The following is a 57,671-nucleotide window of genomic DNA, read 5'->3' as shown; positions in this document are numbered from 1 at the left end:
TTTCCTCCGGCTCCGATGCGACCCAGCGCGTCCAGACCGAGATCCAGGTGCGCGACATCTTCATCGCCGGCCTTGGCGACAGCATCGCTTCCGGCGAAGGCAATCCGGATCGGCCGCTGGCACTCTCCGACGAGGGTTTTTGCTTCCGCTCCTATCTCGGTACCGCCGGCGGGCAGTACTACCGGCCGAGCCGCGCCGGCTTCAAGGGCGGACGCGCCTGCGAGGCGCCGGATACGCTCGCGAACTGGCAGCACTACGGCGCGCTCTGGTTCAACTCGCCCTGCCACCGCTCGCTCTACAGCTACCAGGCCCGCACTGCGCTCGCGCTCGCCGTGCGCTACAGCCACATCGCGGTGACCTATCTGCCGCTCGCCTGCACCGGCGCCAGCATCAGCGACGGGCTGCTCGGCTCGCAGCGCGCTCGCGAATGCCCGCCCAGCAAGAACGGCACCTGCCAGACCAGCGTGAATGCGCAGGTGGCCGAACTGCGCGAAGCGCTCACCGAGGCGAAGAAGCGCCAGCCCGACCGCACGCTTGACCTCGTGCTGCTCTCGGTCGGCGCCAACGACATCTATTTCTCCGGCCTCGTTGCCGACGTCATCGTCGACACCGCGACCGAGCGCGCGCTGTTCCGCCGCTCCGGCGTGATGGCGAGCGTCGACGATTCCCGCGACGCGCTGGCGCGGGAGCTGCCGCGGAATTTCGTCAAGCTGCGCGAGGCGCTGAAGCCGCTGGTCGGCGGCGACCTCTCGCACGTGGTCTACGTCTCCTACGCGAATCCGGCGCTCGCGGATGGCGGCGTGCCCTGCCGTGGCGGCCGCGGCGGCTTCGACATCCATCCGGCTTTCAACGCCGACCCGCAGCGGCTCGCCCGCGTCTCGACCTTCGTCGACACTGAGTTTTTGCCGCAACTGAAGGGGCTCGCCACCTGCACGCGTGGCGCGCTGTGCCGCGATCCCGAAGCCGACCGCATGACATTTGTGGATTCGCATCAGGCCGCATTCGCCGATCACGGCTTCTGCGCCCATGCCGGTAACGATCCCGAATTCGACCGCACCTGCTTTGCCGAGAACGGCCAGAGTTTTAATCCGGATATCGTCGCCGCAGCGAGCCAGCCGTTGCTGTGCGGCCGCGGCGCCTCGGAATACCGTGCCTATTTGCCGCGCGCACGCTGGATCCGCGACGCCAATGACAGCTATTTCGCCGCGATGACCTATCCGCAAGGATTGCCGGCGGCGAGCCAGCCGACCGACATCCACGATGCGACCTGGGGCGTGCTCTCCGCCGTCTATGGCGGCGCCGTGCATCCCTCCGCCGAAGGTCACGCCGCGATGGCCGACGCCACGCTGCCCGCCGCAAGCTCCGTCCTCGGCCTCGACGCAGTGCCGCCGGGCGTCACGCGCGGACTATTGGCGCCGCTACTGCCGGGTGTGCAGCAATAGCGGGCCGTGCTGCATCCGGCGCTGGAACCTGAACACAACGCTCGCTGGAATTTGATGGCGCTGCCGTCATTTGTTTCAATTCCATTCAGTGCATATTCAGCCGATCCGGCCCACGATGGCGCCCGCGTCGTGGGTTACCAATCAATCCGGAACGATCGTGGATAGCAGAAGCGCATATCGTCGGTTGCGATGCTTCAATCTTGCGGTGCTCGTCGCCGCGACCACAGGCCTGACCGCAAACGCCTCCCGTGCCGACGATCTCAGCCCGCACGATCTCGCTTTGCTCGATCGGCTGACTTGGGGCGTCAGCGCCTCAAGTGCCACGCATCTGCACAGCATCGGTGCCGAACGCTGGCTCCAGGAGCAATTGCACCCGGCCGGCAATCCGGCGCTGCCCGACGTGGCAAAGGCGCAGATCGAAGCGATGCCAGACGTCCACAGTTTCCCGTTCGATATTGCGGTCGCCTTCGAGCAACAGTCCAAGAGCGCCAATCAGGTCACCGATCCCGAGCAGAAAAAGGCCGCTCAGCAGGTCTTTCAGCAGGCGATGAATGATCGCGCCAGGCAGGCTGCGGCGCGCACCATCCTGCGCGCGCTCTACGCGCCCGATCAATTGCGCGAGCGCATGGTCTGGTTCTGGTTCAATCATTTCAACGTCCACCAGTACAAATCGAACCTGCGCGTGCTGGTCGGCGACTACATCGATCACGCCATCCGCCCCTCCTCGCTCGGCAAATTCCACGACCTGCTCGCGGCGACCGTGCGTCATCCCGCGATGCTGCGCTATCTCGACAATGCCGACAATGCGGCGGGTCATCTCAACGAGAACTACGCCCGCGAGATCATGGAGCTGCACACCATGGGCGTCGGCTCCGGCTACACCCAGGCCGACGTCGAGTCGCTGGCAAAGATCCTCACCGGGGTCGGCATCGACACCAGGCCGGAAGACCCGAAGCTGAAGCCGGAATTGCAGTCCCAGCTCGTGCGCGAGGGCGCCTTTGAATTCAATCCGTCACGACACGACTACAGTGACAAGATTTTCCTCGGCCACACCATCAAGGGACGCGGGCTTGCCGAAGTCGACGAGGCCATCGACATCCTGGTCCACCATCCCGCGACCGCAAGCCATATCTCACGCAAGATCGCGACCTATTTCGTGGCGGACAATCCGCCGGAGGCGCTGGTGCAGCGGATGGCGCAGACGTTCAAAGCGACCGATGGGGATATCGCTTCCGTCCTGGCCACGATGATCCATTCGGGCGAATTCGAAGCCGCGCTGAAGCCGGGCACGCGCTTCAAGGATCCCGCGCAATACGTGCTGTCTGCGGTTCGCCTCGCCTATGACGACAAGGTGATCCTGAACACGGGACCGATCCAGGGCTGGTTCAATCGCCTCGGAGAAGGCCTGTTCAATCACGAGACGCCGGACGGCTACGCGCTGACATCGGCGTCGTGGAACGGCCCCGGACAGATGATGGTTCGCTTCGAGATCGCGCGGCAGATCGGATCGGGATCATCCGGCCTGTTCAAACCCGAGGGGCCGAACCCGGTCGAGCAGCCTGCGTTCCCACTGCTCCAGAATGCGCTCTACTTCAACGGCCTTCACCACACGCTCGGTCCGGCGACGCTGGCATCGCTCGACAAGGCCATTTCACCGCAGGACTGGAACACGCTGTTCCTGTCGTCACCGGAATTCATGCACTGACGGCAACGGAGATCGCCATGAACCGTCGCGAGCTGATCAAGACTTTTGCCGCACTCGCTCCGCTGACGGTCGCCGGTCGCGTCTGGGCCGCGCCCGCAACCGATGCCCGAATGCTGGTGGTCTTCTTGCGCGGTGCCTATGACGCGGCGAATGTCGTCGTCCCAGTCTCGAGCGAGTTCTACCATGCGTCGCGGCCGACGCTCGCGATCTCCAAGCCCGATGTCGGCAATCCAAACGCGGCCCTCGCGCTCGACGCCGATTGGGGACTGCATCCCGCCTTGCGTGACAGCATCTATCCGCTCTGGGCCAAGCGCGAGATCGCCTTCATCCCGTTCGCCGGCACCAGCGACGACCTGACCCGGAGCCATTTCGAGACCCAGGACACGATCGAGCTCGGTCAGTCGGCCTCCGGCTCGCGCGACTATCGCTCCGGCTTCATGAGCCGGCTCGCCACCGAGCTGACCCGCGTCAAGCCGATCGCATTCACCGACCAGCTGCCTGCCGCTGATCTTCCGCGGCAAATCGCAAGTGCCGAACACCAGCATCAACAATGTCGCCAAGCCCGGCGTTGACGACCGTCAGGCCGAATTGATCAAGCAGATGTACGCCCAGTCCAACCTTGCATCGTCGGTGTCGGAGGGATTTCGGGTACGCGACGACGTCTACCGCTCGGTCTCCGAGGAGATGAATGCCGCCAACCGCGGCGCGGTGTCACCGCGCGGCTTCGAATTGTCGGCGCGGCGGATCGGCCGGCTGATGCGCGAGCAGTTCAACCTCGGCTTCGTCGACGTCGGCGGCTGGGACACGCATGTCAACCAGAGCTCAGCCAACGGCTATCTCGCCGACCGGCTCGGTGAGCTCGGTCGCGCCCTTGTCGGCTTCTCCGAGGAAGTCGGGCCGGCCGCGTGGCGCGATACGGTGGTGGTCGTGATCTCCGAATTCGGCCGCACCTTCCGCGAGAACGGCGACCGGGGCACCGATCATGGCCATGGCAGCGTCTATTGGGTGCTCGGCGGCGGCATCAATGGCGGCCGCATTCTCGGCGAGCAGGTCAAGGTCGAGCAGCCGCATCTGTTCCAGAACCGCGACTATCCCGTGCTGACCGATTACCGCGCGCTGTTCGCCGATCTGTTCGGCCACGTTTTCGGATTGGGCAACGAGAGCCTCCAGCGCATTTTCACCGGCGTTCGCCCGACCAATCTGACGCTGGTCTAGCCGGCCTCCCGTCTGCGTCGCCCGCGACCCGGCGTTCCATCAATTCAAAAACGGTATCAATCGATACCCCCTTCAACTTGGACACTTTCCTGCGCACGCCTCTAGGAGTCATCGTGAGGAAACATTTCAAGTTCAAGGAGGCGCCTGATGAGCGCAGTTGTGTCCGCAACGGACGTGAAGAGGTCTCGCGTCAGGCTGTTCATCGTGACCATGCTGTTCCTGGTCACGACGGTCAATTACGCCGACCGCGCCACGCTCTCGATCGCGGGCCCCGCGCTCTCCAAGGAACTCCATCTCGATCCCGTCGCCATGGGCTACATCTTCTCGGCCTTCGGCTGGTCCTATGTGATCGCGCAGGTGCCGGGCGGCTGGCTGCTCGACCGCTACGGCTCGCGTCTCGTTTATGCCTTCTCCATCATCGTCTGGTCGCTGTTCACAACGATGCAGGGCTGGGTCGGCTTCTTCAGCGCCGGCACCGCGATCACCGTGCTGTTCGGCCTGCGCTTCCTGGTCGGCATTGCCGAAGCGCCCTCCTTCCCGGCCAATGCCCGCATCGTTGCGGCCTGGTTTCCCGGCAATGAGCGCGGCACCGCGTCGGCCTTCTTCAATTCCGGGCAGTATTTCTCGACCGTGATCTTCGCGCCGCTGATGGGCTGGATCGCCCATGATTACGGCTGGCGCTACGTGTTCTTCGTGATGGGCGCACTCGGCATCATCATGGGCCTGGTCTGGATCAAGACCATCTACGGCCCGAAGGAGCATCCCGGCGTCAACGAGGCCGAATTCGACTACATCAAAGAAGGCGGCGCGCTGGTCGATCTCGACGCGCCCAAAGACGATCTGAAGCACGAGCGTGCGCCGGACTCTGGCCCGAGATGGGATCATATCCGCCAACTGCTCTCCAACCGCATGATGATCGGCGTCTATCTCGGCCAGTACTGCATCAATACGCTGACCTATTTCTTCCTGACCTGGTTCCCGGTCTACCTGGTCAAGGAGCGCGGCCTGTCGATCCTGCAAGCCGGCTTCGTCGCGACACTGCCTGCGCTGTGCGGCTTCATCGGTGGCGTCCTCGGCGGCGTCATTTCCGACGCCATCCTGCGCAAGACGGGGTCGCTGACCATGGCACGCAAGATCCCGATCGTCGGCGGAATGCTGCTGTCGATGTCGATCATCGCCTGCAACTATGTCGACGGCCAGGCGCTCGTGGTCGGCTTCATGGCGCTCGCCTTCTTCGGCAAGGGCATCGGCGCGCTCGGCTGGGCGGTCGTCTCCGACACCTCCCCCAAGGAAGCCGGCGGCGTCTCCGGCGGCCTGTTCAACACCTTCGGCAACATCTCCTCGATCACCACCCCGATCGTGATCGGCTACATCCTGGCGGCGACCGGCTCCTTCAACGGTGCCCTGGTGTTCGTCGGCGCCAACGCGCTGGTGGCCGCGTTCGCCTATCTCGTGATCGTCGGCAAGATCGAACGGGTGGTGCTCAAACGTTCCTCCTGAGCGCTCCGAGTGATCGGAGTGGGACAGGCAACTCAACGGCGGCTCAAAAAGCCGCCGTCTTTGTTTCGGGGATGATCGATGCTAGAAGTGCCGGGGAAACGCCTTATCCATCTAAGGCATGTATCGATGTTCGACCTCAACCAGCTCCGCTGTTTCGTCACGGTGGCCGAAGAACTGCACTTCGGCCGTGCCGCGACGCGGCTGAACATGACCCAGCCGCCACTGTCGCGGCAGATCCAGGTGCTCGAGCACATCATCGATGCGCCGCTTCTGGAGCGCACCAGCCGCTCAGTGCGCCTGACGCCGGCCGGACGCAGCTTCCTGCCGGAGGCGCGGCGCATCCTGAAGCTCGCCGAGAGCGCCTCGCAGGTCGCCCGGCGCATCGCGCTTGGCAAGACCGGCTCGGTCAAGATCGGCTTCACGGCTGCCGCGGCCTATGGCTTCCTCCCGGAGCTCGTCGCCGCCTGCCGCGCCAAACTGCCCGAGGTCGATTTCTCGCTGAAGGAGATGGTGTCGGGTGACCAGTTCGAGGCGCTGACCTCGGGCCAGATCGACGCCGGCCTGTTGCGGCCGCCGATCGCGCGGCCGGAGCTTGCCAGCCGCCGCGTCGTCGCCGAGCCCCTGCTCGCCGCGATCCCGAAAAAGCATCCGCTGGCGAATGCCGAAAGCATCACCATCAAGGATTTCGACGGCCAGCCCTTCGTGATGTATTCGCCCTATGAGAGCCGCTACTTCCACGATCTGCTGGTGGCGCTGTTCACCCGCGCCGACATCTTGCCGCGCTACGTGCAGCATTTGAGCCAGATCCACTCGATCCTCGCCATGGTGCGCGCCGGCCTTGGCCTTGCCATCGTGCCGGCCGCAGCCGCGGGGCTGAAAATCTCCGACGTGCGGCTGCGCCCGCTGAAGCTGCGCAACCGCGTGCCGGTCGAATTGTTCATGGTCTGGCGCCGTGACGACGAGAATCCGCTGCTGTCCGCCCTGGTCAAAATCGCCAGCGAATTGTCCTCGGCGGAGGTGCTGGAGGATTGATGCTGATTCCGCATCAGTCGATATAGGCTTTGGCTTGGACGCGCATCGAACGGTTGCCTAAACAGCAGCGCATGGACGCGCGCCCGAGTTGCGTCCCCGACAACACGAGAGAAGGGAGCAGCGCCCATGAGCAAGATGACCCCGCAGGAAATGGCCCAGAAGATCGGTTCCGGCCTCCTGTCCTTCCCCGTCACGCCCTTCAAGGCTGACTATTCCTTCGACGAGGCGACCTACCGCGCCAATATGGATTGGCTGTGCGGCTATGACGTCGCCGGCCTGTTCGCCGCCGGCGGCACCGGCGAGTTCTTCTCGCTGACCCCGACCGAAGTTCCGCATGTCGTCAAGATCGCCGTCGACGAGACCAAGGGCCGCGTGCCCGTGCTCGCCGGCACCGGCTACGGCACCGCGATTGCGCGCGAGATCGCGATCGGCGCGGAAAAGGCCGGCGCCGACGGCCTGCTGCTGCTGCCGCCCTATCTGACCCATTCCGAACAGGACGGCCTCGCCGCCCACATCGAGGCGGTCTGCGCCTCCGTGAAGATCGGCGTCATCGTCTACAACCGCGACAACGCCATCCTCCAGCCCGATACGCTGGCCCGCCTTGCCGAGCGCTGCCCGAACCTTGTCGGCTACAAGGACGGCATCGGCGATATCGAGCTGATGACACGCGTCTACACCAAGCTCGGCGATCGCCTGACCTATATCGGCGGCCTGCCGACGGCCGAGACTTTCGCGCTGCCCTATCTCGACATGGGCGTGACGACCTATTCGTCGGCCGTGTTCAACTTCGTGCCGGAATTTGCCACCAATTTCTACGCCGCCGTGCGCAAGCGCGACCATGCGACCATTCACGCCGGGCTGAAGGATTTCATCCTGCCGCTGATCGCGATCCGCAACCGCAAGAAGGGCTACGCGGTCTCGATCATCAAGGCCGGCATGAAGGTGATCGGCCGCGACTCCGGTCCGGTCCGCCCGCCGCTGACCGATCTCACCGAGCAGGAGATCGCGGAAGTGGCCGCGCTGGTGCAAAAGCTGCCTGCCATCCGATCGTCACAACAGGCTGCAGAATAACAGACAACAACAGGGAGGAGCGTGCGATGGCCCAGACTGAGGTCTCTGGCGCACCAATCGTCACATCGATGCAGGTGATCCCGGTCGCCGGCCGTGACGGCATGCTCCTCAATTTGAGCGGCGCGCACGCGCCGTTCTTCACCCGCAACATCGTCATCCTCACCGACAATGCCGGTCACACCGGCGTCGGCGAGGTGCCGGGCGGACAGAAGATCTGGCAGACGCTCCAGGATGCGCGCGATCTCGTGATCGGCAAGACCGTCGGCGCGATGAACAACATCCTCGCCGACATCCGCGCCGCCTTCGCCGACCGCGATGCCGGCGGCCGCGGCAAGCAGACCTTTGACCTCCGCGTCATGATCCACGCCGTCACGGCCGTGGAGTCCGCGCTGCTCGATTTGCTCGGCCAGCATCTCGACCTGCCCGTCGCGGCCTTGCTCGGCGAAGGCCAGCAGCGCAAGAGCGTCGAGACGCTCGGCTACCTCTTCTTCGTCGGCGATCGCCGTAAGTCCAAGCTCAGCTACGTCAACGGCGAGACCGGCAAGCCCGAATGGTTCAACCTCCGTCACCAGGAGGCGATGACGCCGGAGACGGTGGTGCGGCTCGCGGAGGCCACCCACGATCATTACGGCTTCGCCGATTTCAAGCTGAAGGGCGGCGTGCTCCGCGGCGAGCAGGAGATCGAGGCCGTCACCGCGATCGCAAAACGCTTTCCCAACGCGCGCGTCACGCTCGACCCCAACGGCGCATGGTCGTTGGACGAGGCGATCGGGCTCTGCAAGAACATGCATGGCATCCTCGCCTATGCCGAGGACCCCTGCGGCGCCGAGGCCGGCTTCTCCGGCCGTGAGATCATGGCCGAGTTCCGCCGCGCCACGGGGCTGCCGACCGCGACCAACATGATCGCCACCGACTGGCGCCAGCTTTCGCACGCACTGCGCCTCGGCGCGGTGGACATTCCGCTGGCCGATCCCCACTTCTGGACCATGCAAGGCTCAGTGCGCGTCGCCCAGACCTGCCGTGACAACGGCCTGACCTGGGGCTCGCACTCCAACAACCATTTCGACATCTCGCTCGCCATGTTCACCCATGTCGGCGCCGCCGCCCCCGGCAAGGTCACCGCGATCGACACCCACTGGATCTGGCAGGATGGCCAGGCGCTGACCAAAGAGCCGCTCCAGATCAAGGGCGGCAAGATCGCCGTGCCGGACAAGCCCGGCCTCGGCATCGAAATCGACCGCGCGGCCATCGAAGCCGCGCATGAACTCTACAAGCAGCATGGACTCGGCGCCCGCGATGACGCTACAGCCATGCAGGACCTGATCCCCGGTTGGACCTTTGACGACAAGCGTCCCTGCCTCGTTCGGTAAGAAAATCAGGCATGATTCCGGAAAAGTGGGCACCGGTTTTCCGATAAGGATCATGCCCCTTAAATGACTTGGAGGACAACATGACTGCGATCCTGAAAAACTTCATCGGCGGCGAATGGGTCGACGGCTCCGGCGTCACCAAGAACATCAACCCCTCCAATACCAATGATCTGGTCGGCGAATACGCCAGGGCCGACAAGGCGCAGACCGAGAAGGCGATCGCCGCGGCCAAGGCCGCCTTCCCCGCCTGGGCGCACTCGACCCCGCAACAGCGCTATGACGCGCTGAACAAGATTTCGCTCGAAATCATCGCGCGCAAGGAGGAGCTCGGCCGCCTGCTCGCCCGCGAGGAAGGCAAGACGCTGCCGGAAGGCATCGGCGAGGTCGCCCGCGCGGGCCAGATCTTTGCGTTCTTCGCCGGCGAAGCGCTGCGCCTGATCGGCGAAAAGGGCGCTTCCGTGCGTCCCGGCCTCGACGTCGAGCTCACCCGCGAGCCGGTCGGCATCATCGGCATGATCACGCCGTGGAATTTCCCGATCGCGATTCCGGCCTGGAAGATCGCGCCCGCGCTCTGCTACGGCAACACGGTGGTGTTCAAGCCGGCCGAGCTGGTGCCAGGCTCCGCGCATGCGCTGTCCGAGATCATCACCCGCTCCGGCATCCCGGCTGGCGTGTTCAACCTCGTGATCGGCTCCGGCTCCGTGGTCGGCCAGACCCTGCTCGAGCATCCGGATGTCGCAGCCATCTCCTTCACCGGCTCGGTGCAGACCGGTCGCAAGATTGCGCAGGCCTGCGTGCTGTCGAACCCGATGAAGAAATTCCAGCTCGAGATGGGCGGCAAGAATCCGCTGGTCGTGCTCGACGACGCCGATCTCAAGACCGCCGTCGAGGTCGCCGTCAACGGCGCCTATTTCTCGACCGGCCAGCGCTGCACGGCCTCTTCCCGCCTGATCGTCACCGAAGGCATCCATGATCGCTTCGTTGCGGTCGTGGCTGAGCGCCTGAAGGGCCTCATAGTGGACGACGCGCTCAAGGCCGGCGTGCATATCGGCCCGGTCGTCGACCAGAGCCAGCTCGACCAGGATTTGCGTTATATCAAGGTCGGCCAGGACGAAGGCGCCAAGCTCGCCTGGGGCGGCGAGCTGCTCAAGCGCGAGACGCCCGGCCATTACCTCCAGCCGGCGCTGTTCACCGAGGCCAACAACAACATGCGCATCGCGCGTGAGGAGATTTTTGGACCCGTCGCCGCGGTGATCCGCGCCAAGAATTACGACGAGGCGCTGGCGATCTCCAACGACACCGAGTTCGGTCTCGCCTCCGGCATCTGCACCTCCAGCCTGAAATACGCCTCGCACTACAAGCGCAACAGCGAATCCGGCATGGTGATGGTCAATCTGCCGACCGCCGGCGTCGACTATCACGTGCCGTTCGGCGGCCGGAAAGGCTCGAGCTACGGCGCCCGCGAGCAGGGCTCCTATGCGCGCGAGTTCTACACCACGGTGAAGACTGCCTATACCTATCCCGGTTGATAGGCTGACGTTGTAGGGTGGGCAAAGCGAAGCGTGCCCACCGCTTGCGATCGATGTTGAAGCATGGTGGGCACGGCGCGTTGCGCCTTTGCCCACCCTACGACTTCAGTTTCTGAGGAAAGCACATGGACCAGGACGTCGCAGCGAAAGAGCAGCCCCGCTACATCAAGCTCAACGCGCGCGACAATGTCGCGATCGTGGTCAATGATTTCGGGCTTCCCGCTGGCTCCCGCTTTGCCTGCGGGCTGACGCTGCGCGCCTTCGTGCCGCAGGGGCACAAGACGGCGCTGGTCGACATCGCACAGGACGCGCCGATCATCCGCTATGGCGAGGTGATCGGCTACGCGCTCTCGCCGATATCAGCCGGCGAATGGGTCGATGAGGCGCGCATCCGCATGCCGGAGGCTCCTGACCTCGACAAGCTGGAGATATCCACCGCCGTCCCCGCGCCGCTCCCGCCACTCGAAGGCTTTACCTTTGAAGGCTTCCGCAACACCGACGGTTCGGTTGGCACCAAGAACATCCTCGGCATTTCCTCCTCCGTGCAATGCGTCAAGGGCACGATGGAATATGCGGTCAAGCGCATCCGCACTGAGCTCTTGCCGAAATATCCGAACGTCGACGATGTCGTGCCGCTGACCCATGCCTATGGCTGCGGCGTCGCGATCAACGCGCCCGATGCGGTGGTGCCGATCCGCACGCTGCAAAACCTCGCGCAGAACCCGAATTTCGGCGGCGAGATTCTGGTGATCAGCCTCGGCTGTGAGAAGCTCGCGCCCGAGCGGCTGGTGCCGGAAGGAATCAGCGACGCCATCGTGCGGATGCAGGACGAGGCATTCGACGGCTTCGGCGCCATTGTCGACGCGATCATGACCCAGGCCGAGGCGCGCCTGAAGATCCTCAACAAGCGCACCCGCGAGACCTGCCCGGCCGCCGATCTCGTGATCGGCCTGCAATGCGGCGGCAGCGACGCGTTCTCCGGCGTCACCGCCAACCCTGCCCTTGGTTTCGCCGCGGATCTCCTGGTGCGCGCCGGTGCCACCGTGATGTTCTCCGAGGTCACGGAAGTGCGCGACGCGATCCAGTTGCTGACTCGCCGCGCCATCAACGAGGACGTCGGCCGCGCGCTGGTGCGCGAGATGGCCTGGTACGACTCGTACCTCGCCCGCGGCGGCGCCGACCGCAGCGCCAACACCACGCCCGGCAACAAGAAGGGCGGGCTTGCCAACATCGTCGAGAAATCACTGGGTTCGATCGTCAAGTCCGGATCGAGCGCCATCACCGGCGTGCTCTCGCCCGGTGAGAAGGCGACGCAGAAGGGCATGCTGTTCGCGGCGACCCCCGCCTCCGACTTCATCTGCGGCACGCTCCAGCTCGCCTCCGGCATGACCTTGCAAGTATTCACCACCGGCCGCGGTACGCCTTACGGCCTTGCCGCCGCGCCCGTCATCAAGGTCGCAACCCGCACCGAGCTCGCGCGGCGCTGGAAGGATCTGATCGATTTCGATGCGGGCGGCATTGCCACCGGCGAGAAGACCATCGAGGAAACCGGCTGGGACCTGTTCCGCCTGATCCTCGATGTCGCCAGCGGCCGCACCAAGCCGTGGTCCGATCGCTGGGGCATCCACAACGATCTCACGCTGTTCAATCCGGCGCCGGTGACCTGAGGGCCGTAACGGCGCCCGCAAGACCAAGAGGACCTCAATGTCCCGCATCACGACCCTGCGCACGATCCGCATCGACGAGCGGCCGAATTTGATCTGGGTCGAGATCGAGACCGATGAAGGGCTGACGGGCCTCGGCGAGAGCTTTCGCGGCGCGCAGGCCGTCGAGGCCGGCGTGCATGAGCTCGCAGCACCGCTGGTGCTCGGCCAGGACTCCCGCCGCATCGAGGCGATCTCGCGCCAGCTGCTGACGCCCTATCTCGGCTTCCACAGCGTCAGCGCCGAGGTGCGCGCGGCCAGCGCCATCGACATCGCACTATGGGACCTCAAGGGCCAGCGCCACGGCATTCCCGTGCACGAGGCACTTGGCGGCGCGAGCCGGCTGGAGATCCGCGCCTATAACACTTGCGCCGGCTATGCCTACAACACCAAGAGCGCCAGACGCCGCGAGATCGGCACTGATGATGCCGCGCTCGGCCCCTATGACGACCAGATCGCCTTCATGCGCGACGCCGGCGCGCTCGCCGAGAGTCTCGTCAGCGAAGGCTATGGCGCCATGAAGATCTGGCCATTCGATCCCTTTGCCGCCAACGGCGGCCATGCGATCTCGCTCACCGATTTGAAGACCGGGCTGCAGCCGTTCCGAAAAATCCGCGACGCCGTCGGCGATCGCATCGAGATCATGTGCGAGCTGCACAGCCTGTGGGGCGCGCACACTGCCGAGCGCATCTGCCGCGCGCTTGAGGACTATGGCGTGTTCTGGGTCGAGGATCCCCTCAACAAGATGGACGACGTTCGGGGCCTCGCCGACTTGAGGCGGCGCGTCAAGACGCCGATCTGCGGCAGCGAGACGCTGGCGGGTGCAGCAAGCTTCCGCAATCTGCTGGCGGCCGACGCCGTCGACGTGGTCATGCTCGACATCGCCTGGTGCGGCGGCCTGAGTGAGGCGCGCAAGATCGCAGCGCTCGCGGAAGCCTACAACAAGCCGCTCGCGCCGCACGATTGCACCGGCCCGGTGGCGCTGATGGCGGGTCTACATCTGGCGCTGCATGCGCCGACCGCGATCTTCCAGGAGGTCGTGCGCGCGACGCTATCGACCTGGTATCGCGACCTCGTCACGGCGCTGCCCATCGTGAACAACGGCATCGTGTCTGCACCGACCGCGCCCGGTCTCGGACTTGCACTCAATCCGGATCTGCGCCACCGCGCGGATGCGGTGGTGCGAGAGTCCAGGCTCGGCGCATGAGGCGCGATCAGCGTCGCGTTGCGATAGCGCGAACGCGATGAGCGAGCAGCGCTGATCAACGCGCACTGCTCCATTTTCACAATCACCCATCCGCGCGCCGACATCAATCGGCGCGCACTCCGTTTATATGAATACTAATTCCAAATCTGATGATTGAGGGACCATTGCGTCCCTCCTGCACTTCAAGCCCCAAGCTGCGCTTGTTAGTCGTCCCTGCCGTAAATGATGGGGTCGCGAATGACAACGTATCTGAGGACGACGGCGGGATTGATCGGCGGCGCACTGCCGCTGTTGGCAAGCTTGATGGATGCAGCGCCCGCCGAGGCGCAATCATCGTCGCGGGAGCTGCCCGCAGTGGTCGTCGAGCAATCCCGGCCCGCGGCGCGCACGCGTCCGGTGCGCTCCAGGCAGGCCGCTCAAGCAGCAAGCCGCCGTCGTCAGGCCCAGCACGCACCATCGGGCGCCGATGCGCCGGCAGCCGGCACCAGCGTCGAAACCGCGACGAGCCACGTCCATGGCTATGTCGCAACCCGCAGCGGCACCGGCACGAAGACCGACACGCCGCTGCGCGAGACGCCGCAATCGATCAGCGTGGTCACCGCCGACCGCGTCACCGACCAGGGCGCGACCAACGTGCAGGAATCGCTGCGTTACGTGCCCGGCGTGTTCGCCGACGCCTACGGCGCGGACTCGCGCGGCGACTATCCGCGCATCCGCGGCCAGGACCCCAACATCTATCTCGACGGCACCCGCGTGGTGAACACCTTCAACTTCAACGAATGGCGGCCGGAGCCCTATACGCTCGAGCGCATCGAAGTGCTGCGCGGCCCCTCCTCGGTGCTCTACGGCGACACCTCGACCGCGGGCCTGTTGAACCTGATCTCGAAGCGCCCGCAGGCCGAGTCCGCCAACGAGATCGGCGTGCAATATGGCAGCTTCAACCGCAAGCAGGTGCAGCTCGACTCCACGGGAAAGCTGACCAAGGACGGCGAATGGCTCTATCGCTTCGTCGGCGTATTCCGCGACAGCAACACGCAGACCGACTACGTCAAGGACGACCGCATCCTGCTCGCGCCGTCGCTGACCTGGCGGCCGACCAACAACACGAGCTGGACCGTGCTCGGCACCTATCAGAAGGACACCACCGGTTCGACCACCGCCTTCCTGCCGCATGAAGGCACGCTCTATCCCGGTCCCAACGGCTTCATTCCGGTCAGCCGCTTCACCAGCGAACCCGGCTGGGACCGCTACCAGACCGAGACCGGCGCAGTCTCCAGCCTGTTCGAGCACCGCTTCAGCGATGCGCTGACCGTCAGGCAGAACATGCGCTATGCGCATGTCGAGGGCATCTATCACGGCCTGTATCCGGATGTTTACTCCAATCCGGACAATCCGTTCCTCGACGCCGAGCGGCGCACGGTGGCGCGCTACATCTGGGCCCGCGACAGCGTGAAGGACAATTTCACCTCGGACAACAATGCCGAGCTGAAGTTCGCAACCGGCGCGCTGCTGCACAAGACGTTGTTCGGCGTCGACTATCGCGGCTACAAGGAGCGCGCTTCGTCCGGCAGCGGCTACGATGCGACGCCGTTCGATCTCTACGCACCGGTCTACACCGGCGTCACGCCACCAACCATGTCGGCGGAGCCGGATCTACGGCAGAGCCAGCTCGGCCTCTATGCGCAGGACCAGTTGCGGCTCGGCCCCTGGCTTGCCGTGCTCGGCCTGCGCCACGACTACGTCACCAGTGACACGCAGGGCTCTCCGGTCGAGCATTACCAGGCGACCACAGGCCGCGCCGCGCTGATGTACGAGTTGCCGTTCGGCGTCACGCCCTACGTGACCTATGCACAGTCGTTCAATCCGGTCTTCGGCAGCGGTGTCTGCGCCACGGTCTGCGCACCGCAGCGCGGCGAGATGGTCGAGCTCGGATTCAAGTACAATCCGACACCGGGCAATGCGATCAACGGTGCGATCTTCGACACCACCGAGCGCAATCGGCTCGCCAGCGATCCCGACAATCCGCTGCTCTCGATCCAGACCGGCAAGGTGCGCATCCGCGGTGCCGAGCTCGAGGTGCTGACGCGCGTCACGCCGGAGCTCGACCTGATCGGTGCCTACACCTATCTCGATGCGCGTGTGGAGAGCGGCGACAATGCCGGCAAGCATGTCGAGACCGTGCCGGGCCAACAGGCCTCGCTATGGGCGAAGTATCGCCTCACTTTGCTCGGCCTGCCCGGCGTCACGCTCGGCGGCGGCGTACGCTATATCGGCACATCCTGGGACGGCACCGACACCATCCGCACACCCGACTACACCCTGTTCGACGCGATGGTTCGTTACGAGACCGGCCCCTGGCGGCTTCAGGTCAATGCCAGCAATCTGTTCGACAAGCGTCACGTCACCACGTGCCTGGCGCGCGGCGACTGCTTCCTCGGCATCGGCCGCACAGTGCTCGGCAGCGTGACCTACAGATTCTAGGAGCGACCTCTACGTCATGCTGCCCGGCATGAAGCAGCGCACGCGCGGGTGGCCGTCGATGTAGTGCTTCCACACCATGGTGCGGCCGATCTTGTTCGGCTCGTTGATCACGGCGCCGTCGGGCACGACGACCCACTCCTCGTCGAGATGCACGCGGTAGTGCCCCTGATCGGACTCCCAGTCGACGTCGGCGACGACATAGCCGTCGGCATCCGAGCAGCACTGCCCGTATTCGCTACGCAGGCTCTCGAACCAGGGTTTTAATGGCGAGTTGGCGTAGCGCCCGTCGTCGCGCGCCAGCGCTGATGTCGCCAGCAGCGTCATCAGCCCCAGCAGCGTCGCCGCACACGGTCGTGCAAGTTTCATATCGTGTTCCCGCGGATCGAAATCGGCGCCGCGAGGGACAGACAAGGCCGCCCGCCCCCCGCATAGCGGCGGCGGGCGTGGAAAGCGGCGACTCGTTCCCCCAACAGCTTTGCGACAACTATGCAAATCCGGCGCCAGCACGCATTCCGGGGAACTACTGGCGCGAGGAGAACGAGCCACACACTTAATCGTCATCGCCCGACTGATCGGGCGATCCGGTATTCCGGAGTCAGCGCGGGAATTCGAAGCGGCTGCCGCGTGCTGGATTCCCCGCTGTCGCGGGGAATGACGGCGGTGCGCGGGCGCCCCTACTTCTTCGCCGCCGGCGCCATCATCGCGCCGCCCTTCTTGGCCGCGGGTGCGGGCGGCAGCTTGGTCGCGGCAGCCTGCGCGGGCAGATATTTGGCGATGATGGCGGGATCGACCTCGGCGATGCTGGCGTCCGGCAGACGCTGCCAGGTCTCATCCTTGCCGAACAGGGAGATGCCGAGGAAGCCGCGCATGGTCAGGACTTGCCCGTCCGGGCTCACCGTCATCTTGGCCTTCCAGATATTGCCGTCGCGCGGATTGACCACATTGCCGCCTTCGTACTTCAACCCCTCACGCTTCATGTCGCGGATGAAGGAGAGCCCGAGCACCGGCTGGTTCTTGCGATCGTCCGCGCATTTCGTGCAGGCCTCGTTCGGATCGTCGCCGTCGCGCGGAAAGGTTTTTGCGATGACACCCTCGAAGATGCCGTTGTGGTCGATGAAGAGGAACCATCCCACCGGCTTGCCGTCTTCGACCTTCTGCCAGAGACCTGCGGCGGTTGGCTGGGCCGTGCCCGCAGCCGGGACTTGCGCCGCAGCCGGGCTCACCGCATTGAGCAACAGCGCGAGCGCGAGGAACGCGAGCAGCCGAAAACCGGGAAAGAGATTCCGCATTATGATCACCTTGCTAAGCCACGACCGGAATGGCCGCAGACTACGGCGATTTCGCGAACGATTCCAGCACCAGAAACATGGGGCGCGGCCTTCCCGCTCCCGCCGCGGTCAGTTGACACCGAGCTTTTTTTGCAGGCTGGAGGACGAAGTCGTGTACTGGAACACGAGCCGCTTCTCGGGATAGACGTAGCGGTGGGCTTTTTGCGACATCAGCGCGCCCTCGTGGAAGCCGCACAGGATCAGCTTGATCTTGCCGGGATAGGTGTTGATGTCGCCGATCGCGAAGATGCCGGGCACGTTGGTCTCGAACGCGGACGTCTCGACCGGCACCAGATTATTCTCGAGCGCAATGCCCCAATTCGCGACCGGACCGAGCTTCATGGTCAGTCCGAAGAACGGCAGCATGGTGTCGCAGGCGACCTCGGTGATGACGTTGTCGTTGCCCTTGACGGTCGCGCCGGTGAGCTTGCCCTCAGTGCCGGAGAGCGCCGTGACCTGGCCGAGCCGGAGATCCATCTTGCCGGCCGCCACGAGCGCGCGCATCTGCTCGACGCTGTGGGGGGCCGCGCGAAAATCGTCACGCCGATGCAAGAGCGTGATGCGCTTGGCGAGCGGATGCAGATTGAGCGTCCAGTCGAGCGCGGAATCACCGCCGCCGACGACCAGCACGTGCTTGTCGCGGAAATTTTCCATCTTGCGCACGGCGTAGTGCACCGAACTGCCTTCATAGGCCTCGATGCCCGGCACCGGCGGGCGCTTGGGCTGGAACGAGCCGCCGCCGGCCGCGATCACCACGACCTTGCACTCGAACACCTTGCCGGCGTCGGTGGTGCAGCGAAACAGGGGATCGCCGATCTTCTCGAGCGTCTCCACCATCTCGCCGAGATGGAAGGTCGGATGGAACGGCTTGATCTGCTCCATCAGCGCCTCGGTGAGGCCCTGGCCTGAGACCTGCGGAATGCCGGGAATGTCGTAGATCGGTTTTTCCGGATAGAGCTCGGCGCACTGGCCACCGACCTTGTCGAGGATGTCGATGAAATGCGTCTTCATGTCGAGAAGGCCAAGCTCGAAGGCGGCGAACAGACCGCAGGGGCCGGCGCCAATAATCAGCACATCGGTTTTGATCACGTCGCTCATGTCGTCTCTTTATCGGTCGTTATCGGTTGGACGGCGCCCGGCGGGCAGAGGTGACCCTGCCTGTCTAGCCAACGGGGATGGATCAGGGAAGGCATAAAAGCGGGAGCGCCCCGCAGCCGCGCCCACTTGCCGGGTCAAAATAACTGGGATGTAACGAGGATGGATATGACGGAGATCAACCGGTGAACGCACCAAGCCGCCTCGATACGACGCCGCGCCTGGAGGACTTTCCCTTTCGCCTCAGCGACAACGTCCGCTTCGGCGATCTCGACCCCAACCAGCACGTCAACAACGCGGTCTACGCCACCTATTTCGAGACCGGCCGCGTCACGCTGATGAAGAGCCCGGAGTACGGGCTGACGCCGCCGGGGCTCGCCTGGATCATGGTGCGGCTCGACATGCATTTCCGCGCCGAGCTGCGCTGGCCGGGCACGATCGAGCTCGGCCTCGGTGTCGTGAAACTGGGGCGGACTTCGGTGACCTTCGAGCAGGTGGTGTTTTCGGAAGGCAAGTGCATCGCGTCGGCGACGTCCGTCGGCGTCATGCTCGACGAGGTGACGCGGCGGCCTGCGCCGCTCACCGCAGAGGTGATCGAGAAATTGAGACCCTGGCACAAGCGCGGCATCGCGGTCGCGCCGCCAGCCGCATAATGCATGATCCGGAAAAGTGTGTAGCGATTTTCCGGAAAGATCATGCACTCTTAAAGAGGCGTGCTTAGGCTTGGCGTTCCGGCGTCGCCACCACGAGCCCGTCGAGCTCGTCGCTCACCTTGATCTGGCAGGACAGGCGCGAGTTCGGACGCACGTCGAAGCCGAAGTCGAGCATGTCCTCTTCCATCGGCGTCGGGCTGCCGACCTTCTCGCGCCAGGCTTCGTCGACATAGACATGGCAGGTCGCGCAGGCGCAGGCGCCGCCGCATTCGGCTTCGATGCCGGGAATGCTGTTGCGAATGGCGGCTTCCATCACGGTGGCGCCGTTCTCGACGTCCACCGTACGGGTTTCGCCCTTGTGATCGACAAAGTGAATTTTGGCCATGTGTGCTCGTGCTGCCGCGATCTTGGGGAAAAAGGAGGGTCCGAGCTGTCCTATAACGGGTCGATCAGGCCGGCGCCATAGGGTTTTGATGCGAAGTGGATACCGGTTCGCGGGAAGAAAACGCGTCAAAACAAAAGACTAGTGCGCAGGGCGCCGGCACCGGTAGGGGCAGCCTAATGCTTCAGGATCGCGGCAATCGCAGCACGGACCTCGGCGACCGCCTCTTTCAGCGCGGCGAAGGCATGGGGCCGGTTGTGGCCGGTCCGGATCGCGGTCTCCAGGCTGGCGGCGGCGTCCGCCACCGCGAAGGCGCCGATCCCGCGCGCCGAGCCCTTCAGCTTGTGCGCGAGTGCACTGGTCTCGGTCGGCAGCGCCGCCATCGTCGCGAGCAGACGCACCGCCTGCTCGGCGAACATGGCAAGCACTTCCTGTTCCAGCTCAGCGTCACCGAGCGTCATGCGCGAGAGGTGGTCGAAATCGAGCGGGCTGTCGATGGGCGCAAGCGGGGGCGAAGGCATCCAGTCCATCCGTTGCAGTTCAGGCGTCATGGCGCGGGCCCCGGCATCGCGGATGTTCCGCCGGTCCGGCGGTGAACTTTCGCCTCACCCAAGCATGGAAATGGTTAACGAAGTGTTCCGGCCGTTTTACGTAATTCTGCCGGTTTATTGACGAAAAGTTGCCGCAATCGGCCAAGTTCGGTGGAGAATTTCATTGAGGGCTAAGGCGTTACGGCGCGTTCCTGTTAACGATGATTAAGATTGTATTAATCGCAGCCATTTCATTCGCGACGCTCTGCCAATAGGATGTTGCAGAAATTGGCGGACAAGCCGTCCGGGTGGGGACGGCTCGGAGACCCCGCGAAAGCGGCATGATCCGGACTGTGGGCTTGCGTAGCGCGCGGGGCTCGCGGGGGGACGCGTACAAGTAACGAGGGCTCGGACTGAACATGGCAAACACTCCGAAAAAGGTCAAAGACCCCACAGAAGTTGCGCTTTCTGCGATCCAGGAAGCCCTGAACATCAGCGACACGGCCGCGGATACCAGCCGCAGCGCCTCGGCGCGGAACGAAACGGCGCCTTCGATGGCGCCGCCGATGCCCCCCGTGTTCGACGAGCCGGTCTTCGAGCCGCGCGCCGCCGCCAACGAACGCAACGTGTTCCATCAGATCGAGGAACCGCGCTCCTCGCGCCGCGCCGCCAATGACGACCGCGAGACCATCGGCCAACTCCTCCAATCGTTGCAGACGGGCCGCCCTGCCCGCAGCATCTATATGGGCGCAACAATCTTCACCGTGATCTGGCTGGCCGCCTGCGCCGCGCTGACGGTCAGCTTCCTGCCCTCGATTCGGGCCGCCATGGGCGAGAGCGGCGGTGTGCTGGCGATCGCCGGCCTCGCCACGATGTTCTTCGCGCCGATCATGCTGTTCTACTTCCTGGCGAGCCTCGTCTGGCGCGGCCAGCAAATGAGCTCGGTCGCGCAGGCGATGGCCCAGGTCGCGATCCGCTTCTCCGAGCCGGAAGGCTCGGCCTCCGATTCCATGGTCACCGTTGGTCAGGCGATTCGCCGCGAGGTCGCGGCGATGGGCGACGGCATCGAGCGCGCGATTGCGCGCGCCGGCGAGCTCGAGACGCTGGTCGCCAACGAGGTTGCGGCGCTCGAACGCGCCTATTCCGACAACGAAGTGCGCATCCGCGCCCTGCTCCAGGACATCGCGCATCAGCGCGACAATCTGGTCGGCCAGGCCGAGCAGGTCCGCAGCGCCATTTCCGGCGTGCAGATCGATTTGCGCCACGACATCGCGCTGATCTCGGATGCGATCGCCTCGCGCGTCGACGAGGTCGCCAAGTCCATCACCGGCGCGCTGGAAGAGCGCGGCGCCCACATCACGGGCGCACTGAGCAATGCCGGCGACAACATGATCCTGGCGCTCGGCGAGCGCGGCGGCGACCTGCTCGATCGCCTCGAGGAGGCCAGCGCCGAGACCACGCGCGCGGTGCTCGACGCCAGCGAGCGGCTGACCACCAGCCTCAACTTCAAGACCGGCCACGTCCACGACGAGTTCGTCGACCTCGCCGACCGCGTCCACGAGATGCTGAACGAGCGTATCGACCGCATCACCGGCGAGTTCGAGCAGCGTTCCGCCGCGATCGTCGACGGCATCTCCGAGCGCACCGAGCAGGTGCACGACAGCCTGAAGAATTCGTCCGACTCGCTGCTGCTCGAACTCGAGCTGCGCTCCAACGACCTCTCCGCCAAGATCGACGACGCCGGCAACCGGCTCGCCGGCCACATCATGACCTCCGGCGACAAGGCGAGCGAAGCGCTCGACGCCACCGTCAACACGCTGGTCGCCAAGGTCGTCAGCCAGACCGAGACCGCGCACGACTCGCTCTCGCTCCAGATGAGCGCGTTCGACGAGCTGGTGAAGAACCAGGGCTCCGAGCTGGTCGAGAAGTTCGCCCGCGATTCCGGCACGCTGGGTGCGCTGATCACGCGCCACATCTCCGAGTTCGACCGCACCGTGAAGACCTTCGGCGGTGAGATCGTCGAGCGCATGGGCCAGCGCACGCACGACATCCACGAGACGCTGAAGACCTATGTCGACAATTTCGACACCCGCTTCACCTCCAACGGCGGCGCGATCACGGCTGTGCTCGACCAACGGCTGGTACAGTTCGAGACCACGATCGGCGAACGTGTCACCAACCTCGACTCTTCGCTGAACGGCAAGATCTCCAGCCTCGATGGTACGATCGAAGGCCACATCAAGACCTTCGACGAGCAACTCGGCGGCCGCGTCACCGCGCTCGAACAGTCGTTCGATACCCGCGCGAAGTCCGTCACCGAGACCATCGACGGGCGTCTCAACACGCTCGCCACGTCGCTGACCGACGGTGCCACGCAGGCGATCCAGTCGATCGATACACGGTTGACGCACCTCACGACGACGCTCACTGGCGGCGCGTCCGAGGCGCTCGAGTCCATCGACTCGCGCCTCACCCACCTCACGTCGACGCTCACTGACGGCGCATCGCAGACGATCCAGACGATCGACACGCGGCTGACCCACCTCACGACGACGCTAACGGGCGGCGCATCGCAGGCACTTGAGTCCATCGACTCCCGCCTCACCTACCTGAACACCGCGCTGACCAATGGCGCCTCGCAGGCGGTGCAGTCGATCGACACGCGCCTCACCCTCCTGACGGCGACGCTCACGGACGGCACCGCGCAGGCAATCGAGGCTGTCGACCGCCGCATCACCGGCGTCACCGAAGTCATCGACGGCCGCAGCATGCATTTGACCGACACGGTCACGGCGCGCTTCCAGGATATCCACCACGCCATCGAGACCAAGGTCGGTTCCGTCGCCAGCGACATCGATGTGCGCGTGGCCCAGTTCGAGGACCTGCTCGGCTCGCGCGTCGAGGCCGTCGCCGGCCGCATCGAGAGCAGCGGACGCCAGGCCAGCGAGGACATGATGTCCCGCGCCGAGATGATCTCGACCGCGATCCGCTCGCATGTCGAGGACGCCGAGCGCTCGCTCACCAACCTCGTCGTCAACACCAGCGAGACGATCCAGACCGGTGCGCGCACCGCCCAGCAGTCGCTGATGACGGTCTCCTCCGACGTCAACGCCCAGCTCAAGATGACCTCCGCCGAGGTCGAGCGTGCGCTGACCGCGGTCGGCACTGGTGCTGCGAACTCGATCCTGACCAGCGCCCGCGAGGCGCAGTCGACCCTGGTCTCGGCCTCGGGCGACGCGTCCAACCAGATCAAGGGGCTCGCGGCCGACGTCGAACGCACGCTGTCGGCGGCAGGCTCGGCCACCGCGGCATCGATCCTGGCCGGCGCCCGCGAGGTGCAGACCACGCTCGTCACCGCCTCTTCGGACGCGGCCAACCACGTCAAGACCCTCACCGCCGACGTGCAGCGCTCGCTGTCGCTGGCCGGCTCCACCACGGCCGAGGCGATCACCGCCGGCGCCCGCGATGCGCAGGGTACGCTGATCGCGGCCTCGAGCGAGACCGCCAACCAGATCAAGGCGCTTTCGTCCGACGTGCAGCGCTCGCTCTCGATGGCGGGCACCGCGACGGCCGAGACCATCACGACCGGCGCCCGCGAGGCCCAGAACACCCTGGTCACGGCATCCTCGGATGCGGCGAGCCAGGTCAAGTCGCTCGCGGCCGAAGTTCACCGCTCGCTCTCGCAGGTCGGCCAGTCGACCGCCGAGACGATCACGACCAGCGCCCGCGACGCCCAGAGCACCCTTCTTGCCGTCTCCGCAGAACAAACCGGCCAGGTCCGTTCGCTGGCGGCCGAGATGCAGCGCGCGCTGGCGACCGCCGGCGGCGCCACCATCGAGGCGCTCACCAGCGGCGTGCGCGAGGCCCAGGGCACGCTGATCTCCGCATCGACGGACGCTGCGAGCCAGCTCAAGTCGCTCACCACGGACATCGAGCGCACGCTGACCTCGGTCGGCGCCGACACCGCCTCGACGATTCTGAACAGCGCGCGTGAGGCGCAGACGTCGCTGACCTCGACGTCGGCCGACGCCGCAAGCCAGATCCGCACGATCTCGACCGAGATCGAGCGCGTGCTGAGCACCGCCACGACCAACGCGACCAACGACATCCAGACCAGCGCGCTCAACGCCCAGAATGCGCTGATCAATGCCTCCAACGAGGCGAGCTCGCGGGTCAAGTCGAGCTCGGCGGACGTCGAGCGCTCGGTGCTCTCGGCCAGCAGCAGCTTCGGCCAGGCCATGACCGGCAAGACCGACGAGATCGTCACCTATGTGCAGCAGCAGGCCGACCGTCTCGCCAACATGATCGACGCCAAGCGCGGCTCGCTTGTGGACGCGATCGGCTCAAAGACCAGCCAGCTCACGCTCGACATCGACCGCGTCACCTCCGACGCGCTGAAGTCGATCGAAACGCGCGGCCACGCCTTCTCGCAAACGATGATGGGCAACGGCTCCGAGGTGGCGCGAACCATCAACTCGGCGAGCGAAATGGCGACCGGTGCGGTCAACAAGTCGCTCAAGGACCTCGAGCAGTCCTCGCGCGCGGCGATCGATCAGTCGCGCCAGGTCTCGATTGCGGCCGTCACCGAGATGCAGGAGACCAGCAAGATCCTGCGCACCGACACGGTGGCCCTGTTCGAGCGGCTGCGCGAAGGCAACATCCTCCTCCAGGAGGTGCTGACCGGTGCGCACGACAACCTCAACTCGCTGGAGCGGGCGCTGGTGACGCGTGTCGCCGACTTCGTCTCGGCGATGAACGACGTCACTTCGCGCAATGGGGCAGCGACGCAGAACCTCGAAGACCAGCTCAACGTCTTCAATACGAAGACCACGCGGGCGCTGCTGGATCTCGGCGAACTGTCGACCCAGTTCGACGCGCACGGCAAGGCGCTTGTCGATGCCGCCCAGGTCGTGGAGCAGAGCAACAAGAACACCACCGCTTCGCTCGCCGAACGCAAGCAGGCGCTGGAATCGCTCGTCACCACCATCGACCTGCGCACGACCGATCTCGACCAGCGGCTGTCGCGCTTCACCGGTCTGCTCGATGAATCGCTGGCCGCCGCCGAAGAGCGTGCCCGCGACATCGCCCGCGTGGTCGCAGAGACCGCCGGCGCAGGCTCGGCCGCGATCACCCGTCAGTTCGAGGCGGTGCGGTCGGCGTCCGAAGAGGAGCATCGCCAGACCATCGACTCCATGCACGACATCTACCGCCAGACCACCGACGAGGCGGATGCGATGTTCAAGCAGTCGGCCGAGAAGTTCGGCAACCTGGTCTCCAGCATGAAGCAGATGGCGTTCGAGATGCACAACGAGCTCGAAGCCACCCGCAACGAGCTGCGCCGCGGCGTGCTCGAGATGCCGCAGGAGGCCGCCGAGAGCACTGCGCAGATGCGCAAGGTGATCGTCGACCAGATCGAGGCGCTCGCCGAGCTCAACCGCATCGTGGCCCAGCATGGCCGCGGCCTCGACGTCACCACGACGGGCCGCGCCACCGTGCAGCGCCAGGAAGAGCCTGCGCTGGCAGCCGTCGGCGGCCGCGGGACCGAAACGCGCATGCGCGACACCGGCAGCGCCTCCACGCTGCCGCCGCCGGACCTCGGCATGCCGGCTTCGCGCCGCACCGAAGCGCCGCCGGTCGCGCCGGCCGGCAACGACCAGGGCCGCGACGGCTGGCTGTCCGACCTGTTGAACCGCACGGACGCCAACCAGGGTGCTCCGACCGGACGTGAGGCCCCGCGTGGCCGCGCTGCACCCGCTCCGCAGCCGCAGGCCCCTCAGGGTGCCAATCCGCTGGAGTCGCTGTCGCTCGACATCGGCCGGCTGATGGACCGCAACCTTGCGTCCGAGATGTGGGATCGCTACCAGCGCGGCGAGAACAAGGCCTTCACCAAGCGCCTCTACACGCCCGCCGGCCAGAAGGCTTTTGACGAAGTCGCCCGCAAATATCGCTCCGACCGCAACTTCAAGGGCACGGTCGATCGCTACGTCGCCGAGTTCGAACGCCTGCTCGACGAAGTCGCCCGCGACGGCCGCGGCCCGCAGGAGCTGCGCAACCACCTGACCTCGGAGACGGGCCTAGTCTACACCCTGCTCGCGCATGCGGCGGGACGGCTGGGGTGAGCGGTTCGTAGCGATAACGAATAGCGAATGAAAACGGAGGCCTCACGGCCTCCGTTTTTGTATGGGGCTGCTCATTGCGCGGAACGATCGTAGCCCGCATGGAGCGCAGCGGAATGCGGGGACGGTCCCGGATTGCGCTTCGCTCCATCCGGGCTACGAGGCCGGCGCGCAATCCCGCCGCTCCGTCATTGCGAGGAGCCCTTGCGACGAAGCAATCCAGGCTGCCTCCTCAGAGACAGTCTGGATTGCTTCGCTTCGCTCGAAATGACGGAGGAGAGAGGCGCTACTGCCGCTTACGCTCGGGCGCCGGTACCGGCGGCGAAGCGGCGGCGGACTCAATGCAAAGGGAGGCGTCATTGCCTCCGTTTTTGTTTTAGCGAATGAGTATCTACGTGAAGGCGCCCGGACCACTCCAATCGAATATCAGTGGTCGCAGTTCTTCAAGGACAGCTTCAAGCGTCGACAGGGTCGCTCGACGCTCTTCTCGCTGTCCCCATTTGGTCAGGCTAGAGGGATCAAGCGCAGCAGCGATCACGGTTACTTCGCCTTGTGCATTCGGGAGTTCAAGCCACATTTGAGCCCGCGCATCGCCAAGTCGGTCGAACACCCAGACCGAGCGCACATGGTATTCGCGGTCGAGCTTAGCCACCTTTATGGCGTGCTTGCTCGCCCACGGCGCTAGGACCGAGTCGATAATGTCGTATGGATCGCTTTGAAACACGAACGGATCGCCACCGGACATTGTTTGGTCCTTATGTCACTCCGGCTTCCGCGATCGGTAAACGGTCCACATCGAGCCGTTACTGTCGCTTGCGCTCGTTCGCGGGCGCGGGCTTCGGCGCCTCGGCCGGCGGCGGCGGCGGCGGCGCGGCCGCTGGCGCGTTGTTGCTAGCGCCGAACAATACGCGCGTGGGGTTGCGGTCGAAATTATTCACGGCGCGGCTGATGTCGCCCAGCGTGCGGCGACCGTCGGTCATCAATGCCCCGGAGCGCTTGTCGAAATCGTCGGCGAGTTCGCGGATCGACTTCACCGCCTGGAACAGCTCACCGCCGTCCTTGCCGCCGGCCAGCGTGTTGAGGCCGAGCATGAGGTTGTCGGCCTTCAGCATCACGCCGTCGACCTTGGCCATCACGCCATCGATCTTCTCGGCGTTGCGGGCGAGCGAATTGGTGAAGGTCTCGAGATTCTTCAGCGAGTTCTTCACCGACTCCTGATTGTCGGCGACGATCTTGTTGATGTTCTGGAGCGTGCCGCGGATCGCCTCGGTGACGTCCTGGAGCTTGTTGGGATCGGCCGTCAGCGTCGGGATGCCGTCCTCGTCGAGCGGCGGCGGCGGAGCCGCCTCCTCGCCGCCCTTGAGCGAGATCGCGGCGACGCCGGTCAGGCCCTGGAATTCGAGGCCGACCATAGTGTCCTTGCGGAGCGGCGTGTTGTTCTCGATCATGGCGAGTGCGACAACCCGCCGCGGGTTGTCCAGCTTTACCGAGACCACCTCACCCACCCGGATACCGTTAAAATTGACACTGCCGCCGTTGCGCAGGCCCGCCGCCGGGCCCTCGAACACGACGCGGAAAGGGCTGCGCTGCTTGACGGAGTGCAGCGACTGGAACCACAGCACGAAGCCGATCGCCGCGGCGATCACCGCCAGCGTGAACGACCCGATCAAGACGTAATTTGCCCGCGTTTCCATCAGCTACTCCGGCACCTCAGCCCATCACCGCGCGAGCGCGCTTGCCATGGAAATATTGCCTCAGCCAGGGATGCTGCGAGGCCTGCATGTCGGCGATCGACCCTGCCGCAATGATCTTACCGTTCCCTAAAACGGCGATGCGGTCGCAAGCTGTGTAAAGGCTGTCGAGGTCGTGCGTTACCATGAAAACGGTCAGGCCTAAAGTTCGCTGGAGGGTCCTGACCAGTTCGTCGAAATCGCCGGCGCCGATCGGATCGAGGCCGGAGGTCGGTTCATCGAGGAAGACGAGGTCCGGATCGAGCGACAGCGCACGTGCGAGCGCGACGCGCTTGATCATGCCGCCGGACAGCTCCGAGGGAAAGCGCTCGGCCACTTCGGGCTTGAGGCCGACCATGGTGAGCTTGGCGATGGTGATCTCATCCATCAGCCGCTGCGAGACGCGTAAGTATTCGCGCATCGGAAACTGGATATTCTGCCGCACCGTCAACGAGGAGAACAGCGCGCCCTGCTGGAACAGCACGCCCCAGCGCCGCTCGACGTTGCGACGCTGCGCTGTATTGGAGGCATCGAGATCGACGCCGAAGACCTCGATCGAGCCTGCAACCTTCGGCACGAGACCGATGATGGTGCGGGTCAGAACCGACTTGCCCGCGCCGGAGGGACCAACGAAGCCAAGAATCTCGCCGCGCTTGACGTCGAGATTGAGGCCGTCGAGCACGCGCGTCGCGCCGAACTGCACGGTGATGTCGCGGACGCGGATGATGGGATTTTGGATCGCGTTTTGGATCGCGTTTTGGATTTCTTGCGCCATCGTCACATCCCGATCGAGGCGAAGAAGATGGCGAACACGCCGTCCATGACGATGACGAAGAAGATGCCCTTTACCACCGAGGCGGTGGTGTGCTGTCCGAGCGATTCCGCGCTGCCCTGCACCGCGAGCCCCTCGACGCAGGCGACGATGCCGATCACCGCGGCCATCACCGGCGCCTTGACGATGCCGACGATGAAATGGTCGATCGAGATGGCGTCGCGCAGACGCAGCAGGAAGGCTTCGGGATCGACGCCGCCATAGAGCCAGGCGACGAGGCCGCCGCCATAGAGCGCGGCCATGGCGCCCAGGAAGGCGAGGATCGGCAGCGCCAGCACCAAGGCGAGCATGCGGGGCAGCACCAACACCTCGATCGGGTCGAAGCCCATGGTGCGGAGCGCGTCGATCTCCTCGCGCATCTTCATCGAGCCGAGCTCGGCGGTGTAGGCGCTGCCCGAGCGGCCCGCGACCATGATCGCGACCAGGAGGACGCCGATCTCGCGCAGCACCAGCACGCCGAGCATGTCGACGACGAAGATGTCGGCGCCGAACCTGCGGAAATGAAAGATGCCTTGTTGCGCAATGATGCAGCCGATCAGGAAGGTGATCAGCACCACGATCGGCACCGCGCGCCAGCAGACCTGCTCGAGATGATGCACGGTCGAGGTCAGGCGGAACGAGCGCGGGTGGATCAGGGTGCGCGCGGCGGCGGCGAGCACCGCGCCGAGCATGTCGATGAGGCCCGCGACCGTGCCGGCGACACCGGCAACAGTGCGGCCGATCTGCTCCAGCATGCCGGTGATGGTGATCGTGGTGGTGTCAACCACGGGGGTCGCGCTGACCCGCCGCACCTCGTCGACGAGGCTCGAATAATTGGCGGAAAGACCGGCGATCTGCGCCTCGACGGCGCCTTTGGTGAGGCTGCGGCGCAGCCGCTCGATCAGCCAGGCCCCGAACGTGTCGAGCTTGGCGACCTCGGAAACGTCGATGAAGACGTTCTGCGGGCCGCCGGCAAGCTTTTCCGCGTCGGCGACCATCCGCTCCAGGACCGGCGCGAAGCTCGCGGTCCAGGTTCCGGTGGCGCAGAGGGCCAGCGCATTGCCTTTCGCAATCCGTTCCAGCTTCGGATCGCCGCTCAAGGTGTCCGCTCCCGTGCCGGGGCGGAGGAAATCAGATAGTTGCGCACGCGCCCTTACCCAGAGAAGGTATCCCCAACTGGTTAATGTTAGTTGCTAGAGGTAACTAGCAGGTTCAGATTTCGCCAGAGTTCAAAATGACTTCCAGCAAAGTTCCGGCCTTGGCCGCGCGAATCGAGCGCTTTCCCATCGCCGGCAGTTTTACGATCAGCCGGGGCGCCAAGACGGAAGCCGTGACGGTGGTGGCCGAAGTGAGCCAAAACGGCCTGACCGGCCGCGGCGAATGCGTGCCCTATCCCCGCTATGGCGAGACCCCCGAGGCGACCCTTGCCGCCATCCAGGCCATGCAGGACGCCGTGGCAAACGGCCTCACCCGACAGGCCCTGCAAGCCGTCATGCCGCCAGGTGCTGCCCGCAACGCGCTGGATTGCGCCCTGATCGACCTGGAGGCCAAAGCGGCGGGCTTGCGGGCCTGGAACCTGTTGGACCGCCCGGTGCCGGGCGAGCGCACCACGGCCTACACCATCTCGCTGGGCACGCCCGACGCCATGGCGGCGGCGACCGCCAGGGCGTCGCACCGGCCACTGCTCAAGATCAAGCTCGGCGGCGACGGCGACGGGCTGCGGATCGCGGCGGTGCGCAAGGCCGCCCCCGAATCCGAGCTGATCGTCGATGCCAACGAGGCCTGGACCGAAGCCAATCTGGAGCACAATCTCGCCGCCTGCGAGGCCGCCGGGGTCACCCTGGTCGAGCAGCCGCTGCCGGCCGGCAAGGACGATGCGCTGGCGCGGATCAAACGGCCGCTCGCAGTCTGCGCCGACGAGAGCGTACATGACCGCAACTCGCTGGCGCCGTTGCGCCAGCGCTACGACGCCGTGAACATCAAGCTCGACAAGACCGGCGGCCTGACCGAGGCGCTGGCCATGGCCGATGCCGCGCAGGCGCTCGGCTTCGAGATCATGATCGGCTGCATGGTCGCAACCTCGCTGTCGATGGCCCCCGCAATGCTGGTGACGCCGCAGGCGCGCTTCGTCGATCTCGACGGCCCTCTGCTGCTCGCGCGCGACCGCGATCACGGGCTGCGCTACGACGACAGCCTGGTCTATCCGCCGGACTCTTCGCTCTGGGGCTGAGTCTTAAGCCGATGCCGCGCCGACCAGATCAGCAGCGCGCCGGCACCGGCCATCGCGGCCATGACGTAGTACACGCCCTCGCCGATGTGCGCGTAGATCACGCCTGACACGATCGAGGTCGTCGCGCCCAACAGCCCGCTGCACGCCGCATAGTAGCCTTGCCCGCGCGCGATTTGATGCGAGGGCACGCGCTGCACCAGCAGGGTCATGGTGCCGACGATGGTCACGCCGAAGGTGAGGCCGTGTCCCAACTGCACGACCGCGAGCAGCGCGAGTGGTGGATCGTGCGCCGTGATCAGCCAGCGCAGGACGGCGCTCGCACCACCGATCGCCACGAGCGACGACGGATGCAGCGAGAAGCGCGGCGACAGCGCGAAGACGATGATCTCGGCGATCACACCCAGCGTCCAGAGTCCGGCGATCGTGAGCCCACCGAGACCACGGGCCTGCCAACTGATCGCCGAAAACGAGTAGTAGGCCGCATGGCTGCCCTGGATCAGGGCGGCCGAAACGATCACCAACCAGAAGCCGGCATCGCGCAACAGCGCCTTGCCGGCGTGCCTATCCGCAATCTTTCGCCTGACATCGTCGAGCGGCTGGAGCAACAGGCCGGCGATGGCAGCAACAACAGCCCATGCGACGATGACCCAGATCAGCTCACGCGTAGCGATGCTGTCGACGAGATAGCCGCAGGCGAGCGAGCCGGCGGCGAAGGCTGCCGATCCCCACAGCCGCACCGGCCCGTAGTCGAAGCCGTAACGAACGACGCCGCGCAACGCATACGCATCCGTCAGCGGCACGACCGGCGTCCACATGATGCAGGTAGCCGCATAGATCAGGAGCAGCGCCAGCGGCTGGTGCATCACACCGACCAACGCAAATCCAACCGCCGTCGCAAACACCGAAACCATCATCCCGGCGCGAATCGCATGGCGCTTTTCGGCAAAGGCGGTGGCGTAAGGCAGCGTGGTGAAGCGCGTGATCCCCGGCACTGCGTTGATGATGCCGATCCAGGCCGCATCGACGCCGATCGCCTTCAGCCAGACCGGGAAGAACGGCAGATGGGTGCCCGACACCGCGAACACCGCCGAATAGAACAGCGCCAGACGCACGGCGAATCGCTGCTTCTCGGAAGCTGTAGTGGGGATTTGTGATTCGGGTGCCATCAAACCAATTGCGATTCGGTCGATATCGTGGTGATCGTTACAGTAACGCGCAGTGATTTGCGCGACGAGATTGACATGGCCTCTGAAGCATTCGCCCTCTCGCCTATGTCTGCCCGCGCGGCCGAGCCGAACGAGCAGGATTACGACGCGATCCGCGAAGCCTTCATGGAAACCGCGCGCGGCCGCTGGTTCCTCGGCGAATTTGCCAAGCGCAACCGCAACGCCGACACCAGCATGGTGCTCGATGCGGTCGCGAAAATCGAGGAAACCCTTGCGGCGCAGCGCCAACCCGTCGTCGAGGACCGCCTGCCCGAAGCGCTGGTCGAGATCCGCCGCGCGATCCGGGAGGCCGAGACGATCGCGATCGCAGCCTTCGACCCCGCCGCGATCGAGGCGAGCCTCGCGGCGATCCCGCGCGGGGTGCGTATTATCAAGGAGATCTCCTGGCGCTGGCGCGAGATCGGCGCCGACGGGCGAATCTGCGACCTCATTGATTCGCAGCTCGCCTCCATCGAGGCGGCTTGCGCCCAGGTTTCGATCGTCGACCCGCGCGCCGACCTCAAGGTCGCCTTCGATCTCTTGAGAAACCGGGTCGAGCAGACCGACGCGGACGGCTCGGCTGTGCAGCCTTCGCCGGCTCCGGTGCGGGAACCGCCGCCCCCGGTCGCGGAAGCGCCGACTGTCGAAGCGGCCGCGGCGACGGCGAGCGAACCACCTGTGGCTTTTACGGAGGAGCCGCAGGACGCGGCCATTGCTCCTGAGCTCGAAGCAGTCGTGGAAACGACCGGCGCTGCTGACGCGATGTCCGTCGCGGAGGACGCACTCGACGTCGCCATCGAGCCGGAGATCGCCGAGAGCCAAGTCGAGGTTGAAGTCACGGTTGAAGAGAGCTTCGCTGCCGTTGAGGAGAGCCTCGCCGAGCCCGCCGCTGTCGCGGAGATCACGGACGAGTTTTCGCTCGATGCCACAGCAGAAGCCGAGGACGACGCCGTGCTCGCGCGGATCGCGATGGAGATGGCCGCGCCCGATCCGGACTTCGACGAGATTGTCGAGCCGATGGAGATGGCCGCCGACATCCCTGAGCCGATCGTCGCAGAAGTCGCCCCGCCGGTTGCCGCCGAGGTTCCGGAGCCGATCGCAGCAGAGCCGGCCATCGCACCGCCCGTGGAAGAACCGGTCACTGAAGCGCCGATCGCGATGGAATCGCTCGCGCGCCTCACCGACGCCATCGCAGAAGCCGCCGCCGAGGTGATGCAGCAACCGGCTCCCGCCATGACGGCCACGGCAACATTCGGCGCGGCGCCGACCGCGACACTCCCGATGCCCTCGCCCCTGTCCGAGGCTTCGCTGGGCGCAACCATCCTCGCCAGCGGCATGCTGCAAAAGCCCCGCGCCCCCGCCAACGACGCGCTGGCACCGATCCGCCGCATGACCCAGGCCGAGAAGATCGCGTTCTTCTCGTAAGGGCGCAGGCTCTCTCCAAATCGTCATTGCGAGCGCAGCGAAGCAATCCAGACTGCCGCCGCGGAAAGACTCTGGATTGCTTCGCTACGCTCGCAATGACGGAGTGTGAGGCAACAGCGTGCTCACACTCGTATCCCGAACGCGCTGCAACTGATCGAGGTCAGCTTCCCTAGCTGATCACGCCCTTGCGGATCAGGAAGCAGCCATAGCCCCGGCTGTCGCCGACCTGCACGACACCGAAGCTCGCGGCCGCCGCACGATAAAAATCCGGCCGCGAGAGCTTGCCCGGAGCAACGGAGCGGCCGACAGCGCGGTCGATCTCCGCCAACACTGCGCGCTGCACGTCCGGCACGCGGTCGGGATCGTCGACGGGCATCATCACGCGCACCGGATCTGGATCGAAATCGTCGAGCGGATAGAGCGTCATGATGGCGCGCACCGCAGTCTCCATGCTCATGCCGGGCAACTGGATCAGGCGCTGCGACGACGTCGTCCGGGCGATATGCGTGGCCGGGTGATTGGCGTCGACGACCACGAGGTCGTCGCCATGGCCCATGGAGGCGAGCAACCAGAGCAGGTCGGGCGTGAGGATCGGATCGATCGATTTTAGCATGTGAAGGACTATCCCCCCGAAAGGCTTGTCTTTGGCCGGCGAAGCCGGCCGCTCACCATAGCAGGTTCCAAGCGTGATTCAGATCACGCAACCTGCCCTTGGTGATCGCGATCACGGACCAGAGGCTCGAACGCGGCCAAGCTTCCTCGCAACCAATCTCGCATCGAGATGAGTGCCAAAGGAGCACGCCATGTTCCGCCTAAAGCCTTTCCTGATGACTGCGGGCCTGCTGGGGAGCCTCTTTAGCTTTGCCTGCGGCCCTGTTTCCGCACAAGTCGCCCCTGTCGAGCCCGCAGCCCCGACCGCGCTGCAAGGCCCGGAGCAGCGGGTGGCGCTGGTGATCGGCAATTCGAACTACCAGAACGCGCCGCAACTCGCGAACCCCGACAATGACGCGCAGTCGATGGCGCAGTTCCTGAACTCGGCCGGCTTCGAGGTGATCTCGGCGACCGATTTGACCCAGAACGACATGCTTCGCGTCGTGCAGGATTTTTCAGCCAAGGTGTCCGCGCGTGGTCCGAACACGGTGGCGATGATCTATTACGCCGGTCACGGCGTGCAGCTCGCCGGCGAGAACTATCTCGTTCCCGTCGACGCGCAGGTCTCGAACCAGACCGAGCTCGTCAACAATTCGGTGCGTCTGGTCGACGTGATGTCGACGCTGGAGACGATCCCGAGCCGGATGCGCATCGTTATTCTCGATGCCTGCCGCAACAACCCGTTCCCGAACGTGAATGACGCCAGCCGCGGCCTCGCCATCGTCGATGCACCGAACGGCTCGATCGTCGGCTATTCGACCGCGCCGGGTGCTGAAGCGCTCGACGGTGCCGGCGGCCACAGCCCCTACACGCAGGCCTTCCTCAACATCGCGCACGAACCCAACGTGCCGATCGAGCAGCTGTTCAAGCGCGTGCGTCTCCAGGTCAACCAGACCACCAGCGGCGCGCAGATCCCGTGGGAAAGCTCGTCGCTGACGTCTGACTTCACCTTCTTCGGCGACACGGCCGTTGCCGCCAACCGCGCGCCGGTGAATGCGCCGGTGGTGCAGATGGCCGCCAACCTGCCGAGCCGCTCGACCCGCCAGGCCTATGACTACGTGCTGTCGGAAGGCCGGCCCGAGTACTATCAGGAGTTCATCGAGATGTATCCGCGCGACCCGCTGTGCGATCACATCCGCTGGCTGCTGTCGAACCTGCTGCTCACGCAGGCCTGGCACCAGGCGGTGCTGGCGAACTCGCCGATCGGCTACCAGGCCTTCTACAAAAACTACGGCAACAGCCCCTATGCGCAGATGGCGTTGAAGCTCGAGACGCAGCCGAAGCAGATCCCCCTGATGCAGGCGACGAAGTTCCTGGCTCCGCAGACCATTGCCCCGACCCTGAAGATCGGCAATCTCGGCCAGCCCAAATACATGCCGCTGATGCAGCAGGGCAATGGCGGGTCGCAGATGAACGCCAACCTGCCGATCGTGCAGAAGCCGGTCGACGGCAACGGCATCGGCAAGATCGTCACCCTGCCCGCGCCGACCAACACTACGACGAACAACGGCGGCATCGGCAAGATCGTGACGCTGCCGGCGACCAATACCACGCCGAATGCCGGCAATGCCAACAGCAACCCGGGCAAAATCGTGAGCATGCCCGTGACTATCGGCAAGGGCGGCTCGAACGTCGACGTCAAGACGACCGACGTGAAGACGACGAATGTGCAGACCCAGAATCAGCCGATCCGCGTCAACAACGGCAACACCGGCGTCGTGAAGCTCAACAACAATCCGGTGAACAAGATTCAGGTGCGGAACAACCGCCCGCAGTTCAACTCGTTCGGAAATGGTGGCGGCAACAACTTCCGCCAGTCGATGAACCAGGCGCCCATGATGGGCGGCGGCGGCATGGGCGGTGGCGGCGGTCATCGCGGCGGCTTCATGCACTGATCGCAACGAACCGCACACGACAAAGGGGCAGAGCGGCAACGCTCTGCCCCTTCTTCATGTCAGAAAATCAGGCCACCAGTTCGGCGAACAAATCGGCATCGACATTGCCGCCGGAGAGCACGATGACCACGTTCTTGCCGGCGACGTCGAGACGTCCCGCCAGCAGCGCAGCAAGGCCCACCGCGCCGCCGGGCTCGACCACGAGCTTGAGCTCGCGATAGGCAAAGGCGACGGCCGCGCCGACTTCCTTGTCCGAGGCCGTCACGCCGCGCGCCAGCAGCTTGCTGTTGATGGCAAAGGTCATCTCGCCGGGGATCAGGGCCATCAGCGCGTCGCAGATGGTGCGGCCTGCGGGCGCATGCGGTTCGCGATGGCCTGCGGTCAGCGACAGGCCGTGATCGTCAAACGCCTCGGGCTCGGCCACCACGATTTGCGCCAGCGGATAGCGCGCCTTCACCGCGGTCGCGACACCCGCGATCAGGCCGCCGCCGGAGGCCGGCGCCACCACGATATCAGGAGCAAGACCGAGGGCTGCCATGTCCTCGGCGATCTCGCGGCCGGCGGTGCCCTGCCCCGCGATCACGAAGGGATCGTCATAGGGCCTGACCAGCGTCGCGCCGCGCTTCTCGGCGATGCCACGCGAGATCGCCTCGCGATCGTCGTTGTAGCGATCGTACAGCACGACCTCGGCGCCGTAGGATTTGGTGCGCTCGCGCTTGGACAGCGGCGCATCCGCCGGCATCACGATGGTCGCGTGCATATCGAGGATCTTGGCCGCGGCCGCCACACCCTGGGCGTGATTGCCGGAGGAGAACGCGACCACACCGCCGGCGCGCTTGTCCTGCGGGATCGAGGCGACCTTGTTGAAGGCACCGCGGAACTTGAAGGAGCCGGTGCGCTGGAGCATCTCCGGCTTCAGGAACACCTTTGTGCCGACACGCTCGTTCAGCACGGGAAAGGACAGCAGCGGGGTACGGATAGCGAAAGGCGCGATCACACGTGCCGCAGCATCGATATCGGCGGGGCCGATCGGAAGAGGTTGTTCGGTCATATCGGATGTTATCGCGACGGATGCGGCGCGGGCAAGACACCTCCGCGAGAGGATTTTACCCAGTCAGGCGACGAAGCGCGGCTGTTCCATGCCGGATCGGCCCGGCAGCACCGCACCGACCGCCAAAATGCTGTCGACGAAAGCCCTCGCCGAGGCCTCCCAGGTGTAATTGGAGGCAAATTCGACGCAGGCCGGCCGTGAAACGTCGAGCGCGGAGAAGCAGGCGTTACGCAGGTCATGATCCAGCGCGCCGACCGGCGCATCGCCGATGACGTCGCGGGGGCCTTTCACCGGGAAAGCCGCGACCGGCAGGCCGCTTGCGAGCGCCTCGAGCAGGACCAGGCCGAAGGTGTCGGTCTTGCTGGGAAACACGAAGACGTCGGCCGCCGCATAGATGTCGGCCAGCGCCTCGCCGTGCTTTTCGCCCAGGAAGATCGCGTCCGGATAGGCCTCCTCCAGCGCGATGCGCGCCGGGCCGTCACCGACGATCACCTTGGTGCCGGGCAGGTCGAGGTCGAGGAAGGCCTCGAGATTCTTCTCCACCGAGACCCGGCCGACCGAGAGGAACACCGGCGCCGGAAGGCAGAGATCGATGGCACGGGGGTGGAACAACTGGGTGTCGACGCCGCGCGGCCACAGCACGACGTTGGCAAAGCCACGCTCGGTCAGTTCGCGGGCGAGCGCCGGGGTTGCCGCCATCACGGCCCGGCTGGTGCTGTGGAAACGGCGCAGCGCCCGCCAGATCAGGGATTCTGGAACCGGCACCCTGGCGCGGACATATTCGGGAAAGCGGGTGTGGAAGCTGGTCGTGAACGGCAGCTTGCGCTGGCGGCAATAGCGGCGGACCATCAGGCCGATCGGCCCCTCCGTCGCAACATGGATGCCGTCGGGCTGGGCCTCTTCGATCAGCTTCGCGATCCGGGCCGGGCGCGGCATCGCCAGCCGCACGTCGCGATAGCTCGGCATCGCAAAGGTGCGAAACGATTGCGGCGTCAGAAACGTGAACTCGACACCGAACCCCTTGGCTGCGTCAGCGAGCTTGGTCAGCGTCCGAACCACACCGTTGACTTGCGGGTGCCAGGCGTCGGTCGCGACCAGGATGCGCATCAAGCCGCCCTTGCTGCCACCTGCGGGACTTCCGCCGGCTTCCGAGCCTGATCGGCCCAGGTGATGATCTCGAAATGACCGTCGTCGTGCTCGACGAGCGCAGTGCAGCTCTCGACCCAGTCGCCGCAATTCATGTAGCGGATGCCGTTCTCGTCACGGATCACGGCGTAGTGGATGTGGCCGCAGATCACGCCATCGGCGTCGTGACGGCGCGCCTCAGCGGCAAGCGCCTGCTCGAACGCACCGATATAGTTGACGGCGTTCTTGACCTTCTGCTTGGCCCATTGCGACAGCGACCAATAGGGCACTTTGAACATGCGCCGGAAGAAATTGACGAAGCGATTCATCTGGATCGCAAAGTCGTAGGCCTTGTCGCCGAGATGGGCGAGCCAGCGCGCGTTCTGCACGACGAGATCGAAGATGTCGCCGTGGATGACCAGATAACGCTTTCCGTCCGCGCCGGTGTGCACGGTGTTTTCGACGACGTCGATGCCACCGAAATGCGTACCGTAATAGTTGCGCAGGAACTCGTCGTGATTGCCGGGGATGTAGATGACCTTGGCGCCCTTGCGCGCCTTGCGCAGGAGCTTCTGGACCAGATCGTTATGAGATTGCGGCCAGTGCCAGCTCGATTTCAGCGCCCAGCCATCGACGATGTCTCCGACGAGATAAATGGTATCGGCATCGTGGTAGCGCAGGAAGTCCAGCAGAAGGTCGGCTTGCGAACCGCGGGCTCCGAGATGAACGTCGGAGATGAACAAGGTGCGAAAGCGCCTTTCAGGGCTCTCGTCACTCATATCGTAACTTCCCATGCGACAGCCTGTAACAATGTCCCGTGACAGGGGGATGACCAATTGAACCTTTGAGGCACCCTCAGATACGAATCAAACCTCGCCTCGCCCTCCCCGCGAATATCAGTCGCATGCGACAATCAGGCGACATGACGCGGCAATGCCTGCCCGCAAAAGCCCGGACCCGAAGGCGTTATTGGTTATGGCCTTATTGGTTAACGGCGGCGTCGACGCAGAGCGCGAAGCCGGCGTTAGTAAAACTTGTGGAAATGATGGATCGGCCCATGGCCGTGGCCGACGCTGAAGCGGTCGGCGGCCGCAATCGCCGCGCTGATCCAGGCCTTGGCGTTGCGCACCGCCTGCTCAAGGGTGTCGCCCATGGCGAGACCTGCCGCGACCGCCGAGGAGAGCGAGCAGCCGGTGCCGTGCGTATTTTTGGTGGCGACGCGCGGCGCGGCGAGCGCGATCGTTCCTTCGGCGCTGACGAGATAGTCGATGCTCTCGGCGCCCTCGCCGTGCCCGCCCTTGATCAACACCGCGCGGCAGCCGAGCGCGAGCAGCCTGCGCCCCTGGCTTTCGATGTCGGCCTCACGGACGGCCAGCGGTTCGTCGAGCAGCGCGGCAGCTTCCGGCAGGTTCGGCGTGATCACCGAAGCGAGCGGCATCAGTTTTTTGCGCAGGGCCTCGACGGCTTCGGATGCCAGCAGCCGGTCGCCGGAGGTTGCGACCATCACGGGATCGAGCACCACATGCCGCGGCGCCCAGCGCGACAGCGCGGCCGCGATCGCATCGATGCTCAAAGCCTGCGCCACCATGCCGATCTTCACCGCATCGACATCGAGATCGGAGAACACCGCATCGATCTGCGCGGTGACGAATTCGGCGGGCACGGCGTGAATGCCGGTCACGCCTTTGGTGTTCTGCGCAGTCAGCGCAGTGATGGCGGAGGCGCCGTAGACACCGAGCGCGGCAAAGGTCTTCAGGTCGGCCTGGATGCCGGCGCCGCCGCTCGAATCGGAGCCGGCGATGGTGAGCGCCACGGGCGTCGTCATCGCGGGATACACTTGGCTGAGGGGGACACCACCATGGCCTGTCCTAGCGCGACCATGGAACGCCAGCAAGCGGCTCGGCCGGCGAATCAATCGGTTGCGATCCGGCGCTGTCGACCCCCAATCGTGCACAGGGTGCAAAATTTAGCCTGATATCGCCTTGGCCCTTGGCGTCCATACCGAGGAGTGAGACGTTAGCGGTGGAACGTACAGCGACACCAATGTTGCGGGCCGACACCGGTCCGCAACTTTCTCGGGGTGGAATTATGTGGGCCTACTTCGAACGCATCCTCGACTCCTCGATGTTTTCACCGCACGGCATCTGCCTGTTGTGGGAGCCCGAGCTGATCTGGCTGCACGTCGTCTCGGACGCCTGCATTGCGGCTGCCTATTTCTCGATCCCGTTTGCGCTTACGATCCTCGTCACCAAGCGGCGCGACCTCCAGTTCGGCTGGGTCTATTGGGCATTCGCGGTCTTCATCATGGCGTGCGGCCTGACGCATGTGTTGTCGATCTACACGCTCTGGGTCCCGGTCTACGGCATCGAGGGCATCGTCAAGGCGGTGACGGCGGTGGCGTCGGTCTTCACCGCCGGCGCGCTCTGGCCGCTATTGCCGAAGATTTTGACGATCCCCTCCCCGTTCGAGCTTCAGAAGGTCCAGGCCGCACTCGAAGAGGAGGAAATCAAGAGCCGTGACGCGACGCTTCTGCTCCGGCAGGTTGGCGAAGCCCAGCGCGCGATGCGCGAGAGCGTGACGCGCCTCACCGCCGTGGTCGAGACCGCGGTCGACGGCGTCATCCTGTTCGACGCGCAAGCCCGCATTCTGCTGTTCAACCCCGCCTGCGAACGGTTGTTCGGCTATCGCGCCGACGAGGTCATGAATCTGGACATCGCCATGCTGATGTCCGCCGACAAGAGGCCCTCATCCACCGGTCATGCGCGGCGTTTCGCAACCGGGGAAGCCGCCGGCCTGCGCAAGGACGGATCGACCTTCCCGATGGATCTGTCGGTGGGCCAGGCGTGGCAGGACGGCGATCTGATCTACGTCGGCATCGTCCACGATCTAACTGCGCGCAAGCTGACCGAGCAGCAGCTCCAGCAGGCACAGAAGATGGAGACCGTCGGCCAGCTCTCCGGTGGCATCGCCCATGACTTCAACAACCTCCTGACCGTCATCATCGGCAACGCGGAGCATCTGAGCGAGCAGCTCAAGGCACGGCCCGACCTGCGGCAGTTTGCCGACGACATCTGCGAGTCCGGCGAACGCGGCGCGGAACTGACGCAGCGACTGCTCGCGTTCAGCCGCCGCCAATTGCTCCAGCCGCAGACGATCGACTGCCGCCAGCTGCTCGAGTCCATGCTCAAGCTGTTCAAGCGCACCTTGCGGGAAAATATCGAGATCAAAACGGCGTTCGGGCCCGGCACGATCCAGACCTTCGCGGACCGCGCCCAGCTCGAATCCGCCGTGCTGAACCTTGCGCTCAACGCCCAGGACGCCATGCCGGCAGGCGGGCACCTGACACTGAGCACGGAGCTGGCTGCGATCGACGATGACTATCGTGCCCTGCACCCGGAAGTGATGTCCGGCAGCTACGCCTTGATCTCCGTCACCGATGACGGCGAAGGCATGACGCCTGATGTGATCGAGCACGCTTTCGAGCCGTTCTTCACCACCAAGGAAGTCGGCAAGGGCTCGGGCCTCGGGCTGAGCATGGTCTATGGCTTCGCCAAGCAATCCGACGGCCATGTCTCGATCTATAGCGATCAGGGCCTTGGGACGACGGTCCGGATCTATTTGCCGCGCGCCGGCGCCGGAGAATCCCCGGCTGACATGCCGGAGAACGGGGAGGCTGCACCCCGCGGGCACGAGACCATCCTGATCGCGGAAGACGATCCTTTCGTGCGCTCCTCGGTCATCCAACGGGTGGAAGCTCTCGGATATCGCGTCGTCGCCGCCGTCAACGGCAAGGAGGCCCTGCAGCGGCTGCGCACCGATCCCTACATCGACATGCTGTTCACCGACATCATCATGCCGGGCGGCATCAGCGGTTGGGAGCTCGCCGATCAGGCCCGGCGGATTCGTCCCGGTCTCCCGGTGCTGTTCACCTCCGGCTACGCGCTGGAGACCCTGGTCGAGCAGGGCCGTGCGCAGGCGCAGGCGGTCGTCCTGACCAAGCCCTACCGCAAGGCTGAGCTCGCGCAGCGGCTCAGGGACGCATTTGCTGCAGTGGTGGTGACGTCGTAGGGCAAGACTTCGTAGGGCAAGACTGGTATCTGCGCGCCAGGGCGGCCTATTCCTGCGGCCGGCAAGTTCGCTTGCTAAATCCGGCTGGTTTTGGCCTATTAGCCCCAAAGATATGCCTTCGGAGTGACTGCAATGGTTCCCTTTTTCGTCCAGATCAAATGCAAGCTCGGCCAGTCCTACACGGTCGCCAACGCGCTCGCCGAAGCCGAGATCGCCTCCGAGATCTACTCCACGGCCGGCCATTACGACCTGCTGGTGAAGTTCTACGTCGACAACGACACCGACATCGGCCATTTCATCAACGAGAAGGTGCAGGTGCTGCCGGGCATCCAGGACACGCTCACCATCATCACCTTCAAGGCGTTCGGCGCGAGCTGACTGCCCGGAATTGACGCAAGGCGCGCGGTTCTCGCAGCCGGGCGCCTATGCTAGCGTGCGGCCCCTTGGAATTGCAGTTTTTGGAATTGAAGTGAGCACTGAGCAAATCATGGCCCTCACCACGTCGGTGCCGCTCCTGATCAGCCAGCAATTCGATAGTGAAGTGGTGTTGGCCAACTATCAGAATGGCGTCTACTACAACCTCGACGGCAGCGCCGCCCAGGTCTGGCTTGGCCTCAAGGCCGGCCGAACGGTTGAGGAGATCGCTGGTGCCTTCGCTGCCACCACCGGCGACGATCCCGGCTCCATCACGAGCCAAGTGCAAGCCTTCGTCGACAGCATGCTGGCGGAAGGCCTCATCGCCAACGGCACGGCTGATGCGCGCAGTGAGACATGGTCGCCGGTGGGCCCGTTTGCCGCGCCGGAATTCCAGCGCTTCGACAATCTGCGGGAGCTGTTGCTGATGGATCCCGTGCACGATGCCGGCGAGGAAGGCTGGCCACTGCGCGAGACCCAAGAGACCTACAAAGAGAACTAGATGAAAGCTAGCGGTCTCATCCGGCAGGAGATCGCGAAGGTCTTCGCCAAAGCAGACTTCGACAAGACAATGTCAGAGCCGATCGAGGCGCAGGCGCGCTGCGGGCCGTTCGGTTTGCGTCTCGGGTTTGCCTCGCAGGATTTGGCTCGCATGTTCCTGCCGGCCTACATCCAGCGCCCGCCTGATACCATCGATCTCGACCTGCGCTTCATCACCGCTGCCGACCATGATCTCTCCGCACTCGTGCCTGAAGCCTCCGAAAAACCGCGGCTCCTGATCGAGGACGGAATCTATTCGGTGTGGCAGCCGGCCGTCATTCCCGTGCTGTACGCGGTCGACCTGATCGCGCGGCGTGGCATCGCGTGGCTGCCGAAGGGCGAAGCGCCGCCCTGGATCCGCAGCCGCCCGGCGATCTCGCTGATCCACGCCATGATGCATGAGACGCCCTGGTGCGCCGTCCATGCCGCCGCCGTCGGAAGCACAGCAGGCTTCACGCTGCTCGCGGGCGAAGGCCACAGCGGCAAGACCACCGCGGCGCTCGCCTGTGCGAAAGCCGGCTGGCGTTACGCGGGCGACGATTTCGTTGCGGTCAACAGCGAGACCGGACAGATCGAGCCGCTGTTCTGCTCGGCGCGGCTGCGCCCTTCCCTCGTCGATACGTTCAAAAGCTTCATCGGCGAAACCACGCCGGTTTCGGACTTCAACGGCGAGCCGCGTCATGAGCTCAGCCTCGCCGATCTCGGCGAGCGCATTGGCGGCGGCCAACTGCGCGCGCTCTTCATCCCGCGCCGGCGCGGCGCGGCATTGCCCGAATTCACACCGGCGCGACAATCGGATGCGTTCCGCGCGCTGCTGCCGACCACGGCCTACGAGCTGCCGGGATGGCCCAACGAGATCGCCGACAAGGTTGCGCGGATCGGAGGCCTCACACCGGTGTTTTTCGCCGACACCGGCACCAACCCGATGGACATTCCCTCCGCCTTCGCCCTTCAACTGGAACGACTCTGAGGCTGCACCAATATGCTGGTCTCCGTGATCATCGCCGCCTACAATTCCGAGGCTTACATTGCCGAGGCGATCGAGAGCGTGCTCGGCCAGACCGTCCCGGCCGGCGAGGTCATCGTCATCGACGATGGATCAACCGACGGCACAAGCGACATTCTCGCGCGGTTAGGCGACCGCATCATCGCGCTCAATCAGACGAACAGCGGCCAGTCCGTCGCCGTCAACAAGGGCCTGGCGATGGCTCGTGGCGAGCTGATCGGCTTCTGCGATGCGGATGATCTCTGGACGGCGCGAAAACTGGAGCTGCAACTGGCGCTGCTCGAACGGAACAGTGACGTCGAGGCCGTGTTCGGCAAGGTCCAGCAATTCGTCAGTCCCGACGTGCCGGAACACCAGCGCGAGCGCCTCAAGCCGGCCGTCGAGATCATGCCGGGCGAATTGAAGCAATGCATGCTGATCCGGCGCGACGCGCTCGACCGGGCCGGCCCATTCGACGAGAGCCTGCCCGCAACCTTCTTCATCGCATGGCTCGGCCGCGCCAAGCAGGGCGGCCTGAAAGGCGCACATGTCGACGACGTCGTCGTCCGGCGCCGGCTTCATCTCGGCAATGGTGGCCGCACCAACACAGAGGCGCAAAACCGCGAGACGCTGCTGGCGTTGCGCAAGGCCATCAAGGCCCGGCGCCCGCCAGAGTGAAAACCAAAACGCCGTCGACCGAGACCGACTTCACGAACAATCCGAGCAGGCGGTGATCGATCGAATGGCCAATGTCCATCGGGCGCCGCGCATCGAGCATCCGCAGCGCGACGACGATCTTGCGCCGGCCGGCGCCGACGATCTTCGCGTTCAGCGTGATCTTGAACGGCATCGGATCGTTGCGCCCCGCCGTCAACTGCAACACGACACCGGCGCCGGCATAGGCCGCGAACGGAAAGCTGTCCGTCCCCGGCGGCAGGAATGGCACCACCGCTAGCTCCACCGCGGCCAAGCCAATCTTCTGCTCGTCGACCGGCACCTCGATGATCGCGAACTGACGATCCGTCCACCGCCCCTCGTCCTCCGGAATCGAAAATCCCTGCCCGAACCAGACGCCCTTACCCCGCAGCGGATATGCCGCGCTCGCCGTCTGCTGCCAGATCCGCTTCAGGATCGCATCCCTGAACAAGGGAAAATGCACGACGCTGGCATCGAACGCCGCCATGGCCGCCCCGGGCAATTTCAGCCAATCCCCCGACCGGAACGGCGCCTTGAATTGCGCGCGCAGCGACGCGAAGAAGGCGACCCAAAACTGCTGCCATGGCGTGCGCTGCGCCTGCGGCACGGTGCGGATGGAGATCTCGATCGACTTCCCCGGCGGGCCGTAATCCCACAGCTGCTCCACCAGACCATCCGGCACCATCGCCGGCATCTCGCGCGCAACGACATCGAGCAATTGTGCTGCAAACAGGTTGCCATTGTAGCGCGTCACGATCGAACGGAAGCGATCCCAATCGACCGTCGCGCCGGCGATTTGCAGGACATGGACGACCTCGAGCGCCCGGGACACCATCTCGTTCTGATCGGCAGGCTCCGGCCGCATCGCCGCAATCGCCAGATGTTCGGCAAGGCCGGGGATCAGCACCTCATGCGTCAGCAGCGTCGCCGTCTCGGCCGAGCTGAACAGCTCCTCGGTAAAGCGCTCGTCGTCGAGCCAGAACAGCGCGCGCCAGTGCAGGTCGATGGCCCGGCTGAGGCCGGCCCGCGACATCGCAACCGCATGGATGTCGCGGTCGAAATCGGACTCCGAGAACAGCTCGACGTTCATGCCGTGGCTGCGGAAGGAGGCCTGCCGCAGCACGTCGATGGCGCGCGGCGCGTCCGCGCGGCGGACCAGGAGATCGTAATCCCCGGTCATGCGCTTCGCCATGTAGCTCTCGTCGCGCGCGAACAGCGCGCCGCCCTTGATCAGCAGGGCGGCGATGCCGGCTTTCTTGAGCGCGGCGGAGGCCGCGACGATATCGCGGACCCGCGTCGCGTTCGACAGCCAGACATGCTTGACGACACCGCGCATCCGCTTGGTGTCGGCGTCGGTGATCCCCGCCATGTCGGCGGTGGCCACGAGCAGCGGCATGGTGCGGTAGACGACTTCGTCGGCCGCATCGAGCGGCTCGGAGGCGCGCCAGGCCTGATAGGCGTCGATCGCGGTCTGGCCCTGCCCAAGAGCGGCCCTGAACAACGTCAGATGACGCGGGCCCAACGCGGTCGGTAGCTTTGGTGCCATCTCAACCGAACGGTTGGGCCGCGAGGCGTGCTTCGTGCGGCACGGCAAAATCACGCACCGAAACGATCAGCCACAGCACGAAAATTCCACGCCCCATCATGACGCATTCCAATTCCGAGATCGGCAACGATGGAGGTGCAATCACGGGGTGTCAATTGCAAAGGGCAGGCTTTAGCCGCCGCCCTCCTTGCGCTTTGGCGGTGTCGGTCCATCGACCGGCGGCAGCGATTTGAGGTAGGCCGCCATCGCGGCGCGATCCTCAGGCGTCAGCTGCGCCAGGTTCTTGATCACCGGCCGCATCGAGCCTGATGCGCTGTCGCCTTCGGGCATGTCGCCGGTTTCGAGGAAATCGGCGATCTCCTTCTCGCTCCAGCTACCGATGCCCTTCTGCGTGATGTTCGGCACCCAGCCCTCGCCTTCGGGATTGGGGCCACCGGCGAAGCGCTGCGATGTGATGACGCCGCCGAGAAAATTGCGCGGGCTGTGGCACTCGGCGCAATGGCCAAAGCCGTTCACGAGATAGGCGCCGCGATTCCATTGCGCCGACCGCGTTGCATCCGGCATGAACGGCCTGACGTCCATGAACAACAATTTCCAGATGCCGACATTGCGGCGGATATTGAACGGAAACGGCAAATCGTGGTCGCGCACCCTGCCCGATACGGGCGGCAGCGTCTTCAGATAGGCAAAGAGATCGCGGACGTCATCGGCCTTCGCAATATGGTAGGAGGTGTAGGGGAATGCCGGGAAATAATGCGTGCCTTCGGGCGAAATACCGCGCATCACGGCGTTGACGAAATCGGCCTCGCGCCAGCGGCCGATGCCGTCGGTCGGATCGGGCGAAATGTTCGGCGCGTAGAATGTCCCGAATGGCGAGCCGAGCGGCAGGCCGCCGCCGAGCCGCAGGCGATCAGGCTGATTGGGGACCGCATGACAGGACGAGCACCCACCGGCGTTGAACAGCTCTTTCCCATTGGCGAGATCGGGCCCGCGCGTGGGCGCCGGCAAGGCCAGCGCGGTCGGCGCGGTCAGCCACCAATAGACGCCCAGGGCTGCGATGACGGCGATCAGGATGACAGAAATTGTTCGTCGCAACATTGAGGATCCCATCGAGCTCGGGCGAATTTACGGATCATCCCGCACCCGCTCCAGCCACGAATAATTTAGATGGTTTGATCGAAATGCGGGAATAAAGTCCGAACCGCACTGTTTGCAGATTGACAGCAATCAGATGTCAACCGGGAGAGACCCATGAACAAAGCCCTTTTTGCCACGCTGGCCCTCGGAGCCGCCGTCGCATTCGCAAGCCCCGCCAGCGCGGAGAAACTGAAGGCGACACTGGACGGCAAGTCCGAAGTCCCCGCCACCACCAGCAGCGGCACCGGCACGGCCGATCTCGACTATGACGCCGCCAGCAAGAAGCTCTCCTGGAAGCTGAGCTATTCCGGCCTCTCGGGCCCCGCCACCGCCGCCCATTTCCACGGCCCCGCCGAGACCGGCAAGAACGCCGGCGTCGCGGTCCCGATTCCCGGCGCCGCCAACAGCCCGGTCGAGGGCTCGGCCACGCTGACCGACGCGCAGGCCTCCGACCTCCTCGCCGGCAAGCTCTATGTCAACGTTCACACCGCGGCCAATCCGGGCGGCGAGATCCGCGGTCAGGTGACGAAGTAAGCTTTATAGCAACTTCGTTGCGTAAAGGCCGGACGCTGGAGGGAGCGTCCGGCTTTTTCGATTCCGGATAGTACGAATGTAAGCCCGTAGCCGGGATGGAGCGAAGCGAAATCCGGGATGGACCTGTCGGCTCGCACACGCTTCCCGGATTTCGCTTCGCTCCATCCGGGCTACGCCGAACGCTTCCGTACAGCGACCTGGTGGCTTTTGAGGATCACCTGGGCATCGTCGTGCCAGGCGAGGAAGGTGTCGACGGCGGGCGCGACGCGCATCGAATCGGGATTGTCCGGCATCCAGGTGTAGTCGTCCATCAGCATCACGCCGCCATCGCGCAGCAGGCGCCAGGCGCCGAGGCAATCGATCATCACGTCGTCGCGCTGATGGCTGCCGTCGACATAAATGAAATCGAAGACCGCGTTCTCTTCGCGCAGCATGCCGAGCGCCTTGATCGACGTGCCAACGATCTTGCGCAGCCGCGGGCCATAGGCGGCAAGGTTGCGGTCGAACCGCTCGGCATCGTCCTCGCGGAAGAGATCGACGCAGGTGAGGTGCGCGCCGGCGAAGAACTCGAACCAGAACACCGCAGATCGCCCCTCCTTGGAGCCGATCTCGAGCACGCGGCTGGTCGTCTCGCGCATGTCGTTGAACAGCGTGCTCCAGGCGACCGTACGCGCGGCGACATAGTCGCGCCGAAAGTCCTTGCCTGCAAAGATGTGCGCGTAGGGGTCCTGGGCCCGCGCCAGCTCGATCACCCGCGCGCGAAGCTGCGCCTCTCGGACGGAGGGATCGCTCATGAGAGCCCGGACCTTGGCTGCGCGACAGCATCGACCATTGTGCCATCGATCTGGCGCTTTATGATCGGCTCCAGAGCAGAGGTGCGCAACATGACCACTCCCAACGAGAATTACCCCGCCTTCTTTGCTATGTTATCGCACCAGGGCGCATCCCGGAAGCCTGCTCGCGCGCTGTGGCGCGTTCTGACGGGCGTTGTCGTTGCCGGAGCGCTTGTTTCGTTCTCCGGATCGGTCGTCGCGCAAACCGACATGGAGAGGCAGGCTCAATGCGAGCTGTCGGCCATCCGCGACACGAGATCGCCCCTTGCCGTCCAGTACATCCGTTCGGCCTGCAACTGGCTCGTGGTCAATGGCGACTCCCTGTTGAACGCATCGAGCAAGGGTTATTATATCTGCCTCGTGCGGCAGCTGTCAGGCGCCCAGTCCAACGAGGCTGCCGCCGCCATCATGTCGGCATGTCGCACATCCAATCCGCTTTGAATAGCGCTCAAGCCGCGTTCAAGGCCTGCGTGAGGTCCGCGATCAGGTCCGAGGGGTGTTCGATGCCGATCGACAGCCGGATCGTGGAATCCAGAACGCCGATTTTTTCGCGGATGGCGGCCGGGACGCCGGAATGGGTCATCGTTGCCGGCAGGCTCGCCAGCGACTCCGTTCCGCCAAGGCTCACCGCCAGCTTGAATATCTGGAGCGCGTTGAGGAATTTCACCGCCGCCGCCTTGCCGCCGACGATGTCGAACGAGAACGTCGAGCCCGCACCCAAGCACTGCCGCGCGAACACGCGGCCGGCCACTGAGGCCTCTTCGTGATGACCGAGATAGTGGACTTTGGCCACCTTGGCATGATCGCGCAGATAGTCCGCCACAAGGCGCGCGTTGCTGTCGGCCTTCTCCATGCGCAGGCTCAAGGTCTCGAGCGAGCGGTTGATCATCCAGCAGGAATGCGGATCGAGCTGGGTGCCGATGGCACCGCGCAGCGCCTTGATGCCCTTCATGATCGCCTTTGTGCCAAGGGCTGCGCCCGCGATCAGGTCGGAATGGCCGCCGACATATTTAGTCAGCGAGTACAGCGAAATATCCGCGCCATGCTCGATCGGCCGCTGAAACACCGGGCCGAGCAGCGTATTGTCGCAGGCGATGATCGGTGTATGGCCCTGGGTCTTTCCGATGGTCTCGGCAACGCGGCGCATCATCGCGATGTCGACCAGGCCGTTGGTCGGGTTGGCCGGGGTTTCGACCAGAATCATCGCAACCCGGCCCTTGCGCATGGCCTCCTCCGCGGCCTGGCTGACCGCCGCTTCATCGATGCCATCGGCAAACCCGACCGCACCGACCGCAAGACGCGAAAGCGTGTTCGTCAACAGGGTTTCCGTCCCGCCATAGAGCGGCTGGGAGTGCAGGATGACGTCGCCAGGGCGAATGAAGGCCAGGATCGTGGTCGCGATGGCCGCCATGCCGGATGAGAACAGGACACAGCTCTCGGTCCGCTCATAGATGGCGAGCCTGTCCTCGACGATTTCGCTGTTGGGATGGTTGAACCGCGAATAGACGAGACCCGCGCCCATGCCTTCCGGCGGCTCGCGCCGGCCGGAGACGAAATCGAAAAAGTCCTGCCCGTCATCAGCCGTCTTGAACACGAAGGTCGAGGTCAGAAACACCGGCGGCTTGATGGCGCCTTCGGACAATTGCGGATCATAGCCATAGGTCAGCATCAGCGTTTCCGGATGCAGCATATGGTTGCCGATATGGGTCTTCGACGGGAACGGTTTGACCATGGCCTGTCTCGCTGTTGACTAGGATCCTCGCCGCGCGTTGGAACTCCTGATGTCGTGAGGCATCAACGCCGCAGCGGCGCGACCACAAATAACCACTCTGACGGCAATCCGTCAGGTCATGCGAGGAGAATTTGCAATTGCGCGGGTCGTCATGAGTCCCGTAGCCCGCATGAGCGAAGCGATATGCGGGGGCACCTGCCCCGGATATCGCTTCGCTCATCCGGGCTACGAGCTACGAGCGTGAGCGCAGAAAAGGTCGGGACGCTATTTCAACTTCACCCGATACGTCTCGTGGCAGTCGGTGCAGCGATCATTCATCGCGGTGTAGGCAGCCTTCAGGCTCGCCAGATCGGTGACCTTGCCCTTGACCTCGGCAATCGCCTTCTGCACCGGCGGAATCTTGGAGTCGAAATCGGCCTTGTTCTGCCAGACCTTGGGCGAAGAACCGTAAGTCGAGTTCACCACGTCCTGCTTGGGATTGACCTCGAACGTCTTGGCGATTTTGGCGACATCGGTTTCGAGACTGGCGATGGCATCGTCGACGGCCTTCTGGTCATAGGGAATGTCGCCCTTCGTCATCTTGAGGATGACCCCGTACATGCTCTTGGCCTGCGAGCGCATCAGATTGTCCTGCTGGACGGCAACCTCCTGCTGCGCCATCACGGCGCCCGCACCCAAAATGAGGGTGCCCACGACAATCAAAATTCGTTTCATCGGCTTGTTTCTCCGGATCGCAAGACAGTTTGAGGGAAGGCCATTCATGGTTAGAACCCGGCGGCGGGCGATTATTCCCGCCGCGGGAACGAGGCTTACAGGCTGTGGCGCCGGTGGTGCTCGTTGATCGCGATCCAAACACGTTCTGGTGTCGCCGGCATGTCGATGTGGTCGATCTTGTATTCGCGCCAGAGCCCGTCGACGATCGCATTGACGACGGCCGGACAGGAGCCGATCGCACCGGCCTCGCCCGCGCCCTTCACGCCCAGCGGATTGGTCGTGCAGGGGATGTTGTTGGTCTCGAACACGAAGGACGGGCCGTCGGCCGCGCGCGGCAGCGCGTAGTCCATATAAGTTGCGGTGATGAGCTGGCCGTCACCGGCGCCATAGACCACCTGCTCCATCAACGCCTGGCCGATGCCCTGCATGGCGCCGCCATGCACCTGACCGGCCAAAAGCAGCGGATTGAGGGTCTTGCCGAAATCGTCGACGATCACGTAGTTGACGATCTTGATGATGCCGGTGGCCGGATCGATCTCGACCTCCGCGACATGGGTGCCGTTGGGATAGGTGCCGTCGGCGCTGGCAAAGGTCGCGCTGGCGTTCAGCTTCGACGGATCGGCATTCGGCCGCTTGGCGAGATCGGCAAACGAGATCGAACGATCGGTGCCGGCGATGCGCACGATGCCATCGGTGATCTCGAGGTCGCCGGCGCTCGCTTCCAGCGCCTGTGCCGCGATCTCTTTCAGCTTCTGGCCGAGTTCGCGCGTGGCGCGCTCGACGCTGACGCCGCCCGAGGGAATCGAGGCCGAGCCGCCGGTGCCGAGGCCGGTCGCGATCATCGCAGTATCGCCCTGGTGGACGTGCACGCGCTCCGGCGCCAGCCCGAACTGCTCGGCGACGATCTGTGCATAGGCGGTCTGGTGGCCCTGCCCGCTCGACTGCGTGCCGATCAGGACGGTGACGTCGCCATTGGGATCCATCCGCACATTGGCGGTCTCCTCACCCATGGTGCCGCAGACCTCGACATAGCTCGCAAGACCAATGCCGCGGATCAGGCCGTTCTTCTTGGCCGCCTTGGCGCGCTTGGAAAACTCCTTCCAGTCGCCGATCTCCATTGCGCGCTTGAGATGCGCGGCGAAGTCGCCGGAATCATAGACCTTGCCCGTCGCGGTCTTGTAGGGCAGCGCCTTCGGCTGGATGAAATTCTTGCGGCGGATGGCGTCCGGCGTCATGTCGAGTTTTCGCGCGCAGGCGTCCACGAGGCGCTCGATGACGTAGGCGGCCTCGGGCCGGCCCGCACCGCGATAGGCATCGACCGGCACGCTGTTGGTGAAGACGGTGCGCACCCGGCAGTGGAAGGCCTGGATGTCGTAGAGGCCCGGCAACATGCCGGCGCCGCCATGCGGGATATAGGGCCCGAAGGTCGACAGATACGCGCCCATGTCGCCCATCAGGTCGCAATCCATCGCGAGGAATTTGCCGTGCTCAGTCAGCGCCATCTTCGCGGTCGTGACGTTGTCGCGGCCCTGCGCGTCGCCCATGAAGTGCTCGGTGCGGTCGGCGGCCCACTTCACCGTTTTCTTCAGTTGCTTTGCCGCGACCGCCACCAAAGCGTATTCGCGATATGGAAACAGTTTTGTGCCGAAACCTCCGCCGACGTCGGGGCAAATCACCCGCATCTTGTCGGTCGAGATCTTGAGAACGTTCTGGCAAAGAATGTCGCGCAGCCGATGGCTGCCCTGGCTGCCGATCGTCAGGGTCAGGTGATCATTTTTGGCGTCGTATTCGCAGACCGCCGCGCGTGTCTCCATGAAGCTTGCGACCACGCGCGGATTGACGATGGCGATCTCGGCGACCGCGTGCGCCTTGGCGAACGCAGCTTCGGTCGCAGCCTTGTCACCGATCGAAACATCGAACAGCACATTGCCGGGCTTGTCCGGCCAGACCTGCGGCGCGCCCTTCTTCACGGCATTGACGAGGCCGGTCACGGCCGGCAGCGGCGACCATTTGACCTCGATCGCCTCGATTGCGTCGCGGGCCTGGTCGATGGTCTCGGCGACGACGAAGGCTATGCAATCGCCGACATGGCGTACCTCGTCCTTGGCGAGGATCGGGTATGGCGGGCCGGTGAAGGGATCGGTCTCGAGATTGAACAGGCACGGCAGATTGCCGAGATCGGCGACGTCGTCGGCGGTCAGGATCAGCGCGACGCCGGGAAGCCCGCGGGCGCGGCTGGCATCGATGGTGAATTTGGCGTGCGCATGCGGCGAGCGCAGCATCAGGCAGCGGAGGGCAGCATGCGGCGCATAATCGTCGGTATAGCGGCCCTTGCCGCGGATGAGCGCGTCATCCTCCTTGCGCAGCACACTCTGGCCGACGCCGAACTTGATGGGGGCTGCCATTTGATCTCCACGTCCGCATGGTTGTTTTGCCGGCATACTGCCGTGGAAAAAGTGGCAAGGCAAACGGGTTTGTTGGTACGGGAGATCAACCCCGGACGTAGCTACGTCTGCCGAGACCGCCGCGACTCCTGGGTTAGGAACAAATCCTCGTTGTAAAGGCTTGTATTTGCGGAGACGGAATCCAGAGCGGGACAGTCGCCAACGTGGCCATACGGAGTAACGCCCGTGTGGTCGCGTTTACGCCCTTAATCAGCGAGTGGACCCATGCCCAACCCGACCGAAGAGCAGATCCGAAATCGCGCGCATCAATTGTGGGACGTCGCCGGGCGACCGGAAGGGCGCGAGGACGAATTCTGGCACGAAGCCGAACGCGAATTGAAGGACGGCGGCACAAACAATCCCGACGAGAAGTCCGAGACGTTTCTCGAGTAGCAGGCACGGCCCGCGACGACACGCCTGAGAACAAGCAGCAACAACTGACCGCCGCTTGTTCGCAGATCGCATGTCATCCATCTCTGCCCGCTTGATCCGTTACGTCACATCAGGCCCATGGATACCCCGCGCCATTTCTAAGCCTGTCGATCGCTCGCCAAGACGTGAGGTGGTCGATCTCGCCGCGCGTCAGGCCAATATCCATCAGCTCCCTGTCACTCAGGTCCTGCAGCCGTGGGCCCTGGCGCCGCTCCCGAAACGCACGCCAATATTGCTTGAGCAAGCCGAGGACGCTCCGCGTCGAGGCGGCCGTTGGCCCGGCGGCGTTCTTGTCCGACAAAGCATTGTCCAGCGCTGCGGCAGACGCCTTGAGGCGTGCTGCCAAAGCCTGATCGACCGCGCTCTTCGCCGACACGATGGAGAGGTTGAGGCTGCGCCTTGCGGCATCGCGCTCAATCCCGGATGAGATGTTCGTCTGTTGAGGTGGCATCGCACGCTCCTGCTGTTGTGCCGGCAGGGAGCGTGGCCAAACAAAAGGCCCCGTCCGATGCCGGCGGGGCCTGGTGGAAAGATGTCGTCGTCGAATTCCTAGCGCACGACTCCTTCCACGGCCCAGCCGAAGCGGGTCATGTGCATGAAGTTGACGTTGCGCGACGATTTAATCATGCGCCTCCAGTACCACGGCAATCGCGCCAAATCAAGGGATGCGCGAAGGTCGATTGCACCCCAGAGGCGAGCACCTCGTTCCGGCGCATTCGTGCCCCGTAAAACGGGCACGACGAATCTATTGAAGTTTGCCTAGCCGCGCACCAACGAGACCAGCCAGTTGCGGCCGAACAGGACAAGGATCGCGAGCGCGTAGACGATCATGCCCCCGACGGCCAACAGGACCAACGTCAATTCATCGCGGAAGTGCATCGAGGCCAGAGAAGAACCGCTGAAGCGCGCGATCAGCCAGAAGGTCGCAGCCATGATGATTCCGATCACGAGAAATTTGGCGAGCGACAACAGCCAGGCGCGGTCAAGCACGAGGAAGCCGCGTCGCACCGCGAAGAAAAGCACCAGCAGCAGATTGGTCCAGACGCCGACGGCGGTTGCGAGCGCCAGGCCGATCTGGGCGAGCGATCCCATCAACGCGACCTTCAGCGCAACGTTGACGGCGATGCCGGTCAGCGACGCGCGCACAGGCGTCGCCGTATCCTTGCGGGCGTAGAAAGTTGCGACCGCGCTGCGGATCAGCACGAAGGGAATGAGACCGATGGCATAGGCTGCGAGCGTCGCACCGGCAGCGGCGGCATCGGCCTTGGAGAACGCCCCGCGCGCGAACAGCGCGCGCATGATCTCTTCGGGCACGGTGAGGAAGGCCGCCACAAACGGCACCGAGAACAGCAGCGTGAAATCGAAGGCGCGGCGCTGCGCCTTCATCGCGCCGTCATGGTCATTGGCGGTGATCCGGCGCGACATCTCCGGCAGCAGCACCGTGCCGATGGCGATGCCGATCACGCCGATCGGCAGCTGGTTGAGACGGTCGGCATAATAGAGCGCCGACAGCGCGCCTGCGGGGAGGAAGGTCGCGATGATGGTGTCAGCGAACAGCGCGACCTGCGTGCCCATCGAGCCCAATGTCGCAGGTCCTAGCGCCCTAAAGAAGGCGCGGACGTCTTCGTCGAGCTTGAGCGGCGCAAAACGCGGCAGGCCGCCATGGCGCGCGAGATCACCGGCGAGCAGGAAATATTGCAGGAAGCCGGAGATCAGGACGCCCCAGGCGGCTGCGTGCCCCGCGGTCGGAAACCAGGCGGCCAGCGCCAGCGTCATCATCATCGCGACGTTGAGGAAGATCGATGCAGCCGCAGCGCTGGCAAAGCGCTGCATCACGTTGAGCATGCCGCCATAGAGCGTCACCAGCGTGATCAGCAGGAGATAGGGAAAGGTGATCCGGGTCAGCTCGATCGCGAGCTTGCGCTGCTCGGCATCTTCGGCAAAGCCCGGCGCAAGTAAGCTCATGGCCTGCGGCATGAACAGCCAGGCGACGATCAGCAGCACCACCTGCGAGGCCAGCAGCAGCGTGAAGATGCGATCCGCGAATAGCCGTGCCGCCCCCTCCCCGCGCTCACCGTGGACATGGGCATAGGCCGGCACCCAGGCGGCGTTGAAGGCGCCCTCGGCAAAGATCGCACGAAAATGATTGGGCAGGCGCAGCGCCACGAAAAAGGCGTCGGCCACTGGGCCGGCGCCCAGGATCGCCGCGAGCATGATGTCGCGGGCAAATCCCGTCAGCCGCGAGAGCAGCGTGTAGCCGCCAACCGTGAAGATACGTCCGAGCATGCGTCTGTTTTAGAGGCTTATCGGACAGAGGTCGATTGCATCTTGCGCTGCGCATTGCTGTGCCCTCTCCTCTTGTGGGAGAGGGCAGCGCCGTGAGTAGACACAAGCTCGATAGGGTGAGGGGTATCTCTCCGCGTATTCCGTGCAGAGAGATACCCCTCACCCGTCTCGCCGCTCTGCGGCGAGCCACCCTCTCCCCTTGCGAGGGCTTTGCACAATCGGCTGCACGTGATTCTTTGAATCATGGCTGATTCTAGCGAGGGGAGCCATGGTTGAGCGCAATGTCGGTCAGATGAGCTTGGCGGATGGCCTGGTTCGGGCACCGCGAAGCAGCATCCTGGATGAGGTGGAGGCTGTTGTGGATTGGGCGCCGCTGCGCTCGCTGCTTGGCAAGCGGGGCGGCGATGGTGCCGGCAACAGCAGCTATCCGGCGGAAGTCTTGCTTCGCTGCTTGCTCGCCGGGATCTGGCACAATCTGTCTGATCCCGCGCTGGAAGCGGCCATTGCAGACCGGTTGTCGTTCCGCCGCTTTGTTGGTCTGAGCCTGCACGATCAGACCCCGGATCACACGACATTGTGGCGGTTTCGGCAGGAACTCGCCAAGGACGGTCTGATCGAGAAGATCTTCACTGAGATCAATCGGCAGTTGGAGGCCAAGAAGCTGATCCTCAAGCAGGGAACGCTGGTCGACGCCTCGTTAATCGCGGCACGAGCCACTCCGCCCCGCAAGGCACGCAAGGATGGCGAGGATACGCCACCCAAACCATCTGCGGATCGCGATGCTCGCTGGGGCCGGAAAGGCAAAAAGAGCGTGTTCGGCTATAAAAT

General features: G+C 64.6%; 47 protein-coding genes and 1 pseudogene (1 of these 48 running past the window's edge). 25 read left to right on the top strand and 23 right to left on the bottom strand.

Annotation, left to right across the window (positions count from 1 at the left end; all coding sequences use genetic code 11):
* The 11 genes and pseudogenes from UB31_RS28900 to UB31_RS28850 all read left to right on the top strand — a co-directional run.
* Positions 1-1,442, top strand: the 3' portion of a protein-coding gene (locus UB31_RS28900) for an SGNH/GDSL hydrolase family protein (protein ID WP_045013512.1). Its footprint begins 511 nt before the window's first position; only the last 1,442 of its 1,953 coding nucleotides appear in the window; the start codon falls outside the window, past its left edge; it ends in the stop codon at positions 1,440-1,442.
* A gap of 157 nt (positions 1,443-1,599) precedes the next feature.
* On the top strand, positions 1,600-3,147 hold the full coding sequence (locus UB31_RS28895; protein WP_502691290.1) for a DUF1800 domain-containing protein: 1,548 nt from the start codon (positions 1,600-1,602) through the stop codon (positions 3,145-3,147).
* 17 nt (positions 3,148-3,164) lie between these two features.
* A pseudogene (locus tag UB31_RS28890) lies at positions 3,165-4,362 on the top strand (DUF1501 domain-containing protein).
* Between the two features lie 147 nt (positions 4,363-4,509).
* Positions 4,510-5,862: an MFS transporter gene (locus UB31_RS28885; protein WP_045013357.1), complete on the top strand. Its 1,353-nt coding sequence runs from the start codon at positions 4,510-4,512 to the stop codon at positions 5,860-5,862.
* Positions 5,863-5,988: 126 nt separating this feature from the next.
* Positions 5,989-6,894: a LysR family transcriptional regulator gene (locus tag UB31_RS28880; RefSeq protein WP_045008712.1), complete on the top strand. Its 906-nt coding sequence runs from the start codon at positions 5,989-5,991 to the stop codon at positions 6,892-6,894.
* A gap of 126 nt (positions 6,895-7,020) precedes the next feature.
* The gene (gene kdgD / locus UB31_RS28875; RefSeq protein WP_045013356.1) at positions 7,021-7,965 is read left to right on the top strand and encodes a 5-dehydro-4-deoxyglucarate dehydratase; all 945 of its coding nucleotides are present in this window, start codon (positions 7,021-7,023) and stop codon (positions 7,963-7,965) included.
* Between the two features lie 26 nt (positions 7,966-7,991).
* Positions 7,992-9,335 (top strand): glucarate dehydratase, encoded by a 1,344-nt coding sequence (gene gudD / locus UB31_RS28870; RefSeq protein ID WP_045013355.1) that lies wholly within the window; start codon positions 7,992-7,994, stop codon positions 9,333-9,335.
* 80 nt (positions 9,336-9,415) lie between these two features.
* Positions 9,416-10,864, top strand: coding sequence for an aldehyde dehydrogenase family protein (locus UB31_RS28865; protein WP_045013511.1), 1,449 nt, complete (start codon positions 9,416-9,418; stop codon positions 10,862-10,864).
* Between the two features lie 125 nt (positions 10,865-10,989).
* The gene (garD, locus tag UB31_RS28860) at positions 10,990-12,531 is read left to right on the top strand and encodes a galactarate dehydratase (RefSeq protein WP_045013354.1); all 1,542 of its coding nucleotides are present in this window, start codon (positions 10,990-10,992) and stop codon (positions 12,529-12,531) included.
* 37 nt (positions 12,532-12,568) lie between these two features.
* Positions 12,569-13,774 (top strand): mandelate racemase/muconate lactonizing enzyme family protein, encoded by a 1,206-nt coding sequence (locus UB31_RS28855; RefSeq protein ID WP_045013353.1) that lies wholly within the window; start codon positions 12,569-12,571, stop codon positions 13,772-13,774.
* Between the two features lie 237 nt (positions 13,775-14,011).
* Positions 14,012-16,255, top strand: coding sequence for a TonB-dependent siderophore receptor (locus UB31_RS28850; RefSeq protein WP_050044875.1), 2,244 nt, complete (start codon positions 14,012-14,014; stop codon positions 16,253-16,255).
* Positions 16,256-16,264: 9 nt separating this feature from the next.
* Here the strand turns inward: UB31_RS28850 and UB31_RS28845 are convergent, their stop codons facing one another.
* The 3 genes from UB31_RS28845 to UB31_RS28835 form a co-directional block, all read right to left on the bottom strand.
* Complete coding sequence (locus UB31_RS28845; protein WP_045013352.1) at positions 16,265-16,621, bottom strand: hypothetical protein; 357 nt, start codon at positions 16,619-16,621, stop codon at positions 16,265-16,267.
* A gap of 308 nt (positions 16,622-16,929) precedes the next feature.
* Positions 16,930-17,544: a DUF2147 domain-containing protein gene (locus tag UB31_RS28840; protein WP_045008718.1), complete on the bottom strand. Its 615-nt coding sequence runs from the start codon at positions 17,542-17,544 to the stop codon at positions 16,930-16,932.
* 108 nt (positions 17,545-17,652) lie between these two features.
* Positions 17,653-18,681, bottom strand: coding sequence for an NAD(P)/FAD-dependent oxidoreductase (locus UB31_RS28835; protein ID WP_045008719.1), 1,029 nt, complete (start codon positions 18,679-18,681; stop codon positions 17,653-17,655).
* A 182-nt stretch (positions 18,682-18,863) separates the two neighbouring features.
* Here UB31_RS28835 and UB31_RS28830 point away from each other — a divergent pair, with 182 nt between their 5' ends.
* Complete coding sequence (locus UB31_RS28830) at positions 18,864-19,331, top strand: acyl-CoA thioesterase (RefSeq protein WP_045008720.1); 468 nt, start codon at positions 18,864-18,866, stop codon at positions 19,329-19,331.
* Between the two features lie 64 nt (positions 19,332-19,395).
* On the opposite strand, the gene UB31_RS28825 is transcribed toward UB31_RS28830, so the two are convergent.
* Together UB31_RS28825 and UB31_RS28820 are read right to left on the bottom strand one after the other, a co-directional pair.
* Positions 19,396-19,716 carry a 2Fe-2S iron-sulfur cluster-binding protein gene (locus tag UB31_RS28825; protein WP_045008721.1) on the bottom strand — a complete coding sequence of 107 codons (321 nt, stop codon included), beginning with the start codon at positions 19,714-19,716 and terminating at the stop codon, positions 19,396-19,398.
* Between the two features lie 173 nt (positions 19,717-19,889).
* A complete protein-coding gene (locus UB31_RS28820) occupies positions 19,890-20,264 on the bottom strand; it encodes an Hpt domain-containing protein (protein WP_156175608.1) in 375 nt (124 codons plus the stop codon).
* Positions 20,265-20,662: 398 nt separating this feature from the next.
* On the opposite strand from UB31_RS28820, the gene UB31_RS28815 reads away from it, so the two are divergent.
* On the top strand, positions 20,663-26,362 hold the full coding sequence (locus UB31_RS28815) for an apolipoprotein A-IV repeat region-like domain-containing protein (protein WP_045013351.1): 5,700 nt from the start codon (positions 20,663-20,665) through the stop codon (positions 26,360-26,362).
* 388 nt (positions 26,363-26,750) lie between these two features.
* On the opposite strand, the gene UB31_RS28810 is transcribed toward UB31_RS28815, so the two are convergent.
* Genes UB31_RS28810 through UB31_RS28795 form a run of 4 tightly spaced genes read right to left on the bottom strand, consistent with a single transcriptional unit; the run spans position 26,751 to position 30,000 of the window.
* Complete coding sequence (locus UB31_RS28810) at positions 26,751-27,104, bottom strand: hypothetical protein (RefSeq protein WP_045013350.1); 354 nt, start codon at positions 27,102-27,104, stop codon at positions 26,751-26,753.
* Positions 27,105-27,162: 58 nt separating this feature from the next.
* Entirely contained in the window at positions 27,163-28,053 is an 891-nt protein-coding gene (locus tag UB31_RS28805; RefSeq protein ID WP_045013349.1) for an MlaD family protein, read from the bottom strand.
* Between the two features lie 16 nt (positions 28,054-28,069).
* Positions 28,070-28,864, bottom strand: coding sequence for an ABC transporter ATP-binding protein (locus tag UB31_RS28800; RefSeq protein WP_045013348.1), 795 nt, complete (start codon positions 28,862-28,864; stop codon positions 28,070-28,072).
* 2 nt (positions 28,865-28,866) lie between these two features.
* Complete coding sequence (locus UB31_RS28795) at positions 28,867-30,000, bottom strand: MlaE family ABC transporter permease (protein ID WP_045008726.1); 1,134 nt, start codon at positions 29,998-30,000, stop codon at positions 28,867-28,869.
* Positions 30,001-30,134: 134 nt separating this feature from the next.
* Between UB31_RS28795 and dgcA the strand changes: the two genes are divergently transcribed.
* A complete protein-coding gene (gene dgcA, locus UB31_RS28790) occupies positions 30,135-31,130 on the top strand; it encodes an N-acetyl-D-Glu racemase DgcA (RefSeq protein ID WP_045013347.1) in 996 nt (331 codons plus the stop codon).
* Here the strand turns inward: dgcA and UB31_RS28785 are convergent.
* Positions 31,100-32,296 carry an MFS transporter gene (locus UB31_RS28785; RefSeq protein ID WP_045013346.1) on the bottom strand — a complete coding sequence of 399 codons (1,197 nt, stop codon included), beginning with the start codon at positions 32,294-32,296 and terminating at the stop codon, positions 31,100-31,102. The genes dgcA and UB31_RS28785 overlap by 31 nt on opposite strands.
* A gap of 75 nt (positions 32,297-32,371) precedes the next feature.
* Between UB31_RS28785 and UB31_RS28780 the strand changes: the two genes are divergently transcribed.
* Positions 32,372-33,760 (top strand): hypothetical protein, encoded by a 1,389-nt coding sequence (locus UB31_RS28780; protein ID WP_045013508.1) that lies wholly within the window; start codon positions 32,372-32,374, stop codon positions 33,758-33,760.
* A 169-nt stretch (positions 33,761-33,929) separates the two neighbouring features.
* On the opposite strand, the gene UB31_RS28775 is transcribed toward UB31_RS28780, so the two are convergent.
* Positions 33,930-34,373 carry an RbsD/FucU family protein gene (locus UB31_RS28775; protein ID WP_045008731.1) on the bottom strand — a complete coding sequence of 148 codons (444 nt, stop codon included), beginning with the start codon at positions 34,371-34,373 and terminating at the stop codon, positions 33,930-33,932.
* 190 nt (positions 34,374-34,563) lie between these two features.
* Between UB31_RS28775 and UB31_RS28770 the strand changes: the two genes are divergently transcribed.
* The gene (locus tag UB31_RS28770; RefSeq protein ID WP_045013345.1) at positions 34,564-36,306 is read left to right on the top strand and encodes a caspase family protein; all 1,743 of its coding nucleotides are present in this window, start codon (positions 34,564-34,566) and stop codon (positions 36,304-36,306) included.
* A gap of 67 nt (positions 36,307-36,373) precedes the next feature.
* Here UB31_RS28770 and UB31_RS28765 read toward each other — a convergent pair whose 3' ends face one another.
* The 4 genes from UB31_RS28765 to thiD form a co-directional block, all read right to left on the bottom strand.
* Complete coding sequence (locus tag UB31_RS28765; protein ID WP_045013344.1) at positions 36,374-37,357, bottom strand: threonine/serine dehydratase family protein; 984 nt, start codon at positions 37,355-37,357, stop codon at positions 36,374-36,376.
* 63 nt (positions 37,358-37,420) lie between these two features.
* Entirely contained in the window at positions 37,421-38,464 is a 1,044-nt protein-coding gene (locus UB31_RS28760; protein WP_045013343.1) for a glycosyltransferase family 4 protein, read from the bottom strand.
* Complete coding sequence (locus UB31_RS28755) at positions 38,464-39,276, bottom strand: UDP-2,3-diacylglucosamine diphosphatase (RefSeq protein WP_045008735.1); 813 nt, start codon at positions 39,274-39,276, stop codon at positions 38,464-38,466. Before UB31_RS28755 ends, UB31_RS28760 begins: the two co-directional genes overlap by 1 nt.
* 230 nt (positions 39,277-39,506) lie before the next feature.
* Positions 39,507-40,307, bottom strand: a complete 801-nt coding sequence (thiD, locus tag UB31_RS28750; protein WP_045013342.1) for a bifunctional hydroxymethylpyrimidine kinase/phosphomethylpyrimidine kinase — start codon at positions 40,305-40,307, stop codon at positions 39,507-39,509.
* A gap of 263 nt (positions 40,308-40,570) precedes the next feature.
* On the opposite strand from thiD, the gene UB31_RS28745 reads away from it, so the two are divergent.
* From UB31_RS28745 to UB31_RS28725, 5 genes are all read left to right on the top strand, one after another.
* Positions 40,571-42,550 (top strand): hybrid sensor histidine kinase/response regulator, encoded by a 1,980-nt coding sequence (locus UB31_RS28745; RefSeq protein ID WP_245306094.1) that lies wholly within the window; start codon positions 40,571-40,573, stop codon positions 42,548-42,550.
* A gap of 132 nt (positions 42,551-42,682) precedes the next feature.
* The gene (locus tag UB31_RS28740) at positions 42,683-42,928 is read left to right on the top strand and encodes an Lrp/AsnC ligand binding domain-containing protein (RefSeq protein WP_045008738.1); all 246 of its coding nucleotides are present in this window, start codon (positions 42,683-42,685) and stop codon (positions 42,926-42,928) included.
* Between the two features lie 109 nt (positions 42,929-43,037).
* Positions 43,038-43,466: a PqqD family protein gene (locus UB31_RS28735; RefSeq protein ID WP_045013340.1), complete on the top strand. Its 429-nt coding sequence runs from the start codon at positions 43,038-43,040 to the stop codon at positions 43,464-43,466.
* Positions 43,467-44,474 (top strand): hypothetical protein, encoded by a 1,008-nt coding sequence (locus UB31_RS28730; RefSeq protein ID WP_045013339.1) that lies wholly within the window; start codon positions 43,467-43,469, stop codon positions 44,472-44,474.
* A 12-nt stretch (positions 44,475-44,486) separates the two neighbouring features.
* The gene (locus tag UB31_RS28725) at positions 44,487-45,167 is read left to right on the top strand and encodes a glycosyltransferase family 2 protein (protein WP_045013338.1); all 681 of its coding nucleotides are present in this window, start codon (positions 44,487-44,489) and stop codon (positions 45,165-45,167) included.
* Here the strand turns inward: UB31_RS28725 and UB31_RS28720 are convergent.
* Together UB31_RS28720 and UB31_RS28715 are read right to left on the bottom strand one after the other, a co-directional pair.
* Positions 45,142-46,731, bottom strand: a complete 1,590-nt coding sequence (locus UB31_RS28720; RefSeq protein ID WP_045013337.1) for a nucleotidyltransferase family protein — start codon at positions 46,729-46,731, stop codon at positions 45,142-45,144. The genes UB31_RS28725 and UB31_RS28720 overlap by 26 nt on opposite strands.
* 171 nt (positions 46,732-46,902) lie before the next feature.
* Entirely contained in the window at positions 46,903-47,829 is a 927-nt protein-coding gene (locus UB31_RS28715; protein ID WP_045013336.1) for a c-type cytochrome, read from the bottom strand.
* 153 nt (positions 47,830-47,982) lie between these two features.
* Between UB31_RS28715 and UB31_RS28710 the strand changes: the two genes are divergently transcribed.
* On the top strand, positions 47,983-48,402 hold the full coding sequence (locus UB31_RS28710) for a CHRD domain-containing protein (protein WP_045008744.1): 420 nt from the start codon (positions 47,983-47,985) through the stop codon (positions 48,400-48,402).
* 170 nt (positions 48,403-48,572) lie between these two features.
* Here the strand turns inward: UB31_RS28710 and UB31_RS28705 are convergent, their stop codons facing one another.
* On the bottom strand, positions 48,573-49,196 hold the full coding sequence (locus tag UB31_RS28705) for a class I SAM-dependent methyltransferase (protein WP_045013335.1): 624 nt from the start codon (positions 49,194-49,196) through the stop codon (positions 48,573-48,575).
* 90 nt (positions 49,197-49,286) lie between these two features.
* On the opposite strand from UB31_RS28705, the gene UB31_RS28700 reads away from it, so the two are divergent.
* On the top strand, positions 49,287-49,676 hold the full coding sequence (locus UB31_RS28700; protein WP_245305649.1) for a VF_A0006 family four-cysteine protein: 390 nt from the start codon (positions 49,287-49,289) through the stop codon (positions 49,674-49,676).
* 7 nt (positions 49,677-49,683) lie between these two features.
* Here the strand turns inward: UB31_RS28700 and UB31_RS28695 are convergent, their stop codons facing one another.
* The 3 genes from UB31_RS28695 to UB31_RS28685 all read right to left on the bottom strand — a co-directional run bounded on the left by UB31_RS28695 (position 49,684) and on the right by UB31_RS28685 (position 54,086).
* Positions 49,684-50,967, bottom strand: a complete 1,284-nt coding sequence (locus UB31_RS28695) for a cystathionine gamma-synthase family protein (RefSeq protein WP_045008746.1) — start codon at positions 50,965-50,967, stop codon at positions 49,684-49,686.
* 264 nt (positions 50,968-51,231) lie between these two features.
* Positions 51,232-51,681, bottom strand: coding sequence for a c-type cytochrome (locus UB31_RS28690; RefSeq protein WP_045008747.1), 450 nt, complete (start codon positions 51,679-51,681; stop codon positions 51,232-51,234).
* Between the two features lie 95 nt (positions 51,682-51,776).
* The gene (locus tag UB31_RS28685) at positions 51,777-54,086 is read right to left on the bottom strand and encodes a xanthine dehydrogenase family protein molybdopterin-binding subunit (RefSeq protein ID WP_045013334.1); all 2,310 of its coding nucleotides are present in this window, start codon (positions 54,084-54,086) and stop codon (positions 51,777-51,779) included.
* A 264-nt stretch (positions 54,087-54,350) separates the two neighbouring features.
* Here UB31_RS28685 and UB31_RS40770 point away from each other — a divergent pair, with 264 nt between their 5' ends.
* Positions 54,351-54,518, top strand: coding sequence for a DUF2934 domain-containing protein (locus tag UB31_RS40770; protein ID WP_082078670.1), 168 nt, complete (start codon positions 54,351-54,353; stop codon positions 54,516-54,518).
* Positions 54,519-54,627: 109 nt separating this feature from the next.
* Here the strand turns inward: UB31_RS40770 and UB31_RS28680 are convergent, their stop codons facing one another.
* Together UB31_RS28680 and murJ are read right to left on the bottom strand one after the other, a co-directional pair.
* On the bottom strand, positions 54,628-55,008 hold the full coding sequence (locus tag UB31_RS28680; RefSeq protein WP_045008749.1) for a DUF1127 domain-containing protein: 381 nt from the start codon (positions 55,006-55,008) through the stop codon (positions 54,628-54,630).
* 308 nt (positions 55,009-55,316) lie between these two features.
* Complete coding sequence (gene murJ / locus UB31_RS28675) at positions 55,317-56,843, bottom strand: murein biosynthesis integral membrane protein MurJ (RefSeq protein ID WP_045013333.1); 1,527 nt, start codon at positions 56,841-56,843, stop codon at positions 55,317-55,319.
* Positions 56,844-57,111: 268 nt separating this feature from the next.
* Between murJ and UB31_RS28670 the strand changes: the two genes are divergently transcribed.
* The coding region (locus tag UB31_RS28670) for an IS5/IS1182 family transposase (RefSeq protein ID WP_045009489.1) at positions 57,112-57,671 on the top strand (560 nt) is incomplete at its 3' end.

Source organism: Bradyrhizobium sp. LTSP849 (genome assembly GCF_000938255.1).
Taxonomy (GTDB): domain Bacteria; phylum Pseudomonadota; class Alphaproteobacteria; order Rhizobiales; family Xanthobacteraceae; genus Bradyrhizobium.
Note: the sequence above shows the minus strand (reverse complement) of the source record. Positions and strands in the feature narration are given on the sequence as shown.

What these genes read in the sequence shown, in the direction of transcription:
- UB31_RS28885 (WP_045013357.1), top strand. Translation starts at nt 4,510, where the DNA reads ATGAGCGCAGTTGTGTCCGCAACGGACGTGAAGAGGTCTCGCGTCAGG.
- UB31_RS28880 (WP_045008712.1), top strand. Translation starts at nt 5,989, where the DNA reads ATGTTCGACCTCAACCAGCTCCGCTGTTTCGTCACGGTGGCCGAAGAA.
- kdgD (WP_045013356.1), top strand. Translation starts at nt 7,021, where the DNA reads ATGAGCAAGATGACCCCGCAGGAAATGGCCCAGAAGATCGGTTCCGGC.
- gudD (WP_045013355.1), top strand. Translation starts at nt 7,992, where the DNA reads ATGGCCCAGACTGAGGTCTCTGGCGCACCAATCGTCACATCGATGCAG.
- UB31_RS28865 (WP_045013511.1), top strand. Translation starts at nt 9,416, where the DNA reads ATGACTGCGATCCTGAAAAACTTCATCGGCGGCGAATGGGTCGACGGC.
- garD (WP_045013354.1), top strand. Translation starts at nt 10,990, where the DNA reads ATGGACCAGGACGTCGCAGCGAAAGAGCAGCCCCGCTACATCAAGCTC.
- UB31_RS28855 (WP_045013353.1), top strand. Translation starts at nt 12,569, where the DNA reads ATGTCCCGCATCACGACCCTGCGCACGATCCGCATCGACGAGCGGCCG.
- UB31_RS28850 (WP_050044875.1), top strand. Translation starts at nt 14,012, where the DNA reads ATGACAACGTATCTGAGGACGACGGCGGGATTGATCGGCGGCGCACTG.
- UB31_RS28845 (WP_045013352.1), bottom strand. Translation starts at nt 16,621, where the DNA reads ATGAAACTTGCACGACCGTGTGCGGCGACGCTGCTGGGGCTGATGACG.
- UB31_RS28840 (WP_045008718.1), bottom strand. Translation starts at nt 17,544, where the DNA reads ATGCGGAATCTCTTTCCCGGTTTTCGGCTGCTCGCGTTCCTCGCGCTC.
- UB31_RS28835 (WP_045008719.1), bottom strand. Translation starts at nt 18,681, where the DNA reads ATGAGCGACGTGATCAAAACCGATGTGCTGATTATTGGCGCCGGCCCC.
- UB31_RS28825 (WP_045008721.1), bottom strand. Translation starts at nt 19,716, where the DNA reads ATGGCCAAAATTCACTTTGTCGATCACAAGGGCGAAACCCGTACGGTG.
- UB31_RS28820 (WP_156175608.1), bottom strand. Translation starts at nt 20,264, where the DNA reads ATGACGCCTGAACTGCAACGGATGGACTGGATGCCTTCGCCCCCGCTT.
- UB31_RS28815 (WP_045013351.1), top strand. Translation starts at nt 20,663, where the DNA reads ATGGCAAACACTCCGAAAAAGGTCAAAGACCCCACAGAAGTTGCGCTT.
- UB31_RS28810 (WP_045013350.1), bottom strand. Translation starts at nt 27,104, where the DNA reads ATGTCCGGTGGCGATCCGTTCGTGTTTCAAAGCGATCCATACGACATT.
- UB31_RS28805 (WP_045013349.1), bottom strand. Translation starts at nt 28,053, where the DNA reads ATGGAAACGCGGGCAAATTACGTCTTGATCGGGTCGTTCACGCTGGCG.
- UB31_RS28800 (WP_045013348.1), bottom strand. Translation starts at nt 28,864, where the DNA reads ATGGCGCAAGAAATCCAAAACGCGATCCAAAACGCGATCCAAAATCCC.
- dgcA (WP_045013347.1), top strand. Translation starts at nt 30,135, where the DNA reads ATGACTTCCAGCAAAGTTCCGGCCTTGGCCGCGCGAATCGAGCGCTTT.
- UB31_RS28785 (WP_045013346.1), bottom strand. Translation starts at nt 32,296, where the DNA reads ATGGCACCCGAATCACAAATCCCCACTACAGCTTCCGAGAAGCAGCGA.
- UB31_RS28780 (WP_045013508.1), top strand. Translation starts at nt 32,372, where the DNA reads ATGGCCTCTGAAGCATTCGCCCTCTCGCCTATGTCTGCCCGCGCGGCC.
- UB31_RS28775 (WP_045008731.1), bottom strand. Translation starts at nt 34,373, where the DNA reads ATGCTAAAATCGATCGATCCGATCCTCACGCCCGACCTGCTCTGGTTG.
- UB31_RS28770 (WP_045013345.1), top strand. Translation starts at nt 34,564, where the DNA reads ATGTTCCGCCTAAAGCCTTTCCTGATGACTGCGGGCCTGCTGGGGAGC.
- UB31_RS28765 (WP_045013344.1), bottom strand. Translation starts at nt 37,357, where the DNA reads ATGACCGAACAACCTCTTCCGATCGGCCCCGCCGATATCGATGCTGCG.
- UB31_RS28760 (WP_045013343.1), bottom strand. Translation starts at nt 38,464, where the DNA reads ATGCGCATCCTGGTCGCGACCGACGCCTGGCACCCGCAAGTCAACGGT.
- UB31_RS28755 (WP_045008735.1), bottom strand. Translation starts at nt 39,276, where the DNA reads ATGGGAAGTTACGATATGAGTGACGAGAGCCCTGAAAGGCGCTTTCGC.
- thiD (WP_045013342.1), bottom strand. Translation starts at nt 40,307, where the DNA reads ATGACGACGCCCGTGGCGCTCACCATCGCCGGCTCCGATTCGAGCGGC.
- UB31_RS28745 (WP_245306094.1), top strand. Translation starts at nt 40,571, where the DNA reads ATGTGGGCCTACTTCGAACGCATCCTCGACTCCTCGATGTTTTCACCG.
- UB31_RS28740 (WP_045008738.1), top strand. Translation starts at nt 42,683, where the DNA reads ATGGTTCCCTTTTTCGTCCAGATCAAATGCAAGCTCGGCCAGTCCTAC.
- UB31_RS28735 (WP_045013340.1), top strand. Translation starts at nt 43,038, where the DNA reads ATGGCCCTCACCACGTCGGTGCCGCTCCTGATCAGCCAGCAATTCGAT.
- UB31_RS28730 (WP_045013339.1), top strand. Translation starts at nt 43,467, where the DNA reads ATGAAAGCTAGCGGTCTCATCCGGCAGGAGATCGCGAAGGTCTTCGCC.
- UB31_RS28725 (WP_045013338.1), top strand. Translation starts at nt 44,487, where the DNA reads ATGCTGGTCTCCGTGATCATCGCCGCCTACAATTCCGAGGCTTACATT.
- UB31_RS28720 (WP_045013337.1), bottom strand. Translation starts at nt 46,731, where the DNA reads ATGGCACCAAAGCTACCGACCGCGTTGGGCCCGCGTCATCTGACGTTG.
- UB31_RS28715 (WP_045013336.1), bottom strand. Translation starts at nt 47,829, where the DNA reads ATGTTGCGACGAACAATTTCTGTCATCCTGATCGCCGTCATCGCAGCC.
- UB31_RS28710 (WP_045008744.1), top strand. Translation starts at nt 47,983, where the DNA reads ATGAACAAAGCCCTTTTTGCCACGCTGGCCCTCGGAGCCGCCGTCGCA.
- UB31_RS28705 (WP_045013335.1), bottom strand. Translation starts at nt 49,196, where the DNA reads ATGAGCGATCCCTCCGTCCGAGAGGCGCAGCTTCGCGCGCGGGTGATC.
- UB31_RS28700 (WP_245305649.1), top strand. Translation starts at nt 49,287, where the DNA reads ATGACCACTCCCAACGAGAATTACCCCGCCTTCTTTGCTATGTTATCG.
- UB31_RS28695 (WP_045008746.1), bottom strand. Translation starts at nt 50,967, where the DNA reads ATGGTCAAACCGTTCCCGTCGAAGACCCATATCGGCAACCATATGCTG.
- UB31_RS28690 (WP_045008747.1), bottom strand. Translation starts at nt 51,681, where the DNA reads ATGAAACGAATTTTGATTGTCGTGGGCACCCTCATTTTGGGTGCGGGC.
- UB31_RS28685 (WP_045013334.1), bottom strand. Translation starts at nt 54,086, where the DNA reads ATGGCAGCCCCCATCAAGTTCGGCGTCGGCCAGAGTGTGCTGCGCAAG.
- UB31_RS40770 (WP_082078670.1), top strand. Translation starts at nt 54,351, where the DNA reads ATGCCCAACCCGACCGAAGAGCAGATCCGAAATCGCGCGCATCAATTG.
- UB31_RS28680 (WP_045008749.1), bottom strand. Translation starts at nt 55,008, where the DNA reads ATGCCACCTCAACAGACGAACATCTCATCCGGGATTGAGCGCGATGCC.
- murJ (WP_045013333.1), bottom strand. Translation starts at nt 56,843, where the DNA reads ATGCTCGGACGTATCTTCACGGTTGGCGGCTACACGCTGCTCTCGCGG.